Annotated in this window: 46 protein-coding genes; 19 read left to right on the top strand and 27 right to left on the bottom strand. The window is 71.5% G+C overall.

Annotated features, from left to right (window positions below; translation table 11 throughout):
• Window positions 1-1,221, bottom strand: a 1,221-nt coding sequence (locus tag ADY59_RS20230; RefSeq protein WP_231618801.1) for an ATP-binding protein, incomplete at its 3' end; no start/stop codon positions are given.
• Between the two features lie 114 nt (window positions 1,222-1,335).
• On the opposite strand from ADY59_RS20230, the gene ADY59_RS20235 reads away from it, so the two are divergent.
• Both ADY59_RS20235 and ADY59_RS20240 read left to right on the top strand, forming a co-directional pair.
• On the top strand, window positions 1,336-2,607 hold the full coding sequence (locus tag ADY59_RS20235) for an FAD-binding oxidoreductase (protein ID WP_049564369.1): 1,272 nt from the start codon (window positions 1,336-1,338) through the stop codon (window positions 2,605-2,607).
• A gap of 45 nt (window positions 2,608-2,652) precedes the next feature.
• A complete protein-coding gene (locus ADY59_RS20240) occupies window positions 2,653-3,801 on the top strand; it encodes an AI-2E family transporter (RefSeq protein WP_082310255.1) in 1,149 nt (382 codons plus the stop codon).
• Here ADY59_RS20240 and ADY59_RS20245 read toward each other — a convergent pair.
• The 7 genes from ADY59_RS20245 to ADY59_RS20275 all read right to left on the bottom strand — a co-directional run bounded on the left by ADY59_RS20245 (window position 3,798) and on the right by ADY59_RS20275 (window position 12,411).
• Window positions 3,798-4,463, bottom strand: coding sequence for an AIM24 family protein (locus tag ADY59_RS20245; protein WP_231618802.1), 666 nt, complete (start codon window positions 4,461-4,463; stop codon window positions 3,798-3,800). The genes ADY59_RS20240 and ADY59_RS20245 overlap by 4 nt on opposite strands.
• 49 nt (window positions 4,464-4,512) lie before the next feature.
• On the bottom strand, window positions 4,513-5,178 hold the full coding sequence (locus ADY59_RS20250) for a sensor domain-containing protein (protein WP_053174945.1): 666 nt from the start codon (window positions 5,176-5,178) through the stop codon (window positions 4,513-4,515).
• A gap of 87 nt (window positions 5,179-5,265) precedes the next feature.
• Window positions 5,266-8,082 (bottom strand): DUF5682 family protein, encoded by a 2,817-nt coding sequence (locus tag ADY59_RS20255; protein ID WP_049564371.1) that lies wholly within the window; start codon window positions 8,080-8,082, stop codon window positions 5,266-5,268.
• Window positions 8,079-9,194 (bottom strand): ATP-binding protein, encoded by a 1,116-nt coding sequence (locus ADY59_RS20260; protein WP_049564373.1) that lies wholly within the window; start codon window positions 9,192-9,194, stop codon window positions 8,079-8,081. Before ADY59_RS20260 ends, ADY59_RS20255 begins: the two co-directional genes overlap by 4 nt.
• 12 nt (window positions 9,195-9,206) lie before the next feature.
• Window positions 9,207-10,505, bottom strand: a complete 1,299-nt coding sequence (locus ADY59_RS20265) for a vWA domain-containing protein (protein ID WP_049564375.1) — start codon at window positions 10,503-10,505, stop codon at window positions 9,207-9,209.
• A complete protein-coding gene (locus ADY59_RS20270; RefSeq protein WP_049564376.1) occupies window positions 10,502-11,908 on the bottom strand; it encodes a hypothetical protein in 1,407 nt (468 codons plus the stop codon). Before ADY59_RS20270 ends, ADY59_RS20265 begins: the two co-directional genes overlap by 4 nt.
• A complete protein-coding gene (locus ADY59_RS20275; RefSeq protein ID WP_082310256.1) occupies window positions 11,908-12,411 on the bottom strand; it encodes a hypothetical protein in 504 nt (167 codons plus the stop codon). Before ADY59_RS20275 ends, ADY59_RS20270 begins: the two co-directional genes overlap by 1 nt.
• A 99-nt stretch (window positions 12,412-12,510) precedes the next feature.
• Here ADY59_RS20275 and ADY59_RS20280 point away from each other — a divergent pair, with 99 nt between their 5' ends.
• On the top strand, window positions 12,511-14,709 hold the full coding sequence (locus tag ADY59_RS20280) for a glycoside hydrolase family 95 protein (RefSeq protein ID WP_053174948.1): 2,199 nt from the start codon (window positions 12,511-12,513) through the stop codon (window positions 14,707-14,709).
• Between the two features lie 43 nt (window positions 14,710-14,752).
• Complete coding sequence (locus tag ADY59_RS20290) at window positions 14,753-16,852, top strand: WD40 repeat domain-containing protein (protein WP_156325614.1); 2,100 nt, start codon at window positions 14,753-14,755, stop codon at window positions 16,850-16,852.
• Here the strand turns inward: ADY59_RS20290 and ADY59_RS20295 are convergent.
• Window positions 16,837-20,565, bottom strand: coding sequence for a S8 family peptidase (locus tag ADY59_RS20295; RefSeq protein ID WP_231618803.1), 3,729 nt, complete (start codon window positions 20,563-20,565; stop codon window positions 16,837-16,839). The genes ADY59_RS20290 and ADY59_RS20295 overlap by 16 nt on opposite strands.
• A 312-nt stretch (window positions 20,566-20,877) precedes the next feature.
• On the opposite strand from ADY59_RS20295, the gene ADY59_RS20300 reads away from it, so the two are divergent.
• From ADY59_RS20300 to ADY59_RS20320, 5 genes are all read left to right on the top strand, one after another.
• Window positions 20,878-22,323, top strand: a complete 1,446-nt coding sequence (locus ADY59_RS20300) for a galactose-binding domain-containing protein (RefSeq protein ID WP_049564384.1) — start codon at window positions 20,878-20,880, stop codon at window positions 22,321-22,323.
• Between the two features lie 17 nt (window positions 22,324-22,340).
• A complete protein-coding gene (locus ADY59_RS20305) occupies window positions 22,341-23,201 on the top strand; it encodes a DUF1996 domain-containing protein (RefSeq protein WP_197093752.1) in 861 nt (286 codons plus the stop codon).
• A 98-nt stretch (window positions 23,202-23,299) separates the two neighbouring features.
• Window positions 23,300-24,412, top strand: a complete 1,113-nt coding sequence (locus ADY59_RS20310) for a class I SAM-dependent methyltransferase (protein WP_049564386.1) — start codon at window positions 23,300-23,302, stop codon at window positions 24,410-24,412.
• A gap of 49 nt (window positions 24,413-24,461) precedes the next feature.
• On the top strand, window positions 24,462-25,181 hold the full coding sequence (locus ADY59_RS20315; RefSeq protein ID WP_049564388.1) for a helix-turn-helix domain-containing protein: 720 nt from the start codon (window positions 24,462-24,464) through the stop codon (window positions 25,179-25,181).
• Between the two features lie 35 nt (window positions 25,182-25,216).
• Window positions 25,217-25,762 carry a dihydrofolate reductase family protein gene (locus ADY59_RS20320; protein ID WP_049564391.1) on the top strand — a complete coding sequence of 182 codons (546 nt, stop codon included), beginning with the start codon at window positions 25,217-25,219 and terminating at the stop codon, window positions 25,760-25,762.
• Window positions 25,763-25,828: 66 nt separating this feature from the next.
• On the opposite strand, the gene ADY59_RS20325 is transcribed toward ADY59_RS20320, so the two are convergent.
• Window positions 25,829-26,836 carry a helix-turn-helix transcriptional regulator gene (locus ADY59_RS20325; RefSeq protein WP_082310258.1) on the bottom strand — a complete coding sequence of 336 codons (1,008 nt, stop codon included), beginning with the start codon at window positions 26,834-26,836 and terminating at the stop codon, window positions 25,829-25,831.
• Window positions 26,837-26,898: 62 nt separating this feature from the next.
• On the opposite strand from ADY59_RS20325, the gene ADY59_RS20330 reads away from it, so the two are divergent.
• From ADY59_RS20330 to ADY59_RS20340, 3 genes are all read left to right on the top strand, one after another.
• Window positions 26,899-27,492: a DinB family protein gene (locus tag ADY59_RS20330; protein ID WP_231618804.1), complete on the top strand. Its 594-nt coding sequence runs from the start codon at window positions 26,899-26,901 to the stop codon at window positions 27,490-27,492.
• Window positions 27,493-27,578: 86 nt separating this feature from the next.
• Entirely contained in the window at window positions 27,579-30,272 is a 2,694-nt protein-coding gene (locus ADY59_RS20335) for a hypothetical protein (RefSeq protein ID WP_156325615.1), read from the top strand.
• A gap of 20 nt (window positions 30,273-30,292) precedes the next feature.
• Window positions 30,293-31,990, top strand: coding sequence for a hypothetical protein (locus ADY59_RS20340; RefSeq protein WP_049564395.1), 1,698 nt, complete (start codon window positions 30,293-30,295; stop codon window positions 31,988-31,990).
• Between the two features lie 27 nt (window positions 31,991-32,017).
• Here ADY59_RS20340 and ADY59_RS20345 read toward each other — a convergent pair whose 3' ends face one another.
• The 4 genes from ADY59_RS20345 to ADY59_RS20360 all read right to left on the bottom strand — a co-directional run bounded on the left by ADY59_RS20345 (window position 32,018) and on the right by ADY59_RS20360 (window position 35,467).
• Window positions 32,018-32,779, bottom strand: a complete 762-nt coding sequence (locus ADY59_RS20345; protein WP_049564397.1) for an ABC transporter ATP-binding protein — start codon at window positions 32,777-32,779, stop codon at window positions 32,018-32,020.
• Window positions 32,776-33,798, bottom strand: coding sequence for a FecCD family ABC transporter permease (locus ADY59_RS20350; RefSeq protein ID WP_049564401.1), 1,023 nt, complete (start codon window positions 33,796-33,798; stop codon window positions 32,776-32,778). Before ADY59_RS20350 ends, ADY59_RS20345 begins: the two co-directional genes overlap by 4 nt.
• Entirely contained in the window at window positions 33,795-34,790 is a 996-nt protein-coding gene (locus tag ADY59_RS20355) for an ABC transporter substrate-binding protein (RefSeq protein WP_049564402.1), read from the bottom strand. Before ADY59_RS20355 ends, ADY59_RS20350 begins: the two co-directional genes overlap by 4 nt.
• A gap of 212 nt (window positions 34,791-35,002) precedes the next feature.
• Window positions 35,003-35,467 carry a hypothetical protein gene (locus tag ADY59_RS20360; RefSeq protein WP_156325616.1) on the bottom strand — a complete coding sequence of 155 codons (465 nt, stop codon included), beginning with the start codon at window positions 35,465-35,467 and terminating at the stop codon, window positions 35,003-35,005.
• 90 nt (window positions 35,468-35,557) lie between these two features.
• On the opposite strand from ADY59_RS20360, the gene ADY59_RS20365 reads away from it, so the two are divergent.
• Entirely contained in the window at window positions 35,558-36,058 is a 501-nt protein-coding gene (locus ADY59_RS20365) for an EF-hand domain-containing protein (RefSeq protein ID WP_049564406.1), read from the top strand.
• A gap of 48 nt (window positions 36,059-36,106) precedes the next feature.
• Here ADY59_RS20365 and ADY59_RS20370 read toward each other — a convergent pair whose 3' ends face one another.
• From ADY59_RS20370 to ADY59_RS20385, 4 genes are all read right to left on the bottom strand, one after another.
• Window positions 36,107-36,529: an ATP-binding protein gene (locus tag ADY59_RS20370; protein WP_049564408.1), complete on the bottom strand. Its 423-nt coding sequence runs from the start codon at window positions 36,527-36,529 to the stop codon at window positions 36,107-36,109.
• A gap of 105 nt (window positions 36,530-36,634) precedes the next feature.
• A complete protein-coding gene (locus ADY59_RS20375; RefSeq protein ID WP_053174951.1) occupies window positions 36,635-37,468 on the bottom strand; it encodes a carbohydrate ABC transporter permease in 834 nt (277 codons plus the stop codon).
• Entirely contained in the window at window positions 37,465-38,388 is a 924-nt protein-coding gene (locus ADY59_RS20380; protein WP_049564409.1) for a carbohydrate ABC transporter permease, read from the bottom strand. The genes ADY59_RS20375 and ADY59_RS20380 overlap by 4 nt, the downstream gene beginning before the upstream one ends.
• A complete protein-coding gene (locus ADY59_RS20385) occupies window positions 38,388-39,602 on the bottom strand; it encodes an extracellular solute-binding protein (RefSeq protein ID WP_231618805.1) in 1,215 nt (404 codons plus the stop codon). The genes ADY59_RS20380 and ADY59_RS20385 overlap by 1 nt, the downstream gene beginning before the upstream one ends.
• Before the next feature lie 302 nt (window positions 39,603-39,904).
• Between ADY59_RS20385 and arfA the strand changes: the two genes are divergently transcribed.
• The gene (gene arfA, locus ADY59_RS20390) at window positions 39,905-41,395 is read left to right on the top strand and encodes an arabinosylfuranosidase ArfA (RefSeq protein WP_049564413.1); all 1,491 of its coding nucleotides are present in this window, start codon (window positions 39,905-39,907) and stop codon (window positions 41,393-41,395) included.
• Here the strand turns inward: arfA and ADY59_RS20395 are convergent.
• Window positions 41,392-42,423: a LacI family DNA-binding transcriptional regulator gene (locus ADY59_RS20395; protein WP_049564453.1), complete on the bottom strand. Its 1,032-nt coding sequence runs from the start codon at window positions 42,421-42,423 to the stop codon at window positions 41,392-41,394. The genes arfA and ADY59_RS20395 overlap by 4 nt on opposite strands.
• Before the next feature lie 90 nt (window positions 42,424-42,513).
• Between ADY59_RS20395 and ADY59_RS20400 the strand changes: the two genes are divergently transcribed.
• The 4 genes from ADY59_RS20400 to ADY59_RS20415 all read left to right on the top strand — a co-directional run bounded on the left by ADY59_RS20400 (window position 42,514) and on the right by ADY59_RS20415 (window position 46,404).
• A complete protein-coding gene (locus ADY59_RS20400) occupies window positions 42,514-43,128 on the top strand; it encodes a TetR/AcrR family transcriptional regulator (protein WP_049564415.1) in 615 nt (204 codons plus the stop codon).
• Window positions 43,125-44,447: an MFS transporter gene (locus ADY59_RS20405; protein ID WP_049564417.1), complete on the top strand. Its 1,323-nt coding sequence runs from the start codon at window positions 43,125-43,127 to the stop codon at window positions 44,445-44,447. Before ADY59_RS20400 ends, ADY59_RS20405 begins: the two co-directional genes overlap by 4 nt.
• Window positions 44,444-45,862, top strand: a complete 1,419-nt coding sequence (locus tag ADY59_RS20410) for a pyridoxal phosphate-dependent decarboxylase family protein (RefSeq protein WP_049564418.1) — start codon at window positions 44,444-44,446, stop codon at window positions 45,860-45,862. Before ADY59_RS20405 ends, ADY59_RS20410 begins: the two co-directional genes overlap by 4 nt.
• A gap of 83 nt (window positions 45,863-45,945) precedes the next feature.
• Window positions 45,946-46,404: a Clp protease N-terminal domain-containing protein gene (locus ADY59_RS20415; RefSeq protein ID WP_049564420.1), complete on the top strand. Its 459-nt coding sequence runs from the start codon at window positions 45,946-45,948 to the stop codon at window positions 46,402-46,404.
• Here ADY59_RS20415 and ADY59_RS20420 read toward each other — a convergent pair.
• From ADY59_RS20420 to ADY59_RS20445, 6 genes are all read right to left on the bottom strand, one after another.
• Complete coding sequence (locus tag ADY59_RS20420) at window positions 46,393-48,783, bottom strand: glycoside hydrolase family 2 protein (RefSeq protein WP_049564421.1); 2,391 nt, start codon at window positions 48,781-48,783, stop codon at window positions 46,393-46,395. The genes ADY59_RS20415 and ADY59_RS20420 overlap by 12 nt on opposite strands.
• Before the next feature lie 10 nt (window positions 48,784-48,793).
• Entirely contained in the window at window positions 48,794-49,669 is an 876-nt protein-coding gene (locus tag ADY59_RS20425) for an ATP-binding cassette domain-containing protein (RefSeq protein WP_049564423.1), read from the bottom strand.
• The gene (locus ADY59_RS20430) at window positions 49,669-50,610 is read right to left on the bottom strand and encodes an ABC transporter ATP-binding protein (RefSeq protein WP_049564424.1); all 942 of its coding nucleotides are present in this window, start codon (window positions 50,608-50,610) and stop codon (window positions 49,669-49,671) included. Before ADY59_RS20430 ends, ADY59_RS20425 begins: the two co-directional genes overlap by 1 nt.
• A complete protein-coding gene (locus ADY59_RS20435; RefSeq protein ID WP_049564425.1) occupies window positions 50,607-51,491 on the bottom strand; it encodes an ABC transporter permease in 885 nt (294 codons plus the stop codon). Before ADY59_RS20435 ends, ADY59_RS20430 begins: the two co-directional genes overlap by 4 nt.
• Complete coding sequence (locus ADY59_RS20440) at window positions 51,488-52,483, bottom strand: ABC transporter permease (protein WP_049564427.1); 996 nt, start codon at window positions 52,481-52,483, stop codon at window positions 51,488-51,490. Before ADY59_RS20440 ends, ADY59_RS20435 begins: the two co-directional genes overlap by 4 nt.
• A 62-nt stretch (window positions 52,484-52,545) precedes the next feature.
• Entirely contained in the window at window positions 52,546-54,300 is a 1,755-nt protein-coding gene (locus ADY59_RS20445) for an ABC transporter substrate-binding protein (protein ID WP_049564429.1), read from the bottom strand.
• A 321-nt stretch (window positions 54,301-54,621) separates the two neighbouring features.
• Here ADY59_RS20445 and ADY59_RS20450 point away from each other — a divergent pair, with 321 nt between their 5' ends.
• A complete protein-coding gene (locus ADY59_RS20450) occupies window positions 54,622-55,641 on the top strand; it encodes a LacI family DNA-binding transcriptional regulator (protein ID WP_049564430.1) in 1,020 nt (339 codons plus the stop codon).
• A gap of 6 nt (window positions 55,642-55,647) precedes the next feature.
• Here ADY59_RS20450 and ADY59_RS20455 read toward each other — a convergent pair whose 3' ends face one another.
• Window positions 55,648-56,358 carry an HNH endonuclease gene (locus ADY59_RS20455; protein WP_231618806.1) on the bottom strand — a complete coding sequence of 237 codons (711 nt, stop codon included), beginning with the start codon at window positions 56,356-56,358 and terminating at the stop codon, window positions 55,648-55,650.
• Window positions 56,355-57,656, bottom strand: a complete 1,302-nt coding sequence (locus tag ADY59_RS20460; RefSeq protein WP_049564432.1) for an AAA family ATPase — start codon at window positions 57,654-57,656, stop codon at window positions 56,355-56,357. Before ADY59_RS20460 ends, ADY59_RS20455 begins: the two co-directional genes overlap by 4 nt.
• Between the last annotated feature and the right edge of the window lie 15 nt (window positions 57,657-57,671).

Raw genomic sequence — 57,671 nt, forward strand, 5'->3', positions numbered from 1 at the left:
GTGCAGGTGCTGGGTGAGGGTTTCGGCGGTGGTGGTGGCCCAGTGGAGGTGGCGGGCGTGGACGGTGGGCGCCTCGCCGGCGGCGGTGAGGTGTTCGGCGGCGAAGGCGCGTACGGTCTCCAGGAGCCACCACCGCCCGGCGCCGCGCTGGACGAGGCTTTTGTCCACCAGCCGCCCGAGCACGTCGGCGACGTGGACGCGGCCCTCGCCGGCCACCGCGACGGCCGCCGGGAGGTCGAAGGCACCGGTGAAGACCGAGAGGCGGCGGAGGAGGGCGCGTTCGGCGTCCGCGAGCAGGTCGTGGCTCCAGGCGAGCACGGCGCGCAGCGACCGGTGCCGGGAGTCCGCTCCCCGGCCGCCGGCCAGCAGGCGCAGGTTGTCGTCGAGGGCGGCCAGCAGCCCTTCGGCGCCGAGGGCGGCGCTGCGGGCGGCGGCGAGCTCGATCGCCAGCGGCAGCCCGTCGAGCCGGGCGCAGATCGTCTCGACGGTGTCGGCGTCGAGGGCGCCCTGCCCGGCGGCGGCGGCGCGGTCGTGGAAGAGCGCGACCGCGTCGGAGTGCGGCGGCAGCGGCTCCACGGCCAGGACGCGCTCGCCGGGCATGCCGAGCCGTTCGCGGCTGGTGACCAGGGTCCGGGTGCCGGGACAGCGCGACAGCAGCCGGTCGACGAACCCGGCGGCCTCGTCCAGCAGGTGCTCGCAGTTGTCGAGCACGAGCAGGGCGGGCATGGTGCCGAGCCGGTCGGCGATGGCGTCGTCCAGGGGCCGCTGCGGCTGTTCGGACACGCCGAGCGCCGCCGCGACGGCCTCGGCCACGAACCCGTCGCGTACCGGCACCAGGTCCACGTACGCGCCCCCGTGCCCGAGCGCGCCCGCCACGGCGACGGCCAGGCGGGTCTTGCCGACGCCGCCGGGCCCGGCGAGCGTCACGAGGCGGGAGGCGGTGAAGGCGGCGGTGATCGCCTCCAGTTCGGCCGCCCGGCCGACGAACGAGGTGCGGCTGACCGGCAGCCCGGCCATCTCCCCGGCCGGGACGGCGAACGCGGCCAGCTCCTGCCGGTCGGTGACGCCGTACTTGCGCAGCAGCGACGACACGTGGCTCTCGACGGTGCGGATCGAGATGTGCAGGCGGCCGGCGATCTGGGCGTTCGTGAGCCGCGCGCCGAGCGCCTGGAGGACCTCCGCCTCACGCCGCGACACCCCGCCCGAACCTGACACCGTCACCTCCACATCATCGCCTATCAGGACTTTCCGTGGTGAATCCGTGGTGACCACGGATGTCTCCCGGGGGTCTCCGGCGAGAGGCTGAGAGCAGCCGAGAAACAGGAGGTCAGGGACATGGTGCAGCAGCTCGCGGACAGGACGTACCGGATCGCCGGCTTCCGTGGAGCCGTGCACCTGCCGGGTGGCGAGGGGTACGAGCAGGGGCGCGCGGCGCTCAGCCCGGCCGTCGACGCCCGGCCGGTGCTGGTCGCGGAGGCGACGGGGCGCGAGGACGTGCGGGCGGCGGTGGCGGCGGCCGGTGAGCTGGGGCTGCCGCTGGCGGTGCAGGCGACCGGTCACGGCACGCACGTCCCGTCCGACGGCGGCATCCTGCTCAGGACGACGGCGCTGGACCGGGTCGAGATCGACCCGGTCAAGAGGGTGGCGCGGGTCGGGCCGGGCGCCCGGTGGGGCCAGGTCCTGGCCGCCGCCGCGCCGTACGGGCTCGCGCCGCTGTCGGGCTCGTCGCCCGCCGTCGGCGTCACCGGCTTCACCCTCGGCGGCGGCGTGGGATGGCTGTCGCGCCGGTACGGGTTCGCGGCCGACAGCGTGGTGAGCGCCGAGGTGGTCACCGCCGACGCCCGGATCGTCACGGCCGACGCGTACCGGAACGCGGACCTGTTCTGGGCGCTGCGCGGCGGCGGCGGCAACTTCGGGATGGTGACGTCGCTGGAGTTCCGCCTGTACCCGGTGACGGAGGTGTACGCGGGCATCGCGTACTTCCCGTACGAGCGGGCCGGGGAGACGCTGACCCGCTACCGCGACTGGGCGGCGGCCGCGCCCGGCGAGGTGAGCACCGCGATCATGCTGACCGCGCTGCCCGACGGCAGCCGGGCGCTCGGCATCAAGGCCATGTACGCGGGCTCGCCGGAGCAGGGCCGGCAGGTGCTGCGGCCGCTGTGGGAGGCGGCCGGTCCGGCGCTCGTGGACGGCGTGCGCCCGGTGCGCTACGCGGACGCGGCGATGGGCGGCACGCCCGCGCGCTACCTGGACCTGTTCCCGGCCCTGCCGGACGAGCTGATCGGCGCGCTGGTGGAGACCGGCCGCGAGGCCACGGTGGAGCTGAGGCACTGGGCCGGCGCGATGGCCGCGCCGGGGCCGGACGCGGGGCCCGTGGGCCACCGGGGCGTGCCGTTCTCGATCATCGTGGACCAGGCGCTGCCCGGTCTCGGCGAGACGCTCGGCCGCCACGGGATCGGCGGGACGTTCCTGAACTTCCTGGCCGACAGCACCCGGGTGCGCGACGCGTACACGGAGGCGGACTACGGGCGGCTGGCGTCCGTGAAGCGGTGTTACGACCCGGGCAATGTGTTCCGGCTCAACCACAACATCGACCCGCAGGGCTGAACACGCCCGGACGGGGAAGAGGAGGGGCCCCGCCAAGGAGCCCCCGTGACGAACCCCTCCGACGTTGATTCGCAGCCCGGCGCCCGCACAGTACGGGTCCAGGGCTTCGCCCCCCACATCCTGGCCGGGCGGCGCGGCGAGAAGCCCCCGTTCGGCAAACCCGGCCGGCCCGTCAGCGGAAGCCCGTTCGTGTTCGGGTTCACGGCGGCGCTCGGCGTGCTGTCGGCCTGGCTGCTCGTCCAGGCGCTGACCGTGACCGCGTCGGCGCTGGTGCTGATCGTCGTATCGCTGTTCCTCGCCGTCGGGCTGAACCCGGCGGTCCGCTGGCTGGAGGAACGCGGGCTGCGCCGGGGGGTGGCGATCGGGGCCGTGTTCACGGCGGTGATCGCGTTCTTCGGCCTGTTCGGGGTGGCGGTGGTGCCCGCGCTGTCGCAGCAGACGGGCCAGTTCGTCGAGCAGTTGCCCACCTACATCGAACAGCTTCTCGCCAACCCGGGCATCCGAGAGCTGGACCAGCGGTTCGGGCTGCTGGAGCGGGCGCAGGACTACCTGCTCAGCGGCAACATGGGGTCGCAGGTGTTCAGCGGGCTGCTGGGCGCGGCGGGGATCGTGGTCAGCGTCCTGTTCTCGGCGCTGACGGTGCTGATCCTCACCCTGTACTTCCTGGCGTCGCTGCGCTCGATCACCGGGCTCGGCTACCGGCTGGTGCCGAGGAGCCGCCGCGAGCGGGTCCGGCTGCTGGGCGACGAGGTGCTGAGGCGGGTCGGCGGGTACGTCGCCGGCAACCTGATCATCTCGCTGATCGCGGGCGTGACGTCGTTCCTGTTCCTGTCGATCGCCGGAGTGCCGTACGCGTTGCCGCTGTCGATCATCGTGGCCGTGACGGACCTGATCCCGCTGATCGGCGCGGCCATCGGCGCCGGGGTCGCCTCGATCGTCGGCTTCTTCGTCTCGCTGCCGGTGGGGATCGCCTGCCTGGTGTTCTTCATCGCCTACCAGCAGGTGGAGAACTACCTGATCGCGCCGCGCGTGATGAAGCAGTCGGTGGACGTCCCGGCCGCCGCGACGATCGTGGCGGCCCTGATCGGCGGCGCGCTGCTCGGCATCGTCGGCGCGCTGCTCGCCATCCCGGTGGCCGCCGCCATCCAGCTCATCCTGGCCGAGGTCGTCCTCCCCCGCCAGGAAAGCCATTAGCCCTTGGCCTGGACCACCGGGGGGCCCTCGCTCGCCTGGACCAGGACGAAGCCCTGCCCCTGGAACGCGAGTTGCATCGCCTCGCCGCTGCCCCGGCCGATCAGCGCACCGGCCTTGAAGGTGCGGTTGACGCCCACCTGCAGGGAGGTGCTCCAGCACACGGCCGACTGCCCGTCGGCGTACGTCGGCAGGGCGGCCGCGTCGAGCACCACCGGCGTGCCGTGCGTGGTGACGGCGACCCAGCCGGTGCCGTTGAGCGTGGTGTTGAACAGGCCGCCGGCCGCCATGCCGGCGCCCTGTACCCGCTGGATGTCCCAGGTGAGCTGCGGCTGAAAGGCCAGCAGGTTGCGGCCGTTGACGGTCAGGCCCTCGTTCTCCAGGAAGAACAGGTGGATGTCGTCGGCGTTGTCGGCCAGGTAGAGCTGGCCCTGCCCGCGCACCCGCATCAGCGAGGCGCCCTCACCCGTCATGGCCTTCTTGAACAGCTTGCCGAGGCTGCCGGACCCTTCGTAGTCGAAGTCCATCTGCCCCTGGAAGGCGACCATCGAGCCCTGCTTGGCCAGCACCTCGGGAAGCTGGACGCGCAGCATCTTCGAGTTCTGCAGGGCGAAGCCCGGCGGAAGCTGCTGGGGGTCCATGTTGCCGAAGAATGAGCTGCGCACGCTCGCCCCTTTCGAGATGGATGTCCTATGACTCCCCCACGATATGGGGTCAGGACACACCGACAGTCGCGGCGTGCCCGAGCCCGGCGCGGGGGGCGTACGCGGGCCGGGTGAGCATCGCCTGGGCGAGCGTGGCCTTGACGAGCGCCGCACCACGCAGCACCGGCACCAGAGTCAGCGCGAACAGCACGCCCACCACGGTGTTGAAGGTCACGAAGGTCGCGGCGTCGGTGCCGAAGCCGAGCAGCGCCGGCAGGCCGCCCTCGGTGAAGCCGGGGATGCCGGCCAGGACCCAGCCGTACAGCGGGAACGTCAGGCCCGCGAGCGTCCCGGCCCACCACACGACGGTGAACACGAACGAGGCGATCGCGATCGGGAACGACAGGACGGCGTGCAGCAGGTCCATCGGGGCCTGCCCGTTGATCACCGGGTTCATCGTGCGCCGGAACCAACCGGCCCACACCGGCGCCTCCCGGTACTCGGGGCGGGCGATCGGACGGCCGAGCACCTCCGGCAGCGCGGCCCGCTCCACGTCGGCGAAGCGGCGGGCCATGAGGGCGGTGGCGGCCAGGACCGGCAGGCCGACGAACGCGACGGCGCTGCCCACCCCGGCCGCGATCCCGGTCACGACCAGGCAGAAGCCGATGACGGCCAGCGGGAAGCCGGTCAGGACGTAGCGGGTGTCGACGGCGATGCGGCGGCGGAGGTTCGTCATGTACGTAAACGTACGAGCCGGTGCCCTGGCGGGGCGCTCCCGCTCGCTGGCCTCTTGGGGTAGGGCTGTCCCTACCCCAAGAGCGCGTCAGACGGCGGCGCCTCCCGTCAGCAACCCGGCGACGGCGCCCGCCGTGGCGGGATGCCTCTCCAGCAGCGCGGCCACCTCCGGATAACCGCCGTCCCCGGAGCCGCCGTATGCGGAGGCGCCGTCCGGCAAGGCGCCCGCGTGGGTGAGGGGCTTCCAGGCGGCCTCGCAGCCGAGCAGCGCCGCCACGGCGTCGGTGGGGGCGGGGTGGGCGGCCAGGAGCTCGGCGACCGGCCCGCCGGAGACGAGCTCGCCTCCGGCGACGCCCCCGCCCGGACCCGGGCCGGAGGGGGTCGGCCATGGGGGCGCCCAGGTGTCCACGCCCGCCAGGGTGGCGGGGAAGGTGCGGCCGGCCTCCCGGATGAGGACCGGGACCAGCTCAGGAGCCTCCGAGCGGAGCGTCTTGATGAGCGTCGGCAGCCAGGGCAGCAGCACCCCGTCCGGCAGCCGCGCGAACGCCCCGGAGATCACCTCGACCACGAACGGCGTCAACGCCGGCGCCGCCTCCAGCGCCTGCACGAACCCGCTCAGGTACTGCGGGAACGACGGCACCACCAGCGGGTTGTCCAGCAGCTCCGCGCACCGCTCCCGCAGCTCGCCGATCTTCAGCACGCCGAGCTGGAACTGGGCCGCCCACAGCAGGGCGATCTTGCCGGGCGTCTCGGGATGGGACTGCCGCACGGCCAGTTCGAGCTGCGCCCGGTCGCAGCCGAGCGACAGCGCCAGGCTCTCCATGGACGACAGGAACCCGAGCATGGCGGCCACCTGCCGCACCCCGACGTCCTCGGCCACGAACGCGGTCGGCAGCAGCGTGCAGTACTGCGCGTAGCCGGTGGTGACGAACCGCTCGCACCACTCGGGCAGCGCCGGCTCGGTGGTCCGGTAGTGGGCCAGCAGCCGGCGGATGCGCCGCAGCACGTCCGGCGCGTCGTCGACGCTCCGCTCGGCGGCGAGCAGGTCCACGGCCCGCGCGCCGAGCTCGTCGGCGAAGCGCCGGCCGCCCAGGAACAGGATGGCCTCCTCGACCGCCTGCAGCGCGTCGGCGGCGGTCGCCTTCGGCTCCCACACGCTGCGCCGCAGCCGCTGTTCCAGCACCTGCTCGACGGTGACGCCCTCGTAGCCGAGCTCGATGAGCGCCCGCTGGTGGTGGCCGAGCGCGACGTCCCAGCTCTCCTGGACCGACCGCTCGCCCAGCCGGCGGCTGCCCATGATGGGCCGCACGGCATGGTCGGGCATCAGCCGCCGCAGCACCCACAGCAGCTGTGAGCAGGGCCGCAGCTCGGGGGAGGCGTTCAGGTCGAGCAGCACCCGGTGCACGGCCCGTTTCTTCATGTCGTAGCCGAGCGGTTCGAGCCGTTCGAACACGTCCTGGGCCAGCGGCGGCATCGACTGGTAGCCGACCTCGCCGATCCGGTCGCCGCCGAGCAGGATCTCGCAGAGCCGGCGCACGTCCCGGCGGCCGGGCACGCTGTCCTTCTCGATGCAGGTGACGGCCGCGTCCTGGAAGTCGTACGGCGTCGGCCTGGCCCTGCCGCGTATCCCGGCGAGCAGGATGGACGTCTCGTACACGGCGATGGCGTCGGCGGTGCTGGACAGGTAGCCGTTGCGCCGGGCCAGCCGGACGATGTCGACGCACCAGCCGACCAGCTCGGCCTCGTCGAGCGGGTCGCGTTCCGGCGGCTTGGACAGGAACCCGGTCAGCTGGTCGGCGGCCACCAGGGGCACGACGGGCGGCAGCTTGGCGGGCCGCTTGCCCTTCTGCTGCCCCTTGAGCGCGTACGGCTTGACGCCGCTCCTGGTGACGGCCTTGTCGTAGGTGGCGGCGGCGATCGACACCGAGCCGGGGGCCAGCCCGAACTGGGACTCGATGGCCGAGTGGCTGGACGGGATGAGGCCGTACAGCCAGTTCGTGGCGGTTCGCGGGGAGATGTCGAAGTCCGTAGGCGCCGCGTCCAGGCCGAACTCCTCGACGCGGCTGGCCGCGTGGAAGGCACCGCACACGTACAGGCAGCGCGCGGGGTCGGCGCCGGTCGCGGCGAGGTGCTCGCGCATGCGGGTCCACATGTAGCGCTCGCGGTCCTCGTCACGGTCCAGCTTGTCCGCGTCGTACGGGCGCAGCCGCCGGAACAGGCTGCCGATCAGCACCATGACCTGGCGGTAGGTGTCGTAGTCGGCACCGGAGAGCGGCTGTTCCACGTACTGGTCCCACCACTCGGACCAGTGGCGGACCTTGCCGTGGTGCAGCAGGTGCTCTTCGAGCTCGGCGAAGCGGGGCCGCAGGTCGCCGATCTCGACCCCGACCGCGTCGCCGTGCAGGCCGGCCTCCTCGGCGGGCTTGCCGGGCTCCTCCTGCGGGTGCCACTGGAAGACGTGGTCGGAGGAGCGGTCGACCAGCACCAGCTCGACGCCGGGGGTGTCGAGCGCGTAGGCGATGGCCTGGTATTCGGCGGACGCCTCGGTGATGGGTGCGACGACGCTGAGCGGCCCCCAGCTCTCGGGGAAGCCGTCGAGCTCGGCGGCGAACGCCTGCAGCGCCACCGGCAGCTTGCAGGTGCGCAGCTCGTCGAGGAGCGGCCGCAGGTCCTCGCACAGCTCCAGGTAGATGACCTGCGGCCGCTTGTCGCGCAGCCGCCTGGCCATGGCCAGGGCGGAGGCCGGCGAGTGGTGGCACACCGGGAAGATCTCCAGCCGCTCGCCCAGCGCCCGGTCGACGTCGTCGACCATGCCCGTGAGGATCTCGGACAGGGCGCCGGGCGAGCCGGCGAAGGTCTCGGCGGCATCGTTCAGCTGCTCGCGCAGCGCGCCGAAGAGACTCATGAGAGCGTGGCGATGGCCTGGCGGCCGCCTTCGAGGAAGCCCTGCCAGTCGCCGCCGTCCTTCTTGCTGCGCGGCTCGATGACCCCGTGCCAGTACTTGTTGAGGATGGCCAGGTCCTCGGGGCTGCGCCGGGCCAGCGAGCCGACCAGCGAACCGGCCAGCGTCTCGGCCTTCAGCGTGCGGTCGCCGAAGAAGTTGCTGTGCAGGATCGCGTCCTCCAGCACGCCGATCTGCTCGGCCGTGGACAGCGCGGACTCCAGCTTGCCGTCGTCGCTCTGCGCGGACGCGGCGGCGGCGCGCAGGTCGGCGAAGCTCTGCAGCAGGATGTCGAGCAGCGTGGGCGGCAGCTCCAGGTCGATGTTGTGCCGGCGCAGCAGCTCGGTGGTGCGGAAGCGGACGATCTCCGCCTCGCTCTTCTTGTTCGTCACGACGGGGATGCGGACGAAGTTGAAGCGCCGCTTGAGCGCCGACGACAGGTCGTTGACGCCCCGGTCGCGGCTGTTGGCGGTGGCGATGATGGAGAAGCCCGGCTGGGCGAAGACGATGTTGTCGTCGTCGAGCTCGGGGATGGACACGTACTTCTCCGACAGGATGGAGATGAGCGCGTCCTGCACGTCGCTGGTGGAGCGGGTCAGCTCCTCGAAGCGGCCGATCACGCCCTGCTCCATCGCCGTCATGATCGGCGAGGGGATCATCGACTCGCGCGACTGCCCCTTGGCGATCACCATGGAGACGTTCCACGAGTACTTGATGTGGTCCTCGGTGGTGCCCGCGGTGCCCTGCACGACCAGCGTGGAGTTGCGGGAGATGGCGGCGGCGAGCAGCTCGGCGAGCCAGCTCTTGCCGGTGCCCGGGTCGCCGATCAGCAGCAGGCCGCGGTCCGACGCCAGCGTGACGATGGCCCGCTCGACGAAGCTCCGGTCGCCGAACCACTTCTGCGCGATCTCCCGGTCCAGGCCGTCGGAGCGCTCGGAGCCGAGCACGAACAGCCGCACCATGCGGGGACTGAGCCGCCAGGAGAACGGCTTGGGGCCGTCGTCGATCGACTCCAGCCAGTCGAGCTCCTCGGCGTACTTGACCTCGGCGGGGGCGCGCAGCATCTCGTCGGTCATCTGGGGATTCTCCTAGTTGAGGAAGTTCTTGAGCTCGAACACGAGTTTGCGGATGTGGCCGGAGATCACCGGCGTGCCCAGGTCCTTCAGCTTCTGCTTGAACCAGGAGTCCACGCTCTGGTGCCCGGAGCTGCTGACGGACCCGACGGGGATCAGCTTCACGCCCGAGCGGTGCAGCGACTCGAACTCGGTCTGCACCTCCCGGTTGTCGTAGAAGTCGGAGATCCACACCACCGCGGTGTTGCGCGGGTCCATGATCTTGGGGCGGGCCAGGGCCATCGCGACCATGCCGTTGGTGCCGCCGCCGAGCTGGGTGCGCAGCAGCACCTCGAACGGGTCGTGCACCCACGGCGTCAGGTCGAGCGCCCGGTGGTCGTAGGCGATCAGGTGCACGTCGACCTTGGGCAGCCCGGCGAAGATGGACGCCAGGATGGTGCAGTTGACCATGGCGTCCACCATCGAGCCCGACTGGTCGACGACCACGATCATGCGGGCCGGGACGGTGCGCTTGGCGGTGTGCTTGTAGAAGAGCCGGTCCACGTAGAGCCGCTCGTCCTCGGCGTTCCAGTTGGGGAGGTTCTTCCAGATCGTCCGCTGGATGTCCAGGTTGCGGAACACCCGTTTGGGCGGCACCGACCGGTCGATGGTGCCGGCGCTGGTCTTCTGCACCTGGGTGCGCAGCACCTGGGCGACCTCGTCGACGTAGCGGCGGATCAGCGCCTTGGCGTTGGCCAGCGCGACGCCCGACAGGTTGTCCTTGTCGCGCAGCAGTTGCTCGATGAGCGACATGCTGGGCGTGAGCTGCCTCGACAGCGCAGGGTCGGCGAGCACCTCGCGCAGCCGCATGCGCTTGACCAGGTCGCCTTCGAGCCCGGCGAGCAGGCCGCCGAGCTCGTTGCGGCCCGGCTGGGCGCGCAGCTCGCCCGGCTCGCAGCCGAGCGCCTGCTCGAACCAGCCCGCGTCCTGCTGCCAGGCGGCCAGCTTGGTGGCGCTGACGTCGCCCGTACCGGTCGCGAACAGGTTGAGCAGCAGCTTGGACGCCAGAGCCGCGGTGCGGGCCCGGTCGCGCGGCGACTCGTCGTCGCCGGGCACCATCAGGTCGCGGAACTCGCCGGCCAGCTCGGGGAAGCGCTGCACCAGCGTGTCGACGGACACCGACGGGTCGAGCAGCGCGGGCGGCAGCCCGAGCGCGTCGACGACGGCCACGCTGGCCGCTTCGAGCGCCGGCTGCTCGTCGGTGTCGAACACGCGGGCCAGCAGCCGCCACAGCAGCACCTGGCGCCGGTTCTCCTCGGCGCGGGTATCGGTCATTTCCGCAGCAACCGTCCTGCTCGTTCGCGGAGTACGGCCACCGCGTCGCCCGACCTGGCCAGGGACTTGACGACCTTCGGATCGGTGGGGCCGAGCGCCCAGTCGCCGGTGTGCGCGGCGACCGGCTGGCGCTTGACCGTCGACTGGACGGCGAGCGGCTGCAGCAGCCAGCGGCCGTCCCAGCGCAGCAGGCCGATGCAGGCGGTGGAGGTGGCCAGGAGCTGCGGCGTGAGCGGGCCGCAGCCGGGCAGCCGGTCGGTGGTGACCGTGATGGCCTGGCCGCCGACCCGGAACTCGAGGCCGCCGTCGACCTTGGCCGCCTTGTAGCCCTCGACGAACACGGGCTCGGAGATGGCCACCGGGTGCCGGTCGAGCGGCGGCCCGGCGGGCGCGAGCGCGCCGGCGAGCTGGACGCGGGCGGTGGAGAACGGCGCGGCGAGCTCGCCCGCGGCGGCCTTGGCGTCGTCCCAGAGCAGGTCGCCGGAGGCCAGCAGCGGCATGTCGGTGAGGTCGAGCGACAGGTGCCTGGCCAGCGCGCCGAGCAGCACCGGGTGGTCCTGCAGCACGCCCCACACGGCCGGGCCGACGATGGTGTCGACCTTGGTGGCGGAGACGGCGGTGCGCACCAGCCGGGGCGTGCCGCCGTCCTTCGGCTCCAGCACGCCGTGCACCTGGAGCTGGACGGCGGTGGCGTGCTCGTGCACGTCGGCGCCGAGGATGAGCAGCCGCCCCGACACCGGGACGCCCGGGTCGCCGGCGCCGGACCAGCCAGGCTGGGTGAGCATCAGGGCGCGGGTCCACAGGTCGGCCCAGCGACGGGCCGGCAGCTTCTCCATCGTGGCCACCGGGCTGGAGGCGCGCAGCTCGCCGGCCAGCCCGTCGAGCAGCACGGCGGGCCGGCGCAGCGCGGGCTCCGCGAGCATGGCCTCGATGGCCTGGTCGGAGGCGGCGACGAGGTCGTGCCCGACGCCGCGCCACCCGGTGATGGCCACCTCGTGCAGCCACGACCGGCACCCGACGAGCAGGTTCTCCGGCACGGCGGCGGCCTCGCCATCGGCGGGCTCCTCCCAGGGGGCCCGGGACCGCCCGAGCGCCTCGTCGAGCCTGGCCAGCAGGGCGTCGGCGACCGCGCCGAGCAGCGCCGCGCGCGCCCCGGCCAGGATCGTCAGGTGCTCGCCCGCCACGGACCCGGTGGCGACCTTCTCCGCCGCCTCGGCGTCCCGGTCGCCGAGCGGGCTCGCGGCCACGGCGGCGGCGAGTCCGGTGACCGCCTGGGCGCCCTGCTGGCTGAGCCGCCCCAGCCCGGTGGCGAGCGCCTCGTCGAAGGCCGCGACCAGGTCGAGGGCCTCCTCGACGCCCGGCGGCAGGCCGGCGTCGAGCGCGCCGAGTTGTACTTCGAGCATCAGCGCACCGCCCCCGTCGACGGGAACCAGTGCATCTCGGCCACGGGCGCCGTGGTGGCCGGCAGCTCCAGGTAGCCGAGGTGGCGCAGGAACCGGCTGAACACCACGGCCGCAGACCCCGGCTCGTGCCCGCCGTTCAGGGCCCTGATCAGGTCGTAGCTGGACTCGATCGTCTCGGCGCCGTCGACGCGCAGGTAGCGGGCGACCCGCCCGGCGCCGTACTGCACGATCGCCTCGGCCACCAGCGAGTTCAGGTGCTTGCAGGGCGAGCTGTAGAGGCCGCCGCACGGCCGGTTGTTGTTGGTGCTGCAGTTGAAGCCGTGGGTTCCGGCGGCGATGAAGGACACGTACACCCGCCCGATGTCCGATCCGCTCGACACGACGCCCTGCAGCCGCCCGTCAGCCAGCTCGACGAAGGGCACCTTCGCCAGCTTGCGCGGCTGGACGGGCGGCACCACGAGGGTGACGCTGCGCCGCTCCCACGCGGTTGGGTCCGCGTTCACGATCCTCTGACCTCCAGGGCTCTTGATCAACGAACCGGCAATGTAGCGGAGGCCACTGACAAGAGTGGGCGATTCACCCAAGATGACTAGGCTTGGGCGGTGATCCTCTGGTACGACCGGCCTGCCGCCAGCTGGGAGAGCGAGACGCTGCCCATCGGCAACGGCGCACTCGGCGCGACCGTCCACGGCACCGTGGCGACCGAGCGGCTGCGGCTCAACGAGAAGACCCTGTGGACCGGCGGCCCCGGCGAGGACGGCTACCTGTCGGGCAACTGGCCGCGGCCACGGCCCGGCGCCGTCGAGGAGGTCCAGCGGGCCCTCGACGAGCACGGCAGCCTGCCGCCCGGGGAGGTGGCGGCCCGGCTCGGCACCCCGCCGACCGGCTTCGGCGCGTACCAGACCTTCGGCGAGCTCCTGCTCGACGTGCCGGACGCGCCGGACGACCCGGCGGGCTACCGGCGCTCCCTCGACCTCGGCGACGCCGTCGCCACCGTGACCTACCGGGACGTCGACGGGGTCACGTTCACGCGCGAATACCTGGCCAGCCACCCGGCCGGGGTCGTCGCCGGCCGGATCGCCGCCGACCGGCCCGGCCGCGTGAGCTTCACGCTGCGCTTCGCCGGCGGCCATCCCGGGTGCGAGGACGTCACGGTACGGGACGGCCGGCTGCGGGTCCGGGGTGCGCTCCCGGGCAACGGGCTGCGCTACGAGGGCCAGGTCCAGGTGCTCACCGACGGCGGCACCCGTACCGACGGGGACGGGACGGTCACCGTCAGCGGGGCGGACAGCGCGACGTTCGTGTTCTCGGCGGGCACCGACTACGCGCCCGAGTACCCGCACTACCGGGGGCCGGACCCGCACGAACGGGTGACGGCGGCCGTGGGCGGCGCGCCGCCGTACGACGAGCTGCGGCGGGCGCACGTGGCCGACCACCGCGAGCTGTTCGACCGGGTACGGCTCGACCTCGGCGAACCGCTGCCCGACCTGCCCACGGATCAGGCGCTGGCCGGGCGGGGCAGCGGGCTGCAGGCGCTCTACTTCCAGTACGGGCGTTACCTGCTCATCGCCTCGTCGCGGCCCGGCTCGCTGCCCGCCAACCTGCAGGGCGTCTGGAACGAGTCGAACACGCCGCCGTGGGAGTGCGACTACCACACCAACATCAACATCCAGATGAACTACTGGCCGGCCCAGGTCACCAACCTGGCCGAGACGGCGGAGCCGTACCACGCGTTCATCGAGGCGCTGCGCGAGCCGGGGCGGCGGACGGCGAAGGAGCTGTTCGGCACCGAGGGCTGGGTGGTGAACCAGAACACCAACCCGTTCGGGTTCACCGGCGTGCAGGACTGGGCCACGTCGTTCTGGATGCCGGACGCGGCGGGCTGGCTGGTGCGCGAGCTCTACGAGCACTACCTGTTCGGCGGGGACGAGGGCTTCCTGCGGGAGCGGGCGTATCCGGCGATGCGGGAGGCGGCCCTGTTCTGGCTGGCCAACCTGCGTACGGACCCGCGTGACGGGCTGTTGGTCGTCTCCCCCAGCTACTCGCCCGAGCACGGCGACTTCACCGCCGGCGCCGCGATGCCGCAGCAGATCGTGTGGGACCTGTTCACCGGGACGCTGGAGGCGGCCGGCGTCCTCGGCGTGGACGCCGAGCTGCGCGAGCGGCTGCGGGCGGCGCTGGACCGGCTCGACCCGGGCGTGCGCGTCGGCTCCTGGGGCCAGCTCCAGGAGTGGAAGGCCGACCTCGACGACCCGCGCGACGAGCACCGGCACGTCTCCCACCTGTACGCCCTGCACCCCGGGCGTCAGCTCACCTCCCCCGCGCATCTGGAGGCGGCCCGGGTCACACTCGGCGGGCGCGGCGACGGCGGCACCGGCTGGAGCAAGGCGTGGAAGATCAGCTTCTGGGCGCGGCTGCGCGACGGCGACCACGCGCTGAAGATGCTCACCGAGCAGCTCAGGGAGAGCACGCTGGCCAATCTGTGGGACACGCACCCGCCGTTCCAGATCGACGGCAACTTCGGCGCCACCGCCGGCCTGGCCGAGATGCTGCTGCAGAGCCACGCGGGCGTCATCGACGTGCTGCCCGCGCTGCCGGCCGCCTGGCCGCGCGGCTCGGTGGACGGCCTGCGGGCGCGCGGCGGCTTCACGGTCGGCGTCACCTGGGCGTCCGGCCGGGCGACGGAGATCCGCCTGACCTCGGCCCTCGGCGGCATCGCCAGGCTCCGGCACCCCGGGTCCGGCGTCCTGGCGGTGCCCACGGAGGCGGGACGCACGTACCGCATCATGCCGGTCGTATAGGGGGCCACCGGAACGATCACGGGAGGTTTCGCATCAAACCATCGTGATCCATATCAGGCGGCCGGCGGCGTTGCTCGCGGCAATGGCCCTGTGCGTCCCGCTCATCGGCGACTCCGTCCCGCGAGAGGCCGCCAGCCCACCGGCCGTCCCCGTGGCCACCGGGACGGCGCCCGCGTCCTGGAGCGCGCCCGCCGACTGCCCGTCACCCTCGCCCGTCCGGTTCGGCAGGCCGAGGACGCTGACCGCGGGCGGGCACACCGACGTGACGGCCGTGGACTTCGGCCGGCTCCACGGCAGGCCGATCGCCCTCTCGGCGGGCGCGGAGGGCACGGTCAGGTTCTGGCGGCTGCCCGGCTTCCGGCCCGCCGCAGAACCGCTGGACGGAACCGGCGTCACGTTCGTCGACCTGGCCGGACGCGCCGGAGTCCTGACCGAGGGCGGGTACGGGGCCCGGCTGTGGGACCTGGCGGCCAGGAAGGTGCTGATGCGCTTCCCCGAGGAGACGGCGTTCGCGCAGGGCCACTACCGGGGCCGTCCCGCCCTGTTCGCCGGCCACGGCCCCTCGGTGCGCGTCATCGACACCGCGACGCTCAAGGAGGTCCGGACGATCAGGACCGGCGGCGCGCGGGCCATCGCCGCCGGCCGGATGGACGGCAAGGAGATCCTGGTCGCCTACGAGGGCGAGGAGCAGCCGTTCCGCGTCTGGAACCTGGCCACCGCCCGCCCGATCGGCGAGCCCTTCTTCATCGACGACGAGTACGCCGACCCGCGCTGGATGCGGATCACCGAGACCCGGGGCCGGACGATGCTGCTCGTCCACTCCTACCTGGGCGTCCACCGCTTCGACCTGGCCCTGCAGGAAAGCCGCGCGATGCTCGTGCACGCCGATCCCGACCAGGCCGGCTACAGCGCGCCCGCGCTGCTGGACGGCGGCCTGCTCGCGCTCGGGCGGCTGACCGACGACCCGCACGACCTGTCCGCGTCGGTGCCCGCGGCCATCGCGCTCCGCGCCCCGGACGGCACGCGCCGGGGCACGCTCAAAGGCCACAAGGGAGCGGTGACGGCCGTCGCCGCGGGCGTGCTGGACGGCCGGCAGGTGCTGATCAGCGGCAGCGCGGACAGCACGGTCAGGCTCTGGGACGTCCGCGCCCGCAAGCCGGTCGGCGGCCGGAGCCCGGCGGCGCCGCGGGACGGCGTCGAACTCGCCGCCTTCGCCGGGCGGGACGGCAGGGCGTTCGCGGTGACCGCCGAGCGGGACGGCGCGCTGCGGAAGTGGAACCCGGCCCGGGACGCGCTCATGGGAGCGCCGATGCGGCCCGCCCGCGCGGCCGACCCGGACGAGTTCGGCTCGCTGGCCACCGCCGACCTGGACGGCGTCCCGGTCGCGGTGACGGCCGGCTACCCGTGGCGGATCGCCGTGCGCGACCTCCGCACCGGCTCCGAGCTCGGCACGCTGCCGCTGCCACGCGGCCGGGGCGCCCGCGACCGGCTGCACGGCGTCGTGGTGGTGCGGCGGCCCGGCGGCCCGGCGGTGGTGGCCGTCCAGACGAGTGCGGACGGCCACGTCGCCCGCGCCTGGGACCTGCGCACCCGCCGGGTGCTCTCCGCCTTCCCCCTCGACACGAGCTGGGCGACGATCGCCGCGCTGGTCGTGATCCGGGCCCACGCCTACGCGGTCCTGCACGACCAGCACCGGGTCGAGGTCTGGGACGCGGCCACCGGGCGACGTGTCTCCGCCTTCCCGGTGCCGCCGCCCCTGCCCGGTGAGACGGGCCGGTCCGGGATCTGGATCGCCCACGCCGGCGAGTTCGGCTGCCGCCCGGCACTGCTGTCCACCAGCGACGGCATAGGCGTCGTGCGGATCCTGGACCCGGTGACGGGCCGGGACCTGGCGCCGCCGGTGGACCTGCGGGGCCAGAAGGGCGACGGGGCGCTGATCGTCGGCTCGGCGATGATCAGCGGGCACGCCGTCGCCCTGGTGGACAGGGGGCCGGTGCGCCGCCTCTGGGACCTGACGACGCGGAAGCCGGTCGGGAAGGCGCTCGAAGAGGTGTATTCGAGCGCCTTCGCCGCCGGCGACCGCCAGGTCCTCACGGGCGGCCCGCAGGAGACGATCCTGCTGTGGCCCTACCGCGTCGCGTAGGCCCTGATCGCCTCCTGGGTGAGACCGTTGCCGTTGACGTCGGTGGCGGTGAGCCGGAGCGAGACGAACCCGGACCGGTGCCGGTCCACCTTGGCCTCGTACCGCTTGTCACCCTTGTCCTTCAGCCTGGCCGGCTTCCAGGTGGCGCCGTCGTCGTAGGAGACCTCCAGGGCCACGTCCTTGACGTCGCTCTGCTCGGCTCCTTCCTGGTGGAAGAGGCGCACGCCGAGCTTGCCGGACCGGGCCCGGTTCTTCAGGTCGACCGGCGCGTCGAAGGCGGCCATGAGCAGCGGGATCACGGTCGTGCCGTCGGCGTGCGCGGAGCCGAACGTCCACACGCCCCTCGTGCGGGTGGACAGCCTGGCCCACTCCGCCTCGTTGCGCAGGTCGTACTCGATCCGGTAGGACGCCTGTTCCGCCGGCAGGGTGACCCGGCCCGACGGCAGGTAGTTCGTCTGCGTGAGCAGCGTGTCGCCCTGGTAGAGGCGGAAATCGGTCTTCATGCCGCGCTCGAAGTCGCTGGTGTACGTCTCGCCGAAGTTGCCGTCGGCGTCCACGAACCCCTGCATGGCGAGCCGCAGCCGGTCACCCTCGCGGCGCAGCGGGTTGCGCGGGTTGGTGCCGGGCAGCAGCGGCTGCCTGAACCAGCTCCGGCTGACCCGCTGACCCGCCTCGAAGGTGGCGAACCCGGGCAGCGACAGGCCGATGCGCGGCGTGTCCGGGTGCGGCCACAGGCTGTTGTAGGGCCGCTCCGGCGTCCCGGCGCTGGTGGCCCAGCGCAGGTCGGCGCCCGGGCTGACGTAGTCGACGCGGGTGCGCGGCGCCTTGGCCAGCGGGCGGTTGGTGGTGATGGAGAGCGTGTCCCACGGCTCGAAGACGTAGCGGGCCTCGTTGACCGTCACGTCGTCGGAGAGCTGGCTGCGGTAGTCCGTCTCCACCCTGGCCAGCGACTTGGCGCGGACCACGTAGTCGAGCGAGTCGGGCACCCGGCCGACCTCGCGCAGGTACAGGTCGTAGGCGTACGGGCTGGCGACGATGCCCTTGGCCAGCACCGGGACGGGCAGCCGCCTGAGCCGTTCGACCAGCTTGACCCCTTCCTCGTGGGTGAGCCGCACGGTCGGGACGGCGAGCTTGACGCCGGCGCCGCCCGAGCTGATGTCGGCGCCGGGAGTGTCGCTGTAGATGGCGACCATCCTGGCCCCGGCCGCCGCGGCGGCGTTCGACTGGGTCGACACGGGCACGCCGGGGGTGCGGCGGATGACGGCGAGCTTGCCGCGCAGCCGGGCCTTGGCGATCTCCGCCGCGCTGCCCCGGCCGGCGTCGGCCGCCATCAGCAGGGCGGTCCCGTCGAGGCGCGGGTATTCGGTGGACAGGTCGCTGAAGTGGACCGGGTCGTAGTAGTAGGGCTCCAGGTCGAGGCCGGGCGCGCCGAACGTGATGGCCGGCGCCTCCAGCCGCCACCGGGTGGCGACGGTGAACGTGCCCTTGGTGACCTTCTTCGTCGGCTGCACGAACAGCCGCTCCTCGATCTGGCCGCCGGGCGAGATGTGGGTGCCGCCGCGCAGCACCGCGCCCTGGTCCCCGGCGCGGTACCACATGAGCTGGGCCGCAGCCCCCAGGTTGCGCTTGGTGCGGTGGTCAGGCGTCTTGATCTTGACCTCGACGGCCTTGCGGGCGTCGAGCACGACCTCGGTGTTCCCGGTGATCTCCATCTCGGGGTCGCCGACGAGGCTCTCGTGCAGCGGCTTGCCGCTCGCCGTGCTGTCCTGCCCGGCCGGCATCGTCCAGATGTGCCCGAGCACGGAGTACGTGCCGGGCGTCACCAGCAGGCAGGTGCCCTTGCCGTACTTCTGCTCGGTGCAGGGCTGGGCCGGCTCGCCCGGCAGCAGCCTGCCGACCAGCGTGCCCTCGTCCAGGTTGAGCACGGTGAAGCCGCCGCGGCCGTCGCGCCCGTCGCGGGCGATCCCGCGCACCCGCAGCTCGACGCGCCGCTGCTCGACGCTGGCCGACAGCAGGGTCCGCACGGTCACGCCGCCGGGACCGGTCGCGGTGAGGTGTTCGCGCAGCAGGCCGGGGGCGTCGCCCTTGAGCGTGACCTTGACCTCCGCCTTCCCGGCGGCGGGCACGCTGACCTTGGCCGGCTCGACGGTGAACCCGCCGCTGCCCGTGAGGTCCAGCTCGACGGGCGTCTGCCCGAGGTTGCGGTAGGCGACGGTGAGGCTCTTCTCCTCGCCGGGGACGACCTTGCCGAACTCGGCCGAGCCGGTCGAGGCCACGACCGCGCCCTTGAGCGCCGCGGCCACGTCGATCCGGCCGGTGCCCTGCGCGTCGACCGCGATGTCCTGGCCCGGCTTCGCCGTGCCCATCAGCAGGGCCTTCAGCTCCGGGCCGGTGATGCCGGGACGGGCCTGCCGCAGCAGCGCCGCCGCCCCTGCCACGTGCGGTGTCGCCATCGAGGTGCCCGACATGGCGGTGTACGGCTGGTCCTGGGCGGTGCCGCCGGTCCGGGCGGCGACGATGCCGACGCCCGGGGCGGTCACGTCGGGCTTGACCGCGAGGGTCGCCGCGATCGGGCCCCGGTTGGAGAAGACGGCGAGCTTGTCCTCGCGGTCGACGGCGCCGACGGTCAGCGCGTCGGGGGCGTCGCCGGGCGTGCCGACGCAGCCGTCACAGCCGTCGTTGCCGGCCGCGACCACGAACAGCGTGCCGTACTGGCGCGACAGCGCGCCGACGGCCTCGGTGAGCGGGCCGCCGGAGTCGGGACTGCCGAGGCTCATGTTGACGATCCCGGCGCGCTTCTCGCCCGCCGCCCATTCCATGCCGTCGATGATCCAGGAGAGCTGGCCGCTGCCGTCGCCGCCGAGCACCCGGCCGTCGACCACCGTCGCGCCGGGCGCCACACCCTTGCTGCGGCCCTCGGAGGCCGCGCCGCTCCCGGCGATCGTGCTCGCCACGTGGGTGCCGTGGCCGTGCGGGTCGCCGGTGGCGTTCTCGCCGGTGAAGTCGCGGCGGTCGGCCACCTTGCCGGCCAGGTCCGGGTGCGCGCCGTCGACGCCGGTGTCGAGCACGGCCACGGTCGTGCCGGTGCCGTCGAAGCCGGCGGCCCACGCCTCGGGCGCGGCGATCTGCGGCACGCTGTGTTCCAGCGACGGCTCCACCTTGCGGTCGAGCCAGATCTTCTCCACGGCGGCCAGCGGTCCGGCCGCGCGGGCCGCCGGGCCGGCGGCGGCGAGCTTGGCCAGCTCCGCGCCGAGCTTGCCCGCCTCGGCCGCGGTCACCGACACGCCCGCGCCGCCGATGCTCTCCAGCGTGCGCGCCTGCTTGACGGCCGGGATCGCGGCCTTCGGCACGTTGTCCCGGTAGGTGAGGATGAGCGGGATCGACGCCCCGTAGCCCTCCTCGGCCAGGTCGGTCACGTTGAACAGCGCCGCGTCCAGCCGGTCGGGCACCAGGGCCGCCACGTCGTCCGGGATCACGGTCAGCTCGCCGTCCGACTCCAGCGTCTGGAACGTCGGCACGTGCCCGTCGGCGCGCGGCGCCGGGGTGACCGTCACCGTCCGATTCTCGCCGTCGACCGCCCGCACTCGCACCCGGTCGCCGGTGATCAAAGTGATCTCGCCGGTGGCCGTCGACCCGCCGGCCGCCGGGGCGCTCTCGGCGCCCGCGCCCGGCACGGAGAGCGCCGAGACGGCCAGGACCGCCGAGACACCCACCACCGCCCCTCGGCGCCATCGCCCCAAACTAGACATCCGACAGTCCTCCAAGGCATGTGGTAATCAGAACTACCGAATTCCTATTGGCCGCGATCTCACGCTGTCTATGAGGTCGCCATGGCCAGAACTGGACTTGTCGTGAACCCGCCACCCAGCCCCCAGAACGCCCCAGAAAGAGCGCAGAGAGCGCTCTCTCACACGCAGTCAAGCTGAACGGCTGGTTACACCGCCGTTAAATAGGGCCTTGACAGATTTTCATGACACGGCCAATCCTCTAATTAGGGAGCGCTCCCCCGACTTCCGGAGTGACTCATGCGCCTCAGACTGATCGTCTTCGTCCTCGCCCTCCTCGCGCCCCTGCTCACCGCACTGCCCGCGGCCGCCGCCACGCTGCTGTCCCAGGGCAGGCCGGCCACCGCCTCCTCGACGGAGAGCGCGGCCTTCCCCGCCTCCGCCGCCGTCGACGGCAACCCCGGCACCCGCTGGTCCAGCGCCTTCTCCGACCCGCAGTGGATCCGGGTCGACCTCGGCGCGAGCGCCGCCGTCACCCGTGTCGTCCTCACCTGGGAGGCCGCGCACGCCACCGCGTTCCAGATCCAGGTCTCGGCCGACGGCTCCACGTGGTCGACCGTCCACAGCGCCACCGGGGCCACCGGCGGCACGCAGACCTTCGACGTCACCGGCACCGGCCGCCACGTACGCGTGCACGGCACCCAGCGCGCCACCCAGTGGGGCTACTCGCTCTGGGAGTTCCAGGTGTACGGCGACGGCGGCTCCAGCGCCGAGCGGCTGCTGTCGTACGGCAAGCCCGGTGTCGCCTCCAGCTCACAGAACGACGGCAACTGCTGGGAATGCACCCCGGCCCGCGCCTTCGACCTCGACCCGGCCAGCCGCTGGGCCACCGCCGCCTGGAGCGACCCGGGATGGATCTACGTGGACCTCGGCGCGACCGCCCAGATCAGCAAGGTCGTCCTGCAATGGGATCCGGCGTACGCGATCTCGTACCAGATCCAGGTGTCACCCGACGCGAACGGCTGGACGACCATCCACAGCACCACGTCCGGGACCGGCTTCAAGCAGACGCTGAACGTCACCGGCACCGGCCCCAACAACGAGCTGGAGTACTACACGAACAACGACAACGCCGCCCTGGACGGCCAGGGCCGCCTGGTCATGGAGGCCCGCAGGCAGGCCACCCCCGGCTCCTCCTGCCCCGGCGGCACCTGCCAGTACACCTCGCACCGGATGAACACCGGCAACAAGTTCCACTTCACCTACGGCAGGGTCGAGGCCCGGGTCAAGGTCCCCAAGGGCAACGGGCTGTGGCCGGCCTTCTGGATGATGGGCGCCGACTTCCTGACCGGCCGCCCGTGGCCGTACAACGGCGAGATCGACATCCTGGAGGTCCTCGGCAAGGACGTGAAGACGGCCTACTCCACCGTGCACGCGCCCGCCTACAACGGCGGCGGCGGCATCGGCGGCTCCTACACGCTGCCGGGCGGCGCCGACTTCTCCGACGACTTCCACGTCTGGGCAGCGCACTGGGACAGCACCGGCATCCGCTACACGCTCGACGGCCGGACCGTCTTCACGCTGTCGAAGGAAGAGGTGGAGCGGACCCGCGGCCCGTGGGTCTTCGACCACCCCTTCTACATCATCCTCAACCTCGCGGTCGGCGGCGACTGGCCCGGCCCGCCCGACGCCTCCACGCCGTTCCCGGCCCGGATGCTCGTCGACTACGTCCGCGTCTACCGGTGATCCCCTCGGGAGCTCACATGAGACCCATCCTCGTCCTGATCCTGCTCGCCACCATGCTGGGGGTTCAGCAGCCCGCCACCGCCGTCGCCGAACCCGTGCGGGTCGCGGAGTTCCTCGCCGACTGCCCCTACAGCCACCGGCTGCCCGACGACCCGATCGTCTTCCCCGGGCTGCCCGGCGCCTCCCACATGCACAGCTTCTTCGGCAGCCGCGTCACCAACGCCCACACCACCCTGGCCGACCTGCAGAACGGCGCCACGAACTGCAACCCGTCCGTGGACAAGTCCTCCTACTGGGTGCCGACCCTCTACAACGGCAACACCCCGGTGGAGCCGGTCATCACCTCGTTCTACTACCTGGGCGAAGGGGTGCGTGACGACATCATCGCCCGCACCCAGCCGTATCCCCCCGGGCTGCGCGTCGTGGCCGGCAACGCCCGCGCCACCGGGCCCGACTCCTCGACCATCGCCCGCTGGTCCTGCCTGCACGCCGGCCACGTCGGCGCGTCCAAGGACTTCGTCACCTGCCCGTCCGGCACCATGCTGGAGTCGTACCTGGACTTCCCGCAGTGCTGGAACGGCCGCGACCTCGATTCGCCCGACCACAAGAGCCACATGGCCTACCCCGTCGGCGGCCAGTGCCCCGCCACCCACCCGGTGCCGGTGCCCAAGCTCCGCCAGGTCCTGCGCTACCCGGTGAACGGCGACCCGTCGCGGTTCCGGCTGGCGTCCGGGGGCGGTTCACCATGCACGGCGACTTCTTCAACGCCTGGCCCCCCGCCGAGCTGGAACGCCGTGTCCGCGACTGCATCCGGCCGATCATCAAGTGCGGCCCGGACGGCCGTCCGTAATTTCCCGTTCCGGGCGGGCCTCACGTGAGGCTCGCCCGGTTCTCGGTATTCATTTGAGGATTCCGATGGAATAGTCGGAAGTGGACGAGGCAATACCTGCGGCATTCGGCTGCTTAGGGGTTTGCGATGGTCTCTGCACGGCGACTTCTCGGCCGGCTGGCGTACGGCACCCGCTACGACCGTGTCCCCTGGGGACAGCGCGTCTACGTCCGGCCCGGCGAGCGTCTGATCCGCGAGGCGCAGTGGCGATGGCGCCTGCGCAAGGCGCCCGTCATGCCGCTGGAGGACTACCAGTTCGACCTGCCGCTGCAGGAGATCGAGGAGTTCCTCGGCTGCATGATGTGCGGCGACGAACGGCAGCAGCCGCTCTTCCAGCCCACCGGTGGCGGCAAGTGGCGCTATCGCGTCGTCCGCTGCCCCTCGTGCGGCTTCCTCTACCGCAACCCGAACGTCCGCCCCGAGCGCCTCGGCGATCTCTACGCCACCGGCTACAGCAAGTTCCTCACCGGCAAGTACGCCGCCAACCGGCAACGCCGCTACAACCTCACCATGCAGGCGTTCTCCCCCATCCTGGACGCGGGCGAGGGCAGACGGCTGCTGGACTTCGGCTGCGGCGCCGGCCTCTTCCTGGAGCTCGCCGAGCAGCGCGGCTTCGACGCCTACGGCGTGGACCTCTCGCCCGACTCCGTCTCCCAGGCCAACGCCCGCCTCACCAAGGCCCGCGCGTTCTTCGGCGCCCCCGAGGACGTCCCCGAGATCGCGGGGGGCGGCTTCGACGTCATCACCCTCTGGTCGGTGCTCGCCCACCTGCCCCGGCCGCTGGACGACTTCGCCCGCTTCCGCGAGCTGCTCGCTCCCGGCGGGGTGCTGCTCATCCTCACCGTCAACGCCCGTTCCCTGCTCCTGAAGGCGTACGGCTCGGCGTGGAGCGGCTTCACCAAGAACCACCTGATGTTCTACTCGTCCGACACGCTGCCCACGCTGCTGAGGCGCACCGGGTTCGCCGGGGTCGGCTACGCCCCGCACTACGGCGACACCATCGAGGCCGGCACGTCCCGCCTCCCGGACCCGCTGCGCGAACGCCTGCGCCGCACCGTCGAGGCTACCGACGGCGGGAACATGATGCGGGCCATGGCGTTCGCCGACGACGCGGCGATCTCCCGGTGGGGCGGCGCGCTGAAGGTCGACCGCCTCCGCGACACCCCGGCCTCCGCCCCGCTGGAGTCGGCGGGCCACTGACCGGTAGGTCCTCCTTGTGCCACACTGCCCGTGGGAAAGGGGGACGGGCATGGGCCTGGAGGTCGAGAGCCGGTCGTCCGACTCGCCGTACGTCCAGCGGGTGTGGCGCAGCCGCAGCGACGGCGTCGGGCGGATGACCTCGATCGCGGCGGCCCACTGGGACCTCGTCTTCTGGGAGCACCGGGGCCAGGTCAGCGTCGCCGTCATGGGGCCGGAGACGAAGGCGAGCCCGGCGCCCGTCCCCGAGGACGCCGCGTTCTTCGGGATCAACTTCGCCCTCGGCACGTCGATGCCGCACCTGCCGATCGATCGGCTCGTCGACGGCTCGGCGTCCCTCCCCGGCGCGACGCGCAGGTCGTTCTCCCTGAAGGGGTCCGCCTGGCACCTGCCCGACTGGGACAACGCCGAGGCGTTCGTGGCGCGGATGGTGCGTGAGGGCGTCCTGGACCGCGACCCGATGGTCGACGCGGTGCTGCGCGGCGCCGCCCCGGACGTCTCCGAACGCACGCTCCAGCGGCGTTTCGTGGCGGCGACCGGGCTCACGCGCGGCGCCGTCAGGCAGATCGAACGGGCCCGGCGCGCGGCGGTCCTGATCCAGGAAGGCGTGCCGGTCCACGAGGTGATCGAGCTGCTCGGCTACTTCGACCAGCCGCACCTGGCACGCTCGCTGAGCCGGTACATCGGGCGGACCGCCACCCAGCTGAGCCGCCGGCAGCCGGTGGAGCCGCTGTCGCTTCTGTACAAGACCGACGAGCGGCTTCCCGCTTAGTGTCGTTTCCGCACGGACGACAAGGGGAGCAACCGATGGCTAAGATCGTTTCCAGCTTTTTCATCTCCGTCGACGGCGTGGTCGAGTCGCCGGACCAGTGGCACTTCCCCTACTGGAGCGACGAGATGGGCGCCGTGGTCGAGGCGGGCATGGCGAGCGCGGCGGGGTTCCTGATGGGCCGCACGCTGTACGAGGAGTGGTCCTCCTACTGGACCACGACCGAGGAGGACCAGGAGGTCGCCGCGATGTTCAACGCGGCGCGCAAGTGGGTCGTGTCCAGCACCCTGAAGAAGGCGGAGTGGAACAACACCACGCTGATCACCGGTGACGTGGCGGCCGAGCTGCGCCGCCTCAAGGAGCGGACCGAGGGCGACATCCAGATGTCCGGATCGGCGACGACCGTGCGGTGGCTGCTGGCCAACGGGCTGCTCGACGAGCTGAACCTGCTCGTCCACCCGATCGCCGTCGGCCACGGTCAGCGGCTGTTCGAGAACACCCCGACCCACCCGCTGAAGCTGATCCAGTCCGACACCTTCCAGTCGGGCGTGATCCACGCGAGGTACGCTCCCGCCGCCTCCTAGCCGCGCGGTGAGCCACCGGCCGACGAGCGATCTTCTCGGCGCCGGCTTCCAGTACGCCAGCTCACCTCATGAGCGGCGGCCGCGCTCAGCCGGTCGTCCTCGGCCGGTCGGTGGGCTCGCGGCGGCGTCGGCGTAGCGGCGGGACAGCCGGGCGAAGGCGTCCCTGAGCTCGGCAGGGCCGACGACCTCGATGTCGGCGTCGAACATGCCGACGGCGGCGGCCAGACCGGGCCATGACCACGAGCCCAGGACGAGCCGGCAGCGGTCCGGGCCGAGTTCCTCGACGACCGCGTCTCGGGCGAAGCGGGACACGACGCCGGCGGGCAGGCCGAGGATCACCTCCCCGCGGCAGGGCCAGTCGCCGGGCCCGTCGGCGCCCCGGAACCGCCCGGCCACGAACGCCGCCACGTCACCCCCGGGCAGCTCGCGCGGCGTGAAGCGGGGCCCCGTGGGGGTGCGCGGCACGATCCGGTCGGCCCGGAACGTACGCCAGTCGTCGCGGTCGAGGTCCCAGGCGACGAGGTACCAACGCCCGCGCCGGGCGACGAGGTGGTGGGGCTGCGCCCGGCGTGGCGGGGCCTGCTCGTCCTCGGCCGAAACGTAGTCGAAGCGCAGCACCTCGCGGGCGTGGACGGCGGCGCTGAGCGCCGTGAGCACGCCGCTGTCGACCCGCGCGTCCGGCCGGATCGCGTCGGCGGCGGTCACCCGCAGGGTGTCGATCCGGTGGCGCAGCCGCGCGGGCATGACCTGGCGGACGGTGTTCAGCGCGCGCGCCGCGGCCTCCTCGATCCCGGCCCCCGACGAGGTGGCGATCTGCAGCGCGATCGCCAGCGCGACGGCCTGCTCGTCGTCGAACAGCAACGGCGGCAGCTCCGTGCCCGCGCCGAGCCGGTAACCGCCGTCCGGCCCCTTGACGGCCACGACGGGATAGCCGAGCTCGCGCAGGCGGTCGACGTCACGGCGGACGGTGCGCGGGCTGATGTCCAGCCGCTCCGCCAGCAGCGCCCCCGGCCAGTCGCGCCGCGCCTGGAGAAGTGAGAGCAACGCCAGCAGCCGCGCCGAGGTCTTCCGCATGTTCTCCATGTTGCCCGAAGTAGCGGCCACTCTCTGTCCTCTACTGCTGCGACTGTTGCCCCATGCCGAACAACGACAGCAACGACAGCAACGCCATGACGGCCACCCTCGACGCCGAGCGGGCCGACCTGCTCGCGGAACTCGCCGCCGCGCGATCCGCCCTGACCACCACTGTCCGCGGCCTCACCGACGAGCAGCTCGGCGAGCGCCCGACGGTCAGCGCGCTCTGCCTCGGCGGGCTGATCAAACACGTCGCCACCCTTGAGGAGTCGTGGCTGCGCTTCGCCGTGGACGGCCCGTCGGCGATGCGCTACGACCTGCCCGACGGTGTCACCTGGGCCGACCTGGCCGCCGGCACCGCCCGCGAGATCCCGCAGTGGATGATCGACCATCAGGACGACTTCCGGATGCTCCCCGGCGAGACGCTGACCGGGATCCTCACCCGCTACGAGGAGGTCGCCGCCACCACCGACAAGATCGTCACCACGCTCCCCGACCTGTCGGCGACGCACCCCATGCCGGAGGCGCCCTGGCACGAGCCGGGCGCGGCGCGCAGCGTCCGCCGCGTGCTGCTGCACGTCATCGCCGAGACCGCGCAGCACGCCGGCCACGCCGACCTCATCCGCGAGACCCTCGACGGCCAGAGGTCGACTTGACCATTCGGTGACTCAGCGCTTGACATCGGTTACCGATAGTACGATCGTGACGCCATGGGGCCGCACCCTGAGCGCCGGAGGGCAGCATGGCGATCACCGTCACGTTCGTCGGCAAGAAACCACTTCCGGGAGCCGACACCGGCTACCGGGTCTGGTCCTACATGGTGGATCCCAGCCCGCCGGGAGAGCTTCCCGCCGGGCAACGGATCGCCCTCGGCCTGCCCCGCGACATGGACATCCGGGATCCCGCCGACTTCCCCAACGTTCCCGCACTCGCCAACACGTTCCTGATCCGCGAGACAGGCTCATCCCGTCAGTACGTCGGCCGGATCACCGGCCCGGCGGGGGTCCACCCGATCTCGTTCGTCGCTCCGGCGGCCGAGTCCACCGGCGAGGCGCTGCTGGTCAGGCTGCTGACCGGCCAGTCACCCCTGACGCTGCCCTTCGCCACCTCCCCCGGTGGCCCGCAGGCGCCGGTGCAGGTGCTGCCCACTCCGGTCCACGGCCCGCCGATCTACAGCGGCCGGCCGCTGTCGGAGTTCACCGGCATGCTGCCCTACGCCAGCGAGCTGTTCGGCATCTACCAGCCGCTGGCCGGGTGGTTCGGCATGCAGAACACGCTGCGCCTCGCCCACGGCAGCGCCGACAGCGCACTGGCGAGCCTCGGCCACACGTCGTTCGCCCCCGCCGACGCCGTGCGCACGCTGGACGACGCCGCGCTGGCCGCCCTGGCCGAACGCTTCGACGCCGTGACCCAGGGCGTGCTGTCACCGGTCGGGCTGGTCAACTTCTTCCGCCAGTACTTCTTCGAGTTCGACACCTTCCTCGGCCCGCCGGCCGGGCACCTGTGGCTCAGCCCGGGCGGCACCGTCGAGCTCGTCGAGACCAGCACGCGGCGCACCCTGGTCGAGCGCACGGCCGAGCAGTTCGAGGAGACGACCCGCAAGGTCGAGGAGAGCCTGACCGAGCAGGAGGACATCGCCAACGCGGTCAAGGAGGACAACGCCAACGACACCAAGCTGGGCGTCAGCGCGTCCGGCGGCGCCAACGTCGGCATCTACCACGCCGACGCGAGCGCCAGCTTCAGCGTGGACACCACGGTCAAGCGGTCCTCGGAGGAGACGCACAAGCACTCCCGCACGCAGAGCGCGAAGGTCGCCAGCGAGATCAAGCGCAACTTCAAGACCACGTTCAAGACGGTCACGGAGACGACGGACCTGTCCAGTCGCCGCTACATCGTGCAGAACACCACCGACAAGCTGGTCAACTACGAGCTGCGCCGCAAGATGCGCAAAGTGGGCGTGCAGTTGCAGCACATCGGCGCCCGGCTGTGCTGGCAGGTCTACCTTCCCGCGCCGGGCCGCAACCTGGGCCTGGGAGACCTGGTCCACATCGTCCCCGCGCCCGATCTCACCTCCATCAGGAGGCCGGAGGCGCCGCCGCCGCTCGTGCCCAAGAACACCCAGTTCAACGGCACGTTCCCGATCCGCAAGGTGCGTGACACGCAGGACCCTCCGGAAGCCGACATGGAGTTCGTGCACCACGCCTTCCCGGAGGCCGAGGGGATCTCGAACCACGCCAACACCATCCACGCCGTGGCACGGATGGACTACACGCCGTCGCCGCCCGAGGCCGACTACAAGCTGAAGGAGGCCCGGCTCATCTCCGTCGCGCCCGGCCGGGCGTTCACCGCCGCCGCGACCCGCGTCAATCCGGAGAAGACCGGCTTCGCGGTTTTCACGGGCTTCTTCCACTCCGGCGATCTGAGCCCGATCGGCCTCACCTTCGAACTCATCTGGGATCCGCCGCAGACGAACGCGGCCCACGACCGCTACCAGGAGGAGCTGAAGGTCTACCAGGCCGAGGTGGCCGCGCTGCAGCGCACCGCCTACGCCTCGGCCGTCCGCGATCGGCTCGGCCTGATCAGCGCCATGCGCACCCGGCCGTCGCCGGACCTGCGCACCGAGGAACGCCAGGTGATCTACGGCAGCCTGATCCACAAGCTCAAGCCGTTCGAGCTGTTCGACGACCTCTATCTGGGCTCGGAGCTGCTCCGGCAGATCTTCGACGTGGACGAGATGCTCTATTTCGTCGCACCTGACTACTGGCGGCCCCACACGGTTCCCGAGCCCGAGCCGCCGATCCCCGCCCCGCCCACCATGGGCAGTGTCGGCAAATATCCGGTGCCGGACCCGACCGTGCTCACGGACCGGACCGTGGTCACCTGGTACTCCCACACGGACAAGACGAACGCGATCAATCCGCAGGGCCAGGACACCGAGGAATGGCGCATCAACTACCTCATCACCGAGCAGAGCCAGCCGGCGCCCCTGGGGAGCTCGCTCGGCTGGCTGATCCAGGCCGACGGCGACTCGCGCCGTAACGAGTTCCTCAACGCCGCCTGGGCCAAGGCGGTCCTGCCGGTCCGGCCGGGGCGCGAGCGAGCCGCGCTCGAATGGCTCGAACAGGCGGAGGTCGAAGGGCAGGCCGCGCTCGGCCTCCCCTACCCGTTCCAGGCGGGCGACCCCCCGGAGTACGAGGGCAAGACGGTCGGGCAGGTCCTGGACATCCTCGCGACCCAGTTGCAGGAGTCCAACACGGCCATCGGCAACACCCTGGCCGCGGAGGAGGTCTTCGAGACCGGTTTCGACCCGCTCGACGGCGGCTTCCGCCCGGCGGCCCCGTACGAGGTGTTCGACCAGTGGATCGAGGTGCTGCCGACCGACCAGGTGGTGGCGGTGGAGGTCCAGTACGACCCCAAGACCGGGCAGCAGCTGTGACGACCCCGGCGCCGTGACCCGTGGCTGCCGACTGGCGGATCACCGTCGTCATCGACAACGCGAGCGGCGTGCCGGTCGCGGACGCCCGGCTGACGCGCCGGCTGTGGTCGGGAGGCGCCGTCCAGCTCCTGCCGGAGATCACGATCGGGCCGTCGTTCACCTTCGACGTGCCCGGCGAGACCCGGAACATCGTCTGCGAGCTGCGCCACCGGCGTTACGCGACCCTCGTGATGAACCTGGTGCGCGACCCCGGCGAGACCGGCTGGCGCTGGACGAACGCCACCCGGCGCGTCCGCACCGACGGACAGCAGGTCACCATCGCGGCCACGCTGGGCCGCGTCCGGCCGGCCCCGCTGGGCCATCTGCCCGAGGCCGACCTGACCCAGCGGGCCCAGGCGCTGAAACCCCTGCTGGAGGAGGCGGAGCGGAAGAACGCGGCGGCCCAGGCGCGCAAGCGGAACCCGACGGAGCCGAACTACGTCCCGCTCGACCTCGACCACCGCACCGCTCTCGTCACCCAGGACAGAAGGGCGCACCGAACGCAGGCGGCCATCAGCCGGACGATCAGCGGCTTCCGCCTGGCGGGCCCGGCGCTGCTCTCCGACACTCCGGAAGCGCCCGGGTGGGGGCGCTTCGCCACCACCTCCCACACGATCGACCCGGACCGCGAGGGGCGCTTCCACCTCGTGGAGTACGGGGAGGTGGGCGAGGGGCAGGCAACCGGCCCCCGCTTCGCCATCGGCGTGTGGGTGCCCCACCGCCTGCACCAGCCGAAGACCGCGGCGCTGGACTTCGTCGTCTGGCTGCATCCGCACACGAACAACCGGCTGGCCATGCCGCAGGCCCCCTACCCGTTCCGGCCGCCCTACCCGTACGGCCTCCTCGCCGCCAGGGGCCGCGCGCTGGACGTCGTCGCGACCCAGCGGTTCCTCGACATCCCCGTCTTCCACCTGCTCAGTCAGCATTTCCTCGCCTACCAGCTGGCCGCCGCGCAACGGGACGCGATCATCGTGATCCCGATCGTCCCGTCCAGCCAGTTCGAGCTCTTCGAGGCCCCGGCGTCGCTGATGCGGCTGCTCCGGGAGCTCTGCCTGTGGATGCCCCGCGACTTCCCGAGGGGCGCGGAGGCGACCGTCCACGCGCCCGCGCCGGTGGTCCGCCGGGTCGTGGTCAGCGGGTTCAGCGCCAGCGTGCCGCGCCTGCACACCCTGATGAACGCCGGTATCCCCGACGCGCACTACGCGGCACCGGAATGGTGGGCCTCGCCCCGCGAACGCGGCCTTGACGACGCGGCCGACTTCAGACGGGTGTGGAAGGAGCAGTGGGCCGTCGACGGGATCAGCGGGGGCTTCCAGGCGTACGCCGACGCGGCGGCCACCTGGGTCCAGCAGCAGTCCGACCGGCGGATCCGCATCTACAAGAGCGAGCACACAGGCGGCTGGGACCCGCTGGGCCACCGGAGCGGGGCGTGGGCCGCGCTGGTGAGAGGCGCGAAGCCCGTACGGCGCGAGAGCGGCAAGGTGTGGGCCATGTGGGCCGGTGACCCGCAGGGCCCGTGGCTGGCGGCCTCGTTCGCCAACGCCTTCGTCCTCGGCCCCGGGAGCGGTCCGGAGGCGGCGATCGAGCCCCAGCTTCTGCCGACGGGCGCCCATGAGCTGATGCCCCGCATCTGCTTCGGCCACGCCGCCGCCACGAGCGGCCTGGCCACCGGACGCTAGCGCCGGCGGCCGGCCGGAGGGGCGCCGTCAGGGGAGGCGGTCGAAGACGAAGCCCAGGGAGCCGTTCAGGCGCACCGGTGCGGCCCGCACGCCGAACACCTCCCCGATGAGCTCCGCCGTCAGCACGTCGGCGGGCGGCCCGCCGGCGATGATCCGCCCCGCCGACATCACGTACAGCCGGTCGCAGTACGTCGCCGCCTGGTTGAGGTCGTGCAGCACGGCCAGCGTGCTGACCTCCAGCTCGCGGACCAGGTGCAGGACTTCGAGCTGGTGCCGGATGTCCAGGTGTGAGGTGGGCTCGTCGAGCAGGAGGAGGCCGCTGCGCTGGGCCAGGGCGCGGGCGATGAGCACGCGCTGCTTCTCCCCGCCGGACAGCACCGCGTACCGCCGGTCGGCGGCGTGCGCCATGCCGGTGCGGGTGAGGGCGTCGGCGCAGATGCGTTCGTCGTCGCGGGTGGTGCGGTCGAGGGCGCGTTTGTGCGGGGTGCGGCCCATGTGAACCACTTCGGCGACGGTGAAGTCCAGGTCGTCGGGCGTTTCCTGGGGGACGACGGCGACCCGCCTGGCCGCTTCGCGGGACGGGAGACGGACGAGTTCGTCGCCGTCGACGGCGATGAGGCCGGTGGTGGGGCGCAGCGCGCGGTAGACGGAGCGGAGCAGGGTGGACTTGCCGCAGCCGTTGGGGCCGATGAGGCCGACGAGTTCGCCTTCGCCGACCTCCAGGTCGGCGCCCTGGACGATGGGACGGCCGTCGAGTTCGACGCGGACGCCCGCGACGGTGAGTTTCACGCGCGCCTCCGCAGCAGCCACAGGAAGAACGGCACCCCGAACACGGCGGTCACGATGCTCAGCGCCAGCTCCTGCGGGGCGCTGATGGTCCGCGCGGCCAGGTCGACCAGTTGCAGGAAGACGGCGCCGAGCAGCGCCGTCACGGGCAGCATGCGCCGGTGGTCGGCGCCGACGAGCATGCGGGCGACGTGCGGCACGATGAGGCCGACGAACGCGATCGCCCCCGTGGCCGCGACCATGACGCCGACCAGCAGCGACGTGATGACGAAGAGCTGCGCCCTGAACAGGTGCACCGGGATGCCGAGGGACAGCGCGGTCTCCTCCCCGGCCGTCAGCGCGTTCAGGCCCCGGTGTTGCACGAGGAGCACCGCGAGGCCGACGATCATGACGCCGGCGGGCAGCGGGAGGTTCTCCCAGCGGGCTGCGCCGAGGCTGCCCATCAGCCAGAACAGCACCTGCTGCGCCGCCCGCCCGCTCTGCGCCTGCTGGAGCACGAAGCTGTAGAGCGCCTGGAACAGGTAGGCCAGCGCGACCCCGGCCAGCACCAGCCGGGCCGGGATGAGCCGTCCGCCGCGCTGGGCCAGCGCGTACACGAGGGCGAGGGCGAGCAGCGCGCCGAGGAAGGCGGCGGTCGGCAGCGACAGGCCGCCGAGCACGGTCGGCCCGGCGATGAGCACGACGACGGCGCCGAAGGAGGCCCCGGAGGAGACGCCGAGCAGGAACGGGTCGGCGAGCGGGTTGCGCACGATCGCCTGCAGCACCGCGCCGACGACCGCGAGCCCGGCTCCCACCAGCAGGGCGAGCAGCGCGCGCGGCAGCCGGTACGTCCAGACGATCTGTTCCTGGGCGGCCGTCCAGGTCGGCTCGACGGCGCCGGGGAACACATGGTTCACGATGATCCCCCAGCACTCGGCCACGCCGACGGGCACCGCGCCGATGCCGACCGACAGCAGCGTGGCCACCACGATGGCGGCGACCAGGCCGAGGACGAGCAGGGAGAATCCGGTGCGGCGCGTCACTCCTTGAACGCCTCGGGGTGCAGGTACCGGGCGATCTCGAAGACCGCCATGACGTTGCGGTAGCCGGGATGCGCGGCCGCGGCCGGGACCGGCAGGAACTCCTTGCTCTCGGCGAGCGGGCTGCCCTTGGTCATGCCGAACGCCAGGTCGGCCTTGGCCTTGGCGGCGGGCATGTTCTCGCCGCGCAGGTTGGCGTAGTCGAGCACGAGCAGCGCCTCCGGGTCGGAGGTGGCCACCTTCTCGACGCTGACCTCGGTGTAGTCGGCCTTGATGTCGGCCAGCACGTTGACGCCGCCGGCGAGCGTGATGAGCTGGTTCATGATCCCGGCGCCGCCGTAGGCGTTGACCGGGCCCTCTCCGCCGTCGGTGGCGAGCACGCGCTTGGGCGGCAGGTCCTTGACGCGTTCGCGGACGTCGTCGAGCTTGGCCTGGAGGTCGGCGACGACGGCGTCGGCCCGCTCCTCGACGCCGAAGATCTTGCCGAGGTTGCGCAGGTCGGTGAGGGTGTCCTCGACCTTGAACTCGAGCTGCTCCTGCGGGCTGCACCAGCCGCCCATGATGTAGACGGGCGCCCCGGCGGCGTCCAGCTCCTCGACGGTGGCGTAGCCGCCGGCGGCGTCGAAGCTGGCCATGCTGTTGTCGAGGACGAAGTCGGCGCCCTGCGACAGCATGATCTCCTTCTGCGGCAGCATGATCGTGCCGGAGATCTCCGGGATCGCGGCGTAGTGCTCCTTCTGGCCCGGCAGGAAGCCGTCGGGGCCGAGTTCGGTGAAGTTCGTCCGGGCGGCCACCTTGTCCTGGAGGCCGAGCGCGAGCAGCGTCTCCAGGGCGGGGTGGTAGCCGGTGACGACCTTGGCCGGCGGCTCGTCGAAGGTGAGGGTGCGGCCGCAGTTCTCGATCGTGACGTGCTTGCCGGCGGCTTGGGGCTGCGGGGCAGGCGCCGCGGAGCAGCCCGCCGCCAGGAGCAGCAGACCGGCGAGCCAGTAGCGCATGCTCGGGGACCTTCCAGACTGGTACGGCGCGGCAGGGGCGGGCGAATCCGTCCCTGCCGCATAGCTCGCACTAATCTAGCAATTGCGAACTATTCGCATCTATCGGGGCGTGATCTCCGCCGCCGGGCGTCCGGCGCCCACGAGCCGCTCGTGACCTTGCCGAACCCCCGGCCGTCCGCGCTGATGTAGACGTTGCGGCCGTGGCCGGGTCATTAGAACCGCCCCTTCCTGAACCTGCGCACGAAGATGTGCGTGTGCGAGCGGCTGAGCAGCTCGACCTTCCGGCGGCGCGGGTGCTCGTACATCGTGACCTTGAGGCACTTCAGCGTGACGCGGCGCGGCCCGCGCAGCGCGTCGAACGCGATCGTCTCGGTGTCGAAGCCGCGCCCGTCGTCGATCCCGATGCCGAGCTCGCGCCGGAACTTGAAGGAGCCCGGCGGGTTGAACGGCTTGGTCGCCACGATCGCCCGGTTGGCCTCGAACGGGCAGCGGACCAGCACCCGCACGTCGCTGTCCTGCCGGGGGCGCCGCGGCGTGACCTTGACCCCCGTCCACTCGTCGGTCCAGCGCCGGGGCCCGTGGTCGGCGCGGGCCGCGGCCGGGGCGGCGACCTCGGCTGTCAGGCCGCCGGCCAGGCCGACGGCCAGGACGATTCCCATACCAATGAACAGCCTCATGTTCTCCCCATCATCGGCGCTTTCGGGGGGAGCTGATCAAGTATGAGTTACTCTGAGTAGTGAATCAATCACTCTCCGAGAGGAGTCGCGGTGAACGACGGAAACGTGCTCCGCAGGTGCGCCGAGCGCAACTTCAACGACCTCGACACCGATGGCGACGGCGCCCTCACCAGGAACGACTACCTGGCGCTGGCCGAGCGGCGGTGCGCGACCGCCGGCGTCACCGTCGACAGCCCCATCGGCCGCTCGGTCGCCGAGGCATACCTGAGCACCTGGGAGTCCCACGCCAGGTCCATGGACCTCGACCACGACGAGCACATCACCAAGGAGGAGTACGTCCGGTCCTTCGAGTCGATGGTGCGCAGCGGCACGATGTCGCAGGTGCTCGCGCCGATGTTCCGGGCCACCTTCGACCTGGCCGACCGCGACGGCGACGGCGCCCTGGCCGCCGAGGAGTTCCGCACGCTGTGGAGCCGTCCCGGCGACGACCTGGCGGCGGCCTTCCAGGAGGCCGACGCCGACGGCGACGGCCGCATTACCTACGAGGAGTACGCGGACGTGCGCCGGCGGCTGCTCGTCGGCGAGGCCTGACACACGGGCGGGCCGTCCCCCGTCGGGGGCGGCCCGCTCCGGCGGCGGTCAGGCGCGCGGCAGCGCGAACCAGGTGGCCTTGCCCGTCCGGTCGGGGCTGGTGACGTAGCGCTGCGGATGGCAGCCGTAGAAGCCGTCGGAGAGCGCCGCCACGATGTGCAGGCCGCGCCCCCGCTCGGCGTCCAGGTCGGGGGTGCGCTGGGCGGGCAGCGGCCGGCCGCTGTCCACCACCACGCACACGATCTCCTTCCGGCCGGCGTTCACGGCCAGCTCGTACGGCGCGTCCCCGTACAGCAGCGCGTTCGTGACCAGCTCGCTGGTCATCAGCACCGCGTCGTCGACGAGCCCGGCGGGCAGGCCGAGCCCGGTCAGCAGATCCCGGACGGCGGATCGGGCCTGGCCCACGGCCTGGGCGTCACCGGGCAGCGGCCACGCGTACTGGATGCGGCTCTGCGGAGCTGATCGCAGCATGTCGTCCCTTTCCTCAACCGGGCGGAGGATGCCGTCCCCAACCTGTACGAAGACAGGAGGGTGCCAGGTTGAACCCCCGGGTGTCCCGGGGAAGTGACAACTTCGCTACTGTCCGGCAAGACCTGTGTGCGCGACGCCACGGACGATCTGCCGTTGAAACAGGACGAACACCACGAGGAGCGGCAGCCCGGCGAGCATCACCGAGGCCATGATCTGCGCGTACCTCAGACCGAACGTGCCCTGCACGACGTTGGCCAGGCCGACCGGCAGCGTCATCGTGTTCGGGTCGGTGGAGACCAGGAACGGCCACAGGAAGTTGTTCCACGTGTTGATGAACGTGAAGATCGACACCGCGGCCAGCACGGGCCGCGACAGCGGCAGCACGATCTGGAAGAACACCCGCCACCGCCCCGCCCCGTCCACGAACGCGGCCTGCTCCAGCTCGGGCGGCACGTCCTGGAAGAACTTGAACAGGATGAAGACGATCAGCGGCGCCGCCACCTGCGGCAGGATGATCGCCCACCAGGTGTCGACCAGCCCGAGCGCGACCATCTCGGCGAACAGCGGCGCGATCAGCACCTGCGGCGGCACCATGATCCCGGCCAGGATCAGCCCCAGCAGCGCCCGCTGCCCCTTGAACTGCGTGCGCGCGAACCCGTAGGCGGCCATCGCGGACAGCAGCACGGTCAGGAACGTGACGATGATCGAGGTGACCGCCGAGTTGATCGCCCACTTGACGATGCCGCCGGTACCCAGCACCAGCGCGTAGGCGTCGAACGTGATCTCGCTGCCGAACCACTGCAGTGGGATGACCGTGGTCTCCGACTCCGGCTTGAGCGAGGTCGCCAGCCCCCAGGCGATCGGCGCGATCCAGATGGCCGCCAGCACGAGCGCGACGGCCAGCAGGACGAGCTGGCTCGGGCTGAACCGCTTGGTCATGACGCGACCTCCTCGCGCTTGCGGAACAGCCGGAGCTGCACCAGGGATACGACGACGATGATGACGAAGAGGATGTAGGAGACGGCCGAGGCGTAACCGATGCGGTAGCCGGTGAAGCCGACGTCGTAGGCGTACTCGATGATCGGCCGGGTGGAGTCCTCCGGCCCGCCGCCGGTCATCAGGTAGATCTGGTCGAAGACCTTCAGCGAGGCCAGCAGTTGCAGCACCACGATGAGCGCGGTGGTACGGCTGAGCATCGGCAGTGTGATGGAGCGGAGCTTGTCCCAGCCGGTCGCCCCGTCGATGGCGGCGGCCTCGTACAGGTGCTGCGGGATCGACTGCAGCGCGGCCAGGTAGAGCAGGAAGTTGAAGCCGACCGTCCACCAGACGGTCGTCAGCACCATCGACCACATGGCCACGCCGGGGTCGCCGAGCCACAGCACGTCGGTGCCCAGGGTGCCGTTGATCAGGCCGTACTCGGGCGGGTAGATCATCTGCAGCCACAGCACGGCCACCACTGCCGACGGCAGCAGGAACGGCCCGAAGAACGACAGCCGCCACAGCCACTGCATGAACCGCAGGTTGTGCACGAGCAGCGCGAACAGCAGGCCGAGCAGCACCAGCGGGACGGTGCTCAGCGCGGTGAAGACCAGCGTGTTCCACAGCGAGCGCCACATGCGGGGGTCGCCGAACGCCTCGGCGTAGTTCGCGAACCCGACCATCCGGTCGTTGGTGCCGGCGATGTTGACGCTGGAGAAGCTCATCCGCAGGCCGAGCAGCGTCGGCCAGACCAGGAAGGCCACGTAGACGAGCAGGAAGGGGGCGACGAACAGCAGCCCGTGCTGCGTCCAGCTCCGGTGGACCTTGGCCTTGGCGGCGGGGGCGCCGCTGGCGACGGGGGCGGCGACGGTGGTCGTCATCATCGCTCCTGGACGGGGAAGGGGTTCGGGGCGGACATCAGCCGGGTCAGCGCGGCCTTGGCGTTGGCCAGCCCTTCCTCCGGGGTGCGCTCCCCGCTGATGACGGGGGAGAACGCCTCGCCGAACTCGATCCACAGCCGCGAGGCCGAGCCGGTGTACCAGACCTGCGGGTCGAGGGCGACGTCGGTGATGACCGAGCGGTACTCCGACTGCGGCTGCAACGCCAGGTACTCGGGCTCCTGCAGCGCGGGCAGGTAGGCGGGCACATGCCCGGCCACGGCCCAGTCGGCGCTGTTCTTGACCAGGTAGGCGATGAACCGGTACGTGGCCCGCTCCACCTCCGGGTCGCGGTTGCGCTGGTGCGGCAGCACGAACACGTGGCAGTCGGCCTGCGCCGCCCCGGTGCCGAACACGCTGGGGAAGCGCGCCATGCTGAACGGCGTCCCGCGGTCCTTGAGGCCGGTGGTCTCCCAGTCGCCGTTCCACAGGAAGGCCGCCTGGTTGTTGGTGAACTTGGCGACCGACGCCCCGTAGTCGGTGGTCGGGTCGCAGAGCCCTTCCTCGCCGAGCGTGCGCATGAACCGCAGCGCGGCCAGTGCCTTGGCGTCGTCGATGGTGATCCGGCTGCCGTCCTCCGACAGCAGCGTGCCGCCGCTCTGCGGGTAGAGCGACCACCACACGCGCCAGGGCCCGACGGTGCCGAGGCCGAGGGCGTCGAAGGCCAGCGGCGGCTCGCCGCCCATCGCGTCCTTCGCCTTGCGCAGCGCCGCCAGCAGCTCGTCGGGGCCGGTGGTGGCGCGCAGCTTGCCGTCCGCGCCGAGCAGGCCGGCCTTGGCGCAGATGTCGGTGTTGTAGTACTGCACCATCGGGTGCGCGTCGAACGGCACCGCGTATAGGGTGCCGTTGTAGTGGGCGCGCTGCCAGATGGGCGGACTGAAGTCGGCCCCCCGCAATCCCGCCTCGGCCAGCAGGTCCACGTTGATCGGGTCGAGGAGCTGGCCGGCGCCGATGCCGGCCAGCCGGGCCAGGTGGAAGGTGGCCAGGTCGGGTGAGCGGCCACCCGCGCCCGCCATGGCGACCTTCGTGTAGTACGGCTCGCCCCAGGCGAGCACGTTCTCCTCGATGAAGATGTCCGCGTGCTCCTTGGCGAACGCGCCGACCATCTGGTTCATGATGATGCCGTCGCTGGCGCCCAGGAAGTGCCAGTACTTCACGCGCGTCTGTGACGAGCCGAGCCCTACGGGGATGGCGCAGCCTGCCGCGCCGGCGCCGAGGAGGGCGAGACTCCCGCCGAGGAGGTTCCGGCGGCTGATCGTGGGGGGTGGACCTTGCACAGTGGCCTCTTCTCACCGAGCTGATCGATTGGCCATGTTCTCGCTAACATCGGGTGGCCACCGAGTGTTAGCGATAACAACGCCAGTGTCAAGACCTGGCCTGCAACCGCTTTCCACACCCTTGACCTCGCGAACTGATAACGCTAACAATCTCCTGGAACCCAGCATTGAGGAGCAGCCACGTGCAGACGGCACACCTGACGATCGACCCCGCGTTCCGGGTGGCACCCGTGCGCCGCCGCACCTTCGGCACCTTCGTCGAGCACCTGGGCCGGTGCGTCTACGAGGGCATCTACGAGCCCGGCCACCCCGGCGCCGACGACGACGGATTCCGGCGCGACGTCCTCGACCTGACCCGGGAGCTCGGCGTCTCCACCGTCCGCTACCCCGGCGGCAACTTCGTCTCCGGCTACCGCTGGGAGGACGGCATCGGGCCGAAGTCCGGGCGCCCCCGCCGGCTCGACCTGGCCTGGCACAGCACCGAGACGAACGAGGTCGGCGTCGACGAGTTCATGCGCTGGTGCCGCAAGGCCGGCGTGGAGCCGATGATGGCCGTCAACCTCGGCACCCGCGGCATCGCCGAGGCGCTCGACCTGCTCGAATACTGCAACCACCCGTCCGGCACCGCGCTGTCCGACCTGCGGATCGCCAACGGCGCCAAGGAACCGCACGGCATCCGCATGTGGTGCCTGGGCAACGAGATGGACGGCCCCTGGCAGACCGGCCACAAGACCGCCCGCGAGTACGGCCGGCTGGCCGCCGAGACCGCCCGCGCGATGCGCACGATGGACCGCGACCTGGAGCTCGTCGCCTGCGGCAGCTCCGGCTCGTCGATGCCCACGTTCGGCGCGTGGGAGGCGACCGTGCTGGAGGAGACGTACGACGTGGTCGACTACATCTCCTGCCATGCCTACTACGAGGAGAAGAACGGCGACCTGGGCAGCTTCCTGGCCTGCTCGACCGACATGGAGTACTTCATCCGCTCGGTCGTCGCCACCGCCGACCATGTCGGGGCCCGGCTCAAGTCCCGCAAGAAGATCGACATCTCCTTCGACGAGTGGAACGTCTGGTACCTGTCCCGCTTCCAGTCCGCCGAGACGCCGAACGACTGGCCGGTGGCGCCTCCGCTGCTGGAGGACCACTACCACCTGGCCGACGCGGTGGCGTTCGGCGGGCTGCTCATCACCCTGCTGCGCAACAGCGACCGGGTGACGGCGGCCTCCCTGGCCCAGCTCGTCAACGTGATCGCGCCGATCATGACCGAGCCGGGCGGCCGGGCCTGGCGGCAGACCACCTTCCACCCGTTCGCCCAGGCGTCCCGGTACGCGATCGGCGACGTGCTGCGGGTCGAGCCGGTCTCGCCGCTCTACGAGACGGCCGAGTACGGCGAGGTGCCGCTGCTGCACGCGGTGGCCACCCGCTCGGACGAGGGCGTGACGCTGTTCGCGGTCAACCGCTCGACGGACGCGCCGCTGTCACTGGAGATCGACGCCCGCGCGCTGGCCGGCGCCCGCATCACCGCCGCGACCACGCTGACCGACACCGACGTGTACGCGCGCAACACCGCCGACGCCCCTGACCGGATCGCCCCCCGCGCCAACACCGACGTCGAGCACGACCCGATGCGCGTGCTGCTGCCGCCGGTGTCGTGGAACGTGATCCACCTGGCCTAGCGGGGCGGGGGCGCGGTGCTCTCCCGGACGACGAGCTCCGGCTCGACCAGCCGCCGCGCCTCTTCGCCCTTGCCCGCCATGCGGTCCAGCAGCAGATGGAATGCGTGCCTGCCGACCTCGCCGAAGTCCTGGCGCACGGTGGTCAGCGGGGGCGAATAGTAGGCCGACTCCGGCACGTCGTCGAAGCCGACGACGCTCACGTCCTCGGGCACCCGCCGGCCGGCCTCGCGCAGCGCCCGGAGCATGCCGAGCGCCATCTGGTCGTTGCCCACGAACACGGCCGTCACCGTGGGGTCCGCGGCCAGCTGCCGGCCCAGCTCGTAGCCGGAGCGCGGGGACCAGTCACCGCGCAGCGGCTCGTGCACCGGCCGGTCGTGCTCCTCCAGCACCCCCTGCCAGCCGTCGACCCGGTAGTTGGCGTCCAGCCAGTTGACCGGCCCGCCCAGGTGCCGGACGGTCTCGTGGCCGAGGCCGAGCAGGTGGCGGGTGGCGTGCTCGGCGCCTGCGCGCTGGTCGACGGTGACCACCGGGACCGGGATGTCCTCCCCCGCGTCGACCGCCACCACGGGCAGGTCGGGCGGCAGGTGGCGGAGCCCGTCGGCTGCCGACTCGTGCGGCGCGAGGATGACGACCCCGTCGACCGACTGCGAGCGCAGCCGGTGCACGGCCTCCTCGATGGAGCGCCGGCTCAGCAGGCTCAGGCTGGCGATGCTCACGCTGTAGCCGCTCAGCCGGGCGGTCTGCTCGATGCAGTAGAGCGTGGACGCGGGGCCGTAGAGCGTGGTGTCGATGCTGATCACGCCGAGCACCCCGGACCGGCCCGTGACGAGCTGGCGCGCCGCCGAGTTGGGCCAGTAGTCGAGCTCGCGCACGGCGGCGAGCACCCGCTCACGTGTCTCGGCGCGCACCCTGTCGGGCGCGTTGAGCACCCGGGAGACCGTCATCGCCGAGACCCCTGCCAGTGCCGCGACATCGCCGAGCACCGCCGGCCTGGTGCGCGTGCTGCGATCGTCCGATTTCCCGGCCATGCCGCCACCCCCCATGCCGATAACGCTAACAGGAGGGAACCGGTTTCAGCGCCCTGTTTTCTCCATCAATCGATTGATAGGTTGGCGGCCATGACCGCAACGGAGACGATCCTCAAGGTCGCGACCGAGCTCTTCGCGGCCCACGGGTACGAGGGCGCGTCCACCCGGCGGATCGCCGAGGCGGCCGGGCTCAACATCGCCACCGTCAACTACCACGTGGGCGGCAAACGGGAGCTCTACCTGGCGGTGATGGAGCACGCGCATCTGGCCGAGCGGGAGGCGCTGGAGACGGCGCTGGCCGGCCTGCCCGGCGACGACCCGGTGGCCGCCATCCACGGGCTGATCGACGCCTACCTCGACTTCTGCGTGGAGCACCCCGAGGTGCCCGCGTTGTGGATGCACCGCTGGCTGTCCGACGCGGGCGACGTCAACGAGCTGGAGCGGCGCTACGTCCGGCCGCTGGTCGGCGCGGTGGCCTCGGCGCTGCGTCCCTCGGTCGAGTCGCGGATCATCGACCCCGGCCTCGACCTGGAGTACGCGCTGTGGTCGGTGGTCTGGTGCGTGCACGGGTTCGCCAAGGGCGGGGTGCTCGACGCCGACGGCCGCCGCCGGGGCGCGGGCGACCGGGAGGCGCTGCGCCGCTTCCGCGCCCACCTGCACCTGTCGCTGCACCGCACGCTCGGCCTGCCGGGTGAGGCCCCGTGACGACGGCCGAACGGCTCGGGCGGGGGCGGCTGCTCGGCTACGGCGCGGGCTCGGTCGGCACCGGCGTCTTCTCCGCCGTGCCGGGGCTCCTGCTGCTCTACTACCTGACCGACATGCTGGGCGTGCCCGCCGCCGTGGCGGGGGCGGTGCTGGTGACGCCGAAGATCTGGGACGTGCTGCTCAACCCGCTGGTCGGCGCGGCCAGCGACCGCGAGGCCGTGCGGACCGGGCGGCGGACCCGGCTGCTGCTGGTGGGCTCGGCGGCGCTGCCGGTGACGTTCGCGCTGATGTTCGCGGTGCCCGGCGACGCGCCGGGGTGGCTGTGGGCGGGCGGCGCGTTCCTGCTGGCGGCCTCCGCGTTCGCGTGCTTCCAGGTGCCGTACGTGGCGCTGCCCGCCGAGATGTCGGCCTCTCCCGCAGAGCGGACCCGGATCATGTCCTGGCGGGTGGTCTGCCTGACCGTCGGCATCCTGGTGGCGGGCGGGCTGGCCCCCGCCGTGGTCGACCTGGCCGGCGGCGGCCGGCCCGGCTACGCGGTCATGGGCGTCACCGTGGGCGCGGTGATGGCGCTCGCGCTGGTCACCGCGACGCTGTCGACCCGCTGGGTGGAGTCGCGGCCCGGCCCGCGGCCGCTCGGCGTGGTGGCCGCCTTCCGGCTGGCGCGCGGCAACGCGCCCTTCTTCGCGCTCCTGGCCGCGTTCGTCATCCAGGCGCTCGGCGTGGCCGTGATGCTCGCCGGCGCGCCGTACGTCGCCTCCTACCGGCTGGGCGACTACGGGCTGACGACGGTGCTGTTCGTCTGCCTGGTCGCGCCCAGCATGGCGGCGGTGCCGGTGTGGGCCCGGCTGGCGCACCGGCACGGCTCGGTGCGCTGCTACCTGGTGGCCACGGTCGGCTTCGGGCTGGTGGCGCTCGGGCTGGTGCCCGCCGTCCAGGCCCGCTCGCTCGTCGCGACGCTGGCGCTGGTCGCGGCCGGCGGCGTCTGCTACGCCGCGCTGCAGCTCCTGCCGCTGGCCATGCTGCCCGACACCGTGCACGCCGACAGCGCCCGTACGGGCCACGCGCAGGCCGGCGCGTTCACCGGGCTGTGGACGGCGGGTGAGACCGCCGGGCTGGCGCTCGGCCCCGGGCTGTTCGCGCTCGTGCTGACGCTGTCGGGGTTCGCCTCCGCTCCGGCCGAGGCGCCCGTCGCCCAGGAACCGGCCGCGCTGACCGGGCTGCTGCTCGGCTTCACCGCGCTGCCCGCCGTGCTCATGATGCTCAGCCTGCCGTTCATCGCCCGCTACGGGCGGCTCGCCCGACCCAAGGAGATGCTGTGAACCTGCCCGCTGCCGGGCGCACGCCCGAGGACCTGCTGGCCGAACTGGCCACGCTCAGGGAGCACGACCTGCCGGTGCGCGGCGGCCAGGTGACGTCGTACGTGTACGACACCGGGCGGCCCGAGGTGCACGAGGCGGCGGCGCGAGGCTACGTCGAGATGCTGGAGGTCAACAGCCTCGACCCGACGGCCTTCCCGAGCATCGTGGAGATGGAGAAGCAGGTCGTGGGCGCGGTCGCGGACCTGCTCGGCGGCGGCCACGGCATCTTCACCAGCGGCGGCACCGAGTCGATCATGCTGGCGGTGAAGGCCGCCCGCGACGCCGCCGGGCGGGAGCGGCCCAACCTGGTGGTGCCCGTCACCGCGCACCCCGCCTTCCACAAGGCGGCCCACTACCTGGGGCTGGAGGTCCGGCCGGTGCCGGTGAACCTCGACACGTACAAGGTGCCCGTCCGGGCGGTGGCGGACGCCCTCGACGCGGACACCGTGCTGGTCGTCGTGTCGGCGCCGTCCTATCCGCAGGGGGTGATCGACCCGGTGGAGGAGGTCGCCGCCGTCGCGGCCGCCGCCGGGGTGCGCTGCCACGTGGACGCGTGCGTGGGCGGCTGGCTGCTGCCCTGGCTGCGGGAGGCGGGGGCGGACGTGCCGCCGTTCGACCTGACGGTGCCGGGCGTGACGTCGATATCGTGCGACCTGCACAAGTTCGGGTACGCGCCGAAGGGGGCGTCGGTGGTGCTGTTCGCCGACCCGGCGCTGCGCCGCAAGGCGTACTTCGCGTCGGCCGCCTGGCCCGGCTACACGATCATCAACGCCACCGTGCAGAGCTCGCGCACGGCCGGCCCGCTCGGCGGCGCGTGGGCCACCCTTCAGGCGATCGGCCGGGAGGGCTACCTGGAGCTGGGCCGGGCCACGCTGGAGGCGGCGGCCCGGCTGCGCAAGGGGCTGGCCGGGATCGACGGGCTGCGGGTGCTGGGCGAGCCGGAGTCCACGCTGGTGGCCTTTGCCGGCGACGGCGTGGACGTGTTCGTCCTGGCCGACGAGGCGCGGGCGCGCGGCTGGTTCCTGCAGCCGCAGCTCTCCTACGCGGGCATCCCGGCCAACCTGCACATCACGGTCACCGGCGTGACGCTCGCCGGGGTGGACGCCATGCTGGAGGTGATCGCCGAGTCGGCCGCGGCCGCCCGCCGCCTGGGCCCGGCCGCCCTGCCCGACGGGCTGGTCGACCTGATCGCCGGCCTCGACCTGGACGCCCTGGACGACGCCACCTTCGCCGAGCTGGCCGCCTCCGTCGGCGTCGACCTGCGGCCCGGCGCCGGGCAGCCGCGCATGGCCGTGGTCAACACCGTCCTGGACGCCCTCCCTGCGCCCGTCCGGGAGGCCGTCCTGGTCCGCTTCCTGTCGGTGATCTACAGCTGAGGCCCTGCCCGCACCCGCACTAGCATGCTCAACGACGAAACCGGATCTACCCGGGTGACTTACCACCTGCGAGGAGTGGCGGGATGTTCGAGAAGTTCACCGGACGAGCGCGGCGTGTCCTCACCCTGTCCCAGGAGGAGGCCAGGATGCTCAACCACGACTCCATCGGCGGCGAGCACCTTCTCCTCGGCCTGATCCGTGAGGACGAGGGCGTGGGGGCCCATGTACTCAAGGGCCTGGGCCTCACCCTTGAGGATGTGCGCCGCCAGGTCGAGGAGAGCAGGGGCCGGGGCCAGGCGCCTACGCCGGGCTACCTGCCGTTCACCGCGTCGGCCAACCAGGTCCTCCAGACGGCGCACCAGGAGTCCGTGCAGCGCGGCCTCGACCATGTCGGCACCGAGCACCTCCTGCTCGGCCTCGTCCGCGACGGTGCGAACGCGGGGGCCCAGGCGCTGGTCAAGCTCGGAGCCGACCTCGAACGAGTCGGGCGCACCGTGAACGAGCTCGTCCAGCGGGAGGCCGCCGGGCCGTCAGCGTCGTAGCGCCGTGGCGTGTTCGTTGACGCAGCGCAGGACCGGGGGCGAGGTCAGCGCCTCCGTGTCCAGGGACTCGGTCGTGGTCACGTGGAACGTCGCCGTCTCGCCCGGCAGGAGGGTGACGAGCAGGTCGTCCACCGACGCGGCCGGGTCGAGGCGGTCGGGGAAGAGCGCCAGGTCACGCAGGACCGTGCGGGCGGTGACGGTGACCCGATAGCCGCCCTCCACCCGCTCGGCGCTCGCGTCGTAGGCCGCCGGGGGGAAGGCCACGGCCGGGTCCTCGGCGAAGAAGGCGACCGTGCGCCGGTCGCCGAGTGAGACCGTGAGCAGCTCGCCCGACGGGTCTTCCGGGGTCACGAGGGCCGCCGGCAGGGCCGGCCGGGCGACCGAGCGCGGTGCGACCTCCACCTGGACGGCCTCCTTGGCCAGCGGTTCGCCGCCGAGGGTCCGGCGCACCAGCAGCAGCTCGCCGCGCCACGCCGTGTCGGCGTCGTTGACCACCGCCACCTCGTCCCCCTGCACGCTGAGCAGCCGGTCGGCGTAGACGCGGCGGAGCGCGTACCAGAGTGGCTTGCGGCGGCCGTCGCCGTCGACGGCGGCCCACGAGGTGACGGGCCAGCAGTCGTTGAGCTGCCACACGATCGTGCCCATGCAGTGCGGCGCGAGCGAGCGGAAGCGCTCGATGCCGAACGTCATGGCCCTGGCCTGGTTGAGCTGGGTCAGGTAGTGCCAGTCGTCGAACGAGCCGGGCCGGGGCAGATGGTCGCCGAGGCCGCGCAGCAGCTTGGCGTTGCCGTCGTCGGCCTTCTGGTGGTGCAGCACCAGCGGCGCGTCGGCGGCCAGCTCGCCGGAGACGGCGCGGCGCAGCGTCGCGTACGCGGGCGGGCCCTGGAAGCCGAACTCGGCGACGAAACGCGGCGTGTAGGCGGCGTAGCGGGTGTAGTCCTCGCGGTTCCACACGTCCCAGATGTGGATGGTGCCGCTCGACGGGTCCAGCGGGTGCCGGGCCGGATCGGCCGAGAACGGGCTGCCGGGGATGTACGGGCGCGCCGGGTCGAGCTCGGCCACGATCGACGGCAGCAGGTCGTGGTAGAAGCCGCCGCCCCAGCTCCGGCCCTCCAGCGGCTCCTGCCAGGACCAGTCGGCGAACCCTTCCAGGTTCTCGTTGTTGCCGCACCACAGCATGAGACTCGGGTGCGGGGCGAGGCGGACGACCTGTTCGCGGGCCTCGGCCGCCACCTCGGAGCGGAACGGCTCCTCCTCCGGGTAACTGGCGCAGGCGAACGGGAAGTCCTGCCACACCATCAGCCCGAGCTCGCCGGCCAGGTCGTAGAAGTCCTCGCTCTCGTACAGCCCGCCGCCCCACACCCGCAACAGGTTGACGCCGGCGTCCACGGCCTGGCCGAACCGCCCGGCCAGGCGCTCGCGGGTGACGCGGGACGGGAAGCAGTCGTCGGGGATCCAGTTGACCCCCCGGACGAACACCGGCTCACCGTTGACCGTCAGCCGGAACGCGTCCCGCTCCAGCTCGACCGTCCGGAAGCCGATCTTCCGCTGCCAGCGGGCGTCCCCGAGGCGCACGGTCAGCTCGTACCGGTTCGGCTCCCCGTACCCGCGAGGCCACCACAGCAGCGGCTCGGGCACGGACAGGGAGACGACGGCGGTGCGCTGCCCGGTGGCGAGCGGCACCTCCACGCTGACGCCCGCCACGTCGGCGGCGAGCGTGAGCGGCGCCTCGGTGGCGCGCTCGACGCGGACGCGCACGTCCACCACGCCCGCCGGGCCGTCCATCCGGACCTGCGGGCGGACCTCGGCCAGCCGGGCGCCGCTCCAGCTCTCCAGCCCGATCGGCCGCCAGATGCCGGCCGTGACCAGCGCGGGCCCCCAGTCCCAGCCGAAGTTGCAGGCCATCTTGCGGACGAACGGGTACGGCGCCGCGTACGCGCCCGGCCGGAAGCCGAGCCGTTCCTTGTGCGCCTCGGCGTACGCGACGGCCGAGTCGAAGGTCACGGTGAGCGTGTTGGCGCCCTCGCGCAGCAGGTGACGCACCGGGAAGCGGTAGGAGCGGTGCTGATTGGCGGTGCTGCCGACGACCACGCCGTTGAGCGTGACGGTCGCCACCGTGTCCAGGCCGTCGCACACCAGGTCGGTGCGCTCGTGCTCGTCGCCCGACCAGGTGAACGTGGTCGTGTACGCCCAGCCGGCGTCGCCGATCCAGCTCAGCCGGTTCTCGTTGTCGTCCAGGTACGGGTCGTCGATGAGGCCGGCGGCCAGCAGGTCGGTGTGCACGCAGCCGGGCACGCTCGCGGGCACGTCCTTCACCCCGACGTCCTGCGAGACAGCCGAAACGGTCCAGCCGTCGTGCAACGGTCGGTACGAGCTCAAGTAGATCTCCTTAGCAGTTGCTGAGCTGGGCACATGCCACGAAGTGCCCGGGGTCGGCCTCCAGCAGCCCGCCGGTGCCGCCGCGCTCGTGGTAGAGGCACGAGCCGACCGGCGCGGCCTCCTCCCACGGGGCGTGCAGCCGGGGGACGGCCGACAGGAGTTGCCTGGTGTAGGGGTGCAGCGGGTCGTCGAAGACCTTGGCCGTCACGCCCATCTCCACCACCGTGCCGTGCCGCAGCACGACCGTCCGCTCGGCCAGGTAGTGCCCGAGCGACAGGTCGTGCGTCACGTACAGCACGCCGAGACCGCGGGCCTTGAGCTCGGCCAGCAGGTTGAGCACGTCGATGCGGGTGGAGGCGTCGAGCATGCTGGTGATCTCGTCGGCGATCAGCAGCTTGAGGTCGAGCAGCAGCGCCCGCGCGATGAGCAGCCGCTGCAACTGGCCGCCGCTGAGCTGGTGCGGGAACTTGCCGAGCACCTCGTCCGGGTTGAGCCGGACGTCCCGGATGGCCGAGCGGACCCGTTCCGTCCACTCCGCCGCGGGGACCGCCGGGTAGTAGCTCTCCTTGATCAGCTGGAACACCCGGTCGGCCTTGAAGACCGGGTTGTAGCAGCTGAACGGGTCCTGGAAGACGCCCTGGACCGACCGGTAGTACTCCTTGCCCGGTTTGACCGCGACGCCGTCCACGGTGATCGACCCGCTGGTGATCGGGACCAGGCCCAGGATCATCTTGCCGAGCGTGCTCTTGCCGCTGCCGCTCTCGCCGATGAGCGAGACGACCTCGCCGGGCCGCACGTCGAAGCTCACCGCGTCCACGGCGGTCATGGTCTTGCCGCCGAAGGTGCCGACCTTGTACACCTTCGTGACGTTGTCGACTTTCAGCATCAGGCCTTCCAGCACGCGACGAAGTGATTGGGCTCGATCTCGACCGGCGGCGGGTCCTCGGCGCACTCCTCGCCCGCCATCGGGCACCGGTCGCGGAACCGGCAGCCCCTGGGCGGGTCGAGCAGCGACGGCGGGCTGCCCGGGATGCCCTTCAGCATGCGGTCCTGGTGCCGCACGCCGATCTCGGGCAGCGAGTTGATCAGCAGGCGGGTGTACGGGTGCCGCGGGGCCTTGGTGAGCTTGTTTGACGGCGCCTTCTCGGCCAGCCTGCCCGCGTACATCACCATGATCGTGTCGGCGATGTGCGAGGTCAGCGCCAGATCGTGAGTGATGAAGATCATGCTCTTGACGTAGCCGCTCTCCCGGAAGCCGAGCAGCGCCTTGGCCACCGCCTGCTGGGTCGACACGTCCAGCGCCGAGGTGATCTCGTCGGCGATCAGCAGCGACGGGTCGAGCAGCGTGGAGATGACCATCACCATGCGCTGCTTCATGCCGCCGGACAGCTCGATCGGATAGCGGTTGAGCACCTCGCGCGGCAGGCCCACCAGGTCGAGCCGGCTCTCCAGCTCCTTGACGTCGAGCGGGACCCCGCGCGAGCGCAGCAGCTCGGCGACCATCCTGCCGATCCTGCGGGTCGGGTTCATGGCGCTCATCGAGTACTGCGGGATGAGCGACACCTCGTGGAAGCGGAAGGCGATCATCGCCTTGTCGTCCCCGATGGGCAGGTCGCGCCCGTCGAGCTCGACGGTGCCGCCCGCGTGGCGCATCCGGCCGTCCATCCGGATCAGGCTCTTGCCCAGCGTGGTCTTGCCGCAGCCGGACTCGCCCGCCAGGCCCAGGATCTCGCCGTCCGCCATCGTGAAGGAGACGCCGTCGAGCGCCTTCACCTCGCCCCTGAGCGTGCGGTAGTGCACCCTCAGGTCATTGACCCGCAGACTCATGTCTCCCTCAGTTTCGGGTTGAAGACCTCGTCAAGGCCCACGTTGGCCACGTACAGGGCGCCCACGACGGCCGTGATGGCCGCGCCCGGCGGGACGAACCACCACCACAGGCCGAGCTGGAGCGCGCTCCACTGGGTGGCGTTCTGCAGCATCAGGCCGAGCGAGACGCCTTCCGTCGGGCCGAGGCCGATGAAGTCGAGCGAGGCCGCGATCAGGATCGAGCCGCCGAACAGCAGGATGAAGGTCATGAACAGGTAGGAGCTCATGTTCGGCGCGATCTCCCGGGTGATGATCCTCCGGGTGCTCACGCCGCTCAGCCTGGCCAGGTCCACGAAGTCGCGGCTGCGCAGCGAGAACGTCTGCGCCCGGATCGCCCGCGCCGCCCACGGCCAGGAGGTCAGGCCGATGAACAGCGCCTGCAGGCCCACGCTCCGGATGCCCAGGTAGGCGTTGATGATGAGCAGCACGGCCAGCGTCGGGATGACGAGCACGACGTTCGTGAGCATGTTGAGGATCTCGTCCACCAGGCCGCCCCGGTAGCCCGCGACGAACCCGATCGCCATCGCGATCACGGCCGCGATCCCGCCGCCCATCGCCCCGGCCAGGAACGTCGTGCGCAGCCCGTACACGAACTGGGTGAACACGTCCTGGCCGAACGTGGTGGTGCCGAACCAGTGCTCGCCCGAGGGCGGCAGCATGGGCCCGGCCACGTACTCGTTGGGCGACTCGCCGCCCAGCAGCAGCGGCCCGAGCAGCCCGGTGAGCAGCAGCACCAGCACGATCCCGAAGCCGATGAGCAGCTTGGTGTTGCGCACCGCGAAGTACAGCGCCTCGCGGCGCACCACCCGCTCTTCCGCGGGGAGGGTCGTGGTCGTGGTCATGCCTGGGCACCCGCCATTCCCGCTCGCGTCCGGGGATCGACGATCACGTAGACGATGTCGATGATGAAGTTGGCCAGCAGCACCCCGATCACGATGAACATGAACGTGCCCTGGAGCAGGAAGAAGTCCTGGTTCTGGATGGCCTTGAGGATCAGGCTGCCGAGCCCCGGATAGGAGAACACGATCTCGGTGACCAGCGCGCCCGCCACCAGCACGCCCAGTTGCAGCGCCAGGCCGGTGATCTGGGGCAGGATCGCGTTCCTGAAGGCGTAGCGGCGGATCAGCCGCGTGGGCGCGCCCAGCGCCGCCAGGTAGTTGGAGTAGTCCGACTCCAGCTCATAGATGATCATGTTGCGCATGCCGATCGCCCAGCCGCCGAGCGCGACCAGGAACAGCGACAGGAACGGCAGCGTCCAGTGGTGCAGCAGGTTGACCAGGAAGCTCCAGCTCCAGCTCGGCTGCAGCGCGAAGCTGTAGCCGCCGGCCACCGGGAACCAGCCCGCCGTCACGCCCAGCCCCCAGGCCAGGATCACGGCCAGCCACATGTACGGCATCGCCGTCAGGATGTAGCCGACCGGCAGGACGGTGTTGTCCAGCAGCTTGCGCCGGGCCGCGAACGCGCCGAGCCGGTTGCCGATCCAGTAGCTCAGCAGCACCGCCGGGATCATCAACGCCAGCGTGTACGGCACCGCGCCGAGGATGACGTCGGCCACCGGGGTCGGGAACACCCAGATGCTGATGCCGAAGTCCCCCTGGAACAGGGCGCCCCAGAAGTTCAGGTACTGCTGCCAGATCGGCTGGTCGAAGCCGAACAGGTTGGTGTAGTACGCCCGCATCGCCTCGACGGCCGCCGGCTGCGACACGCGGGCCCTGGCCAGCATGCTCGCGACCGGGTCGCCGGGCATGAAGCGCGGGATCATCCAGTTGACCGTGACGGCGACCACGAAGGTCAGGCCGTAGATGAGCAGTTTCCTGCCGAAGTATTGGCGCACGTGAGCTCTCCCAAGCGGCCCCCTCCGCCCGGTGGGAGGGCGGAGGGGGCACGATCATCCGGTCAGCCGGCCGCCGGCTGGAGCTGGGTGAGCGTCTCGAAACCGCCCAGCTCAAGCCAGTTGCGCCACATGACGGGCGCCGACTTGGGCGTGCCCGCGGCCGACGACGGCCAGTTCTTCCACACGCTGGTGCTGGACTGGGACCACAGGCCGTTGTACCAGAGCGGGATGATCGGCATCTCCTGCAGGTGGATCTTCTGCAGCTCGGAGATGACCTTCTTCATGCCCTCGATGTCGTCGGTCTTGACCTGGTCGAGCTGCTGGACGAGCTCCCAGGCCTTCTTGTTCTCGTACCGCCCGAAGTTGACGGTGTTCTGCTGCTTCCTGATCGGGAGCTGGAAGATGTAGTCGTAGTAGGTCCACGGGCTGCTGGACAGCTGCCGCTCGTTGTTGACCACCAGGTCGAACTTGCCCTCGCCGCGCTTCTGCACGAGCGCGTTGAAGTCGGGGAACTCGGGGTTGACGTCGATCCCGGCCGCCTTGGCGCTGCTGGAGATGACGCGGGCCGCCTCCATCCAGTCGGTCCAGCCGGCGGGCACCTCGATGGTCAGGCTGATCTTCGAGCCGTCCTTGTTCTCCACCAGCCCGTCGCCGTCGGAGTCCTTGTAGCCGGCGTCGGCCAGCGCCTTCTTGGCCGCCGCCGTGTCGAAGGTGAAGCCGTCGGAGCCGACCACGGCCTGGTCCACGAACTGGTCCCACTGCGGCAGCAGGCCCGTCGGGCTGGACGGCTTGACCAGGTTGCCGTAGACGCCCTCGACGATCTTCTTGACGTCCACGGACGTGGCCAGCGCCTTGCGGAAGGCCGGGTCGTCCATGGGCTTCTTCTTGGTGTTGGGCACCAGCCAGGCGGTGTTCGCCGACAGCATGTACGGCGGCTCGTTGTAGAACGTGGTGATGCCGAAGTTGCCCTTGACCAGGTTGGCCACGCCGGGCAGGAAGTTGTTGCTCATGTCCATGCCCTTCTGCAGGAGCATGCCCATGGCCACCTCGTTGCTGGGCGTCGCGACGTCGACGATGTACTTCGGCTTGGGCTCCATGCCGAGGATCGTCTTGCCCCACCAGTCGTCGCGCTTGACCCAGACCACGCGGTCCTGGTCGTGGCTCTGATACTTGTACGCGCCGCTGCCCACCGGGTTCTCGTTGACGCCGTTGAGCACGTCCTCCTCGGAGCGGTCCTTCCAGATGTGCTCCGGCACGATGACCCGGCTGTAGAGGTTGAAGTCCCATTCCTGGTAGTTGGCCTGGGAGAAGGTGAAGCGGACCGTCTGGTCGTCGACCGCCTCGACGCTCTTCAGCCAGTCCCAGATGTTGTGGTACGGGATCGTCTCCATCTTGCCGAGGCTGTAGGAGAACGCCACGTCCTTGGCGGTCAGCGGCTGGCCGTCGGACCACTTGACCCCGGTGCGGATCTTGGCCTCGTACGTGGTGTCGTCCACCCAGCTTCCGCTCTCGGCGATGTACGGGGTGAGCTTTGCGGCGTTCGGGTCGTAGTGGAACAGGCTCTCGTAGACCAGGCCCTTGGTGCCGGTGGCCGAGTCCCACTCGCGGATCGGGTTGAAGTTGGCCGGCGGGCCCCACTGGGTGCCGGTGGTGTAGAGCGTCTCGTTGCGCGGTAGCTCGCCCGTGGTGCCCTGGTTGGTGGCGGGAGCGGCTTGGCTGTTCTGGGGAGCCGCCGGTGTGGGGCTGCCGCTGGTACAGGCGGTGGCCGTCAGGCCAGCCGCGAGGAGCGGTATCAGGATCCGCGCCCGGGTCTGCATCTGTTGTCTCCTTCCCCCACCGAAGCGGAGGTCGACCGTCCTGTCCAACCCCGAAATCGGCGGCCCGGGACGTGTGACGCCGCCGCTTTCCCCGATCCGGTGAAAGCCCGTGACCTGCGCCGGAGCCATCTGGGAGCGCTCCCGCGACCGGTTGTGCCCGTGCTGTCGCTGAACCGGTGAAGTACCGTGACGGTAAATACCGCGTGACGACGACGTCAAGGGTCGTGATGCGTTTGAGACGCTCAGGCCCGCGATGTGCGGCGCGATGCGCGGTAGTAAGGTGCGGTTGCATTGACTAACCGGTTCACAAGAGGAGGCCCCGTGAAGCGACCGACGATCGCCGACATCGCTCGGCGTGCGGGCGTCTCCAAGGTGGCCGTCTCCTACGCGCTCAACGACCGCCCCGGCGTCTCCCCCGCCAAACGCGCCGCCATCAAGGCCATCGCGGAGGAGATCGGCTGGCGCCCCAACTCCGCCGCCCGCGCGCTCAACGGCGCCCGGGCCCGCTCCGTCGGCCTGACCGTGTGCCGCCCGGCGCGCATCCTGGGCGTCGAGCCGTTCTTCATGGAGCTGATCAGCGGCATCGAGAGCGAGCTGTCGGGCCGCTCCTACGCGCTGATGCTGCAGGTGGTGAGCTCGCCCGACCAGGAGATGGAGGTCTACCGGCGCTGGTGGGGCGAGGGCCGCGTCGACGGCGCGATCCTGGTCGACCTGCGCTTCTCCGACGCCCGCGTCACGGCGCTCAAGGAGCTCGGCCTGCCGGCCGTCGTCATCGGCCATCCCTCGGAGGCCGGCTCGCTGACACCCGTGTGGTCCGACGACGCGGTGGCCATCCGGGAGACCGTCGAATACCTGGCCGCCCTCGGCCACCGCCGCATCGCCCGGGTCGCCGGGCTGCCCGAGCTCGTCCACACGGTGCTGCGGGACCAGGCGTTCACCGCCGCGTGCGACGACCTCGGGCTCGACGGGCACACGATCATGCACACGGACTACACCGGGGAGGAGGGCGCGCGGGCCACCCGCCGCCTCGTCAGCGCCGCCACCCGGCCCACGGCGATCGTCTACGACAACGACATCATGGCGGTGGCGGGCATGTCGGCCGCCACCGAGATGCGCCTGGACATCCCCGGCGACCTGTCGATCGTCGCCTGGGACGACTCACCGCTCTCCCAGGTGGTCCGCCCGGCGCTGAGCGCCCTCACCCGCGACATCCCGGCCTACGGCGCCCACGCGGCCCGCGCCCTGCTCGCGCTCATCGCCGGCGAAGAGGTGCCGGGCATCAAGGACGAATCGGCCCGCCTCGTCCCCCGCGGCAGCACCGCCCCGCCGCCCACCCGATGACGCCAATCACGCCATGGACAAGCGCAGGGCGTCCAGCACCTCTGGGCCACCGAGGACGACGTCGGCGCCCGGAACCGGCATCGTGCGATACATGGCGTACAGCACGTCGAGAAACGGCTGTTCGCGCAGCGCGTTCAGCATGACAGCGGCATCGCGACGGTCACCCGCATTTCGCAGACGGAGGTATTCACGCAACATGGCCTGACACCTGGGAAACGCGAGTTCTCTCCCTCGCCGCAGATCGGCACGGTTGAGCTGGAACACCTCGATGGTCGTGCAGCCCCTGGGCGTGTTGCCGCGATAGGTGCCGGTCGAGAGGATCAGCCGGAGATGGTCGAGGGGATCGTCGCGTGTGGGATCGACCAGCAGGCAGGTTCCGGATTCGTCGACGGGAAACCGGTCCCTTTTCGCGTTGCTGTTGCACGACGAGCAAGCGAGCAGGTGGTTCAGCCACTCGAATGTGCGGAGCGGCGCTAATTTGATCGGCTCGAAATGATCGATGTCCGTGCCCCGGCTGTCACCGCAGTACATGCAGCGCTCGACCGCCGCCGACATCAGGCGCAATGCCAGCCTGATTCCCTCCTTCTCGAGGGCGGCACCGGACCAGACTCGGCGGGCAGCTCGATGATCGGCATCCGCGACCTTCAACTGATCGGTACGTGCGCGCAGTCTCAGCGACAGCTCCGCGTCCAGGTCGGGGCGGGAAATTCGGATCAATCCCGCCTCCCCAGCCGAGAGGAGACCTCGTCCACCCGAGCCGAAAGCGAGCTTTCCAGCATCTTGCTGAGCCGTCGATACTCTTCGATTTCGATCGCGGACGCGGAACCGCCCAGAACCTTGTCCTCAAGGTCCCCGAGAATTCGCCTGACGTCTTCCGCCCTCCTCGAATAGGGGCTGTCGACACCGAAGAGCTCGGTCAGAATGGCATCGTCGCCGCTGCCGAACACGACCCGCTCGTAGAGGTCCTGCTCGACGACGTGCGCCGCCCTGGGCTCCTGAGGGCCGGGAAGCGAGACAAGGCCGTTGGCCGCGGCGGTTTGGCAGATGTACGGGCTGTGCGTGGTCACGATGAACTGGACGAGCGGAAAGTGATCCGTCAGCCACTCCCCGATCTTCTTCTGCCAGCTGACATGCAGATGGTTCTCGATCTCGTCCACGAGGACGACGCCCGGATACGCCAGGGTCGGCGTCTCTCCGTTGTGAGTGACGCGGACATTCCCATACGCGAGGTGCATCTGGCGGATGATGTCGAGCACGAGGGCCGTGATCGTCTTGTATCCCTCGCTCATCCGCCGCAACGGAATCGTCGTGCCGTCATCCTGCCGCACCCACAGTCCGTCGGAATCGACGCGCACCACCGTGTGGCCATCGGGAAGCATGCCGTCGCCCAGCAAGGAGAGAACGGCCTCCAGCAGCTCAGCCGCGCCCTGACGCCCTTCCAACTGATAAAGGTGCTGCCCGACCAGCCAGCTGACGCCCTCCACGAGGCTCACGTCCTCGTCGAAGAGCGTCCGCAATCCCTGGTACATCGCGGCGCGTGAGGAGGCACCGTGCCCCAGCGCGGCGGCCGAGAGCCGGCGGAAGGGGCCGTACCCTGCGAAGAACCATCCCTCTCCTGGCGCGAACCGCAGACGCCTCGCGCCCTTGTTCCGGCCGGAGGTGACGGCCCACCCCGGAGGCGCGGGTGAGTCGTCGGAGTCGTTCCAACGCAGCTCGAAGTCCTGCGGACCGAAATCCAGCCCTTGGTCGAACTTCGGGTCCTGTACCGCCGTGACACGGAGAAACCCCGGCTCACCCTCGGGCGCGCCCCGCCAGCCCTCCCAATCGCGTACGAAATACTGGCCGACGATCCCCAACGCGATCGCCTGCAGAATCGTTGTCTTGCCCGACCCGTTCCGGCCGGCGAGAACCGTCCAGCCCGCGTACGAGCCGTCCGGACGGCCGAAGTCGAGGTCCACCCGCCTGGGCCCGGAAAACCCGCGAAGCCCCTGGATGACCAGCCGCGATATGTACATGGTGAGCCTCCTTCC

Source organism: Nonomuraea sp. SBT364 (assembly GCF_001083785.1).
In the GTDB taxonomy this organism is placed as follows: Bacteria; Actinomycetota; Actinomycetes; order Streptosporangiales; family Streptosporangiaceae; genus Nonomuraea.

Coding starts and splice junctions, on each gene's coding strand:
- ADY59_RS20235 (WP_049564369.1), top strand. CDS start 1,336: ATGGTGCAGCAGCTCGCGGACAGGACGTACCGGATCGCCGGCTTCCGT.
- ADY59_RS20250 (WP_053174945.1), bottom strand. CDS start 5,178: ATGACGAACCTCCGCCGCCGCATCGCCGTCGACACCCGCTACGTCCTG.
- ADY59_RS20255 (WP_049564371.1), bottom strand. CDS start 8,082: ATGAGTCTCTTCGGCGCGCTGCGCGAGCAGCTGAACGATGCCGCCGAG.
- ADY59_RS20260 (WP_049564373.1), bottom strand. CDS start 9,194: ATGACCGACGAGATGCTGCGCGCCCCCGCCGAGGTCAAGTACGCCGAG.
- ADY59_RS20265 (WP_049564375.1), bottom strand. CDS start 10,505: ATGACCGATACCCGCGCCGAGGAGAACCGGCGCCAGGTGCTGCTGTGG.
- ADY59_RS20270 (WP_049564376.1), bottom strand. CDS start 11,908: ATGCTCGAAGTACAACTCGGCGCGCTCGACGCCGGCCTGCCGCCGGGC.
- ADY59_RS20300 (WP_049564384.1), top strand. CDS start 20,878: ATGCGCCTCAGACTGATCGTCTTCGTCCTCGCCCTCCTCGCGCCCCTG.
- ADY59_RS20305 (WP_197093752.1), top strand. CDS start 22,341: ATGAGACCCATCCTCGTCCTGATCCTGCTCGCCACCATGCTGGGGGTT.
- ADY59_RS20310 (WP_049564386.1), top strand. CDS start 23,300: ATGGTCTCTGCACGGCGACTTCTCGGCCGGCTGGCGTACGGCACCCGC.
- ADY59_RS20315 (WP_049564388.1), top strand. CDS start 24,462: ATGGGCCTGGAGGTCGAGAGCCGGTCGTCCGACTCGCCGTACGTCCAG.
- ADY59_RS20320 (WP_049564391.1), top strand. CDS start 25,217: ATGGCTAAGATCGTTTCCAGCTTTTTCATCTCCGTCGACGGCGTGGTC.
- ADY59_RS20325 (WP_082310258.1), bottom strand. CDS start 26,836: ATGCGGAAGACCTCGGCGCGGCTGCTGGCGTTGCTCTCACTTCTCCAG.
- ADY59_RS20330 (WP_231618804.1), top strand. CDS start 26,899: ATGCCGAACAACGACAGCAACGACAGCAACGCCATGACGGCCACCCTC.
- ADY59_RS20335 (WP_156325615.1), top strand. CDS start 27,579: ATGGCGATCACCGTCACGTTCGTCGGCAAGAAACCACTTCCGGGAGCC.
- ADY59_RS20355 (WP_049564402.1), bottom strand. CDS start 34,790: ATGCGCTACTGGCTCGCCGGTCTGCTGCTCCTGGCGGCGGGCTGCTCC.
- ADY59_RS20360 (WP_156325616.1), bottom strand. CDS start 35,467: ATGAGGCTGTTCATTGGTATGGGAATCGTCCTGGCCGTCGGCCTGGCC.
- ADY59_RS20370 (WP_049564408.1), bottom strand. CDS start 36,529: ATGCTGCGATCAGCTCCGCAGAGCCGCATCCAGTACGCGTGGCCGCTG.
- ADY59_RS20375 (WP_053174951.1), bottom strand. CDS start 37,468: ATGACCAAGCGGTTCAGCCCGAGCCAGCTCGTCCTGCTGGCCGTCGCG.
- ADY59_RS20380 (WP_049564409.1), bottom strand. CDS start 38,388: ATGACGACCACCGTCGCCGCCCCCGTCGCCAGCGGCGCCCCCGCCGCC.
- ADY59_RS20395 (WP_049564453.1), bottom strand. CDS start 42,423: ATGGCCGGGAAATCGGACGATCGCAGCACGCGCACCAGGCCGGCGGTG.
- ADY59_RS20400 (WP_049564415.1), top strand. CDS start 42,514: ATGACCGCAACGGAGACGATCCTCAAGGTCGCGACCGAGCTCTTCGCG.
- ADY59_RS20415 (WP_049564420.1), top strand. CDS start 45,946: ATGTTCGAGAAGTTCACCGGACGAGCGCGGCGTGTCCTCACCCTGTCC.
- ADY59_RS20425 (WP_049564423.1), bottom strand. CDS start 49,669: ATGCTGAAAGTCGACAACGTCACGAAGGTGTACAAGGTCGGCACCTTC.
- ADY59_RS20430 (WP_049564424.1), bottom strand. CDS start 50,610: ATGAGTCTGCGGGTCAATGACCTGAGGGTGCACTACCGCACGCTCAGG.
- ADY59_RS20435 (WP_049564425.1), bottom strand. CDS start 51,491: ATGACCACGACCACGACCCTCCCCGCGGAAGAGCGGGTGGTGCGCCGC.
- ADY59_RS20445 (WP_049564429.1), bottom strand. CDS start 54,300: ATGCAGACCCGGGCGCGGATCCTGATACCGCTCCTCGCGGCTGGCCTG.
- ADY59_RS20460 (WP_049564432.1), bottom strand. CDS start 57,656: ATGTACATATCGCGGCTGGTCATCCAGGGGCTTCGCGGGTTTTCCGGG.